The sequence below is a fragment of the Kutzneria sp. 744 genome (assembly GCF_000568255.1).
GTDB lineage: Bacteria > Actinomycetota > Actinomycetes > Mycobacteriales > Pseudonocardiaceae > Kutzneria.
The window spans coordinates 8,255,280-8,310,843 of sequence record NZ_KK037166.1 but is presented as its reverse complement, the minus strand read 5'-3'; the positions used below and the strand labels follow the sequence as shown (position 1 = coordinate 8,310,843).

Genomic DNA, 55,564 nt, shown 5'->3' with positions numbered 1-55,564 from the left:
CGCATTACTGGTCCACTCCTGACGACGTCGGCCGAGCTGGACCGGGCTCCACGGCCCGAATTGGTGCCTGAGTCTGGGGCCGCCCGGAGCGCGTGTCAATCGTTGTCGATAACGTTTTACACGGGTACCGTCGGGCGGGTGCAGCCAAGCTCACGGGTCACCATCCGGGACGTCGCGGCGGTCGCCGGCGTGTCGGTGGCGACCGTCTCCAAGGTCATCAACGACCGCTACGGGGTGTCGGCCGACACCATGGCCCGGGTCCGGGCGGTCATCGCCGACCTGGGCTACGAGGCCAGTCTGGTGGCGCAGAGCCTGCGCAACCACAAGACCAACGTGATCGGCATCCTGGTCGCCGACATCGAGCCGTTCAGCACCGAGCTGCTGCGGGGCGCGGCCGACGCCATCCGGGACACCGGCTACGAGCTGGTCGTGTACTCGGCCGGCGGCCGCAGCGGGGCCAAGCTCGGCTGGGAGCGGCGCTACCTGTCCCGGTTGTCCGGCACGCTCATCGACGGGGCCGTCCTGGTCACGCCCAGCGTGCTCGACGTGCGCTTCGCCGCCCCGGTGGTGGCCGTCGACCCGCACACCGGCCCGTCCGGGCTGCCGACCGTCGACTCCGACAACCTGCGCGGCGCCCGACTGGCCGTGGAGCACCTGCTTTCCTTGGGGCACCGGCGAATCGCCATGTTGGCCGGGCGCGAGGACCTCCAGTCGGCACGGCTGCGCGAGCGGGGCTTCCGGGAGGCGATGGCCGAAGCGGGGGTGCCGGTGGACGAGGCTCTGATGCTGCCCGGCGACTACGACCCCGTGGTGTCGGCCGCGGCGGCAGAACGGTCCTTGCTCGCGCCTACGCCACCAACTGCGGTTTTCGCGTCCAACGACGCCTCGGCCATCGCCACCGTCGAGACGGCGCGGTCGCTGGGGCTGCGGGTGCCGGAGGACCTGTCCGTGGTCGGCTTCGACAACATCCCCGAGTCGGCGCTGAACTCGCCGCCGCTGACCACCGTGAACCAGCCGATCAAGGTCATGGGCCGGCGGGCGGTCGAGATGCTGGTGCAGCTGATGCGGGGCGAGGAGATCGAGAAGACGCACGTCACCCTGGACACCCACCTCGTCGTGCGGGGGTCGACATGCGCCCCGAGGTAGCGGACCTGCTGGCGCGGATGACCGTCGAGGAGAAGGTCGCCCAGCTGCAGAGCGTCTGGCTCAACCAGGACGAAGGCGGCGTCGTCGCGCCGACGCAGGATGACTCGGACCTGGCCGCGGTCGACTTCGACGCCGCCGTCCGGCACGGGCTCGGCCAGCTGACCAGGACTTTTGGCACGTTGCCGGTGGATCCGGAGCTCGGCGCGCGGGGGTTGGCGCACAGCCAGCGCCGGATCATGGCGGCCAACCGGTTCGGCATTCCGGCGATCGCGCACGAGGAGTGCCTGACCGGGCTGACCGTGTGGCAGGCGACGATCTTCCCGTCGCCGCTGTGCTGGGGCGCCGCCTTCGATCCGGACCTCGTGGCGCGGATGGGGGCCGCGATCGGCGGCAGTATGAGGGCGCTCGGCGTGCACCAAGGGCTCGCGCCGGTGCTGGACGTGACGCGTGACCTGCGGTGGGGCCGGGTCGAGGAGACGATCGGCGAGGATCCGTTCCTGGTCGGGCTGATCGGCAGCGCGTACGTGCGTGGCCTGGAGTCGGCCGGAGTCGTGGCCACGCTGAAGCACTTCGCCGGCTACTCGTCGTCCCGCGCCGGCCGCAACTTCGGGCCGGTGTCGATCGGCCCGCGCGAGCTGGCCGATGTGTTGTTGCCGCCGTTCGAGATGGCGTTGCGGGCCGGGGCCCGGTCGGTGATGAACGCCTACACCGACAACGACGGCATCCCGGCCGCTGCCGACGAATCCCTTCTCACGCAACGGCTTCGTGAGGTGTACGGCTTCACCGGCACGGTCGTCGCCGACTACCACGCCGTGTCTTTCCTCCAGACGCTGCACGGACTTGCCGACACGCCAGGGAAAGCGGCCGGTCTCGCGCTGCGGGCGGGCATCGACGTCGAGTTGCCGACCGTGACCTGTTACGGCGACGCGCTGCTGGCAGCCTTGGCGGCCGGCGACGTCGACCCGGCGCTGGTCGATCGCGCCGTTTCCCGCGTGCTGGAACAGAAGTGGCAGCTGGGCCTGCTCGACGACGACTACTCCCCCGAGCCGGCCGGTCCCTTCGATCTCGACCCGGAGTCGTCCCGAACGCTGGCCCTCGACCTGGCCCGCCGGTCCATTGTGTTGCTGCACAACAGGGACACTCTGCCGCTGCCGGCCGGCGCGCGCGTGGCCGTGATCGGTCCCCGGGCCGACGACCAGCACGCGGTCATGGGCTGCTACTCCTTCCCCGTGCATGTCGGCGTGCACCATCCCGATGTGCCCGTTGGCATCGAGGTGCCGACTGTGTTCGACGCACTGCGCAAGGACTACGACGTCAGCTACGCCCTGGGCTGTCCGGTGCTCGGCGGCGACGACGCGGGCATCGCCGAAGCCGTTGCGGTGGCCCGGGAAGCCGACTTCTGTGTGGTCGTGCTCGGCGACCGGACCGGCATGTTCGGCACCGGCACGTCCGGCGAGGGTTGCGACGTCTCCGACCTGCGGCTGCCCGGGCGGCAGGAGGAGCTGCTGGAGGCCGTGCTCGACACCGGCACGCCGGTCGTGCTGGTGCTGCTGGTCGGCCGGCCCTACGAGATCTCCCGGCAGGTGGACCGTCTGGCCGCCATCCTGTGTGGTTTCCTGCCCGGGGAGGAGGGGTCGACCGCGCTCGCCGACGTGCTCAGCGGGCGGGTCGATCCCTCCGGCCGGCTGCCGGTCAGCTTCCCGCGGGCCGGCGCCGGCCACCCTTCCACTTATCTGGCCCCGATTTTGGGCCGTCGGACCGAGCTCAGCAGCGTCGACCCCACGCCGCTGTTCCCTTTCGGGCACGGCCTCAGCTACGCCCCCGTGACCTGGCTCGACGCCGATTCCGCACGGGACTGGCCGACCGACGGCGAATGCCACCTGTCCGTGACCCTCCGCAATGACAACGCCGTGCCGGCGACCGAGATCGTCCAGGTGTACCTGCACGACCCCGTCGCAGAGGTCGTCCGCCCCGTGCAGCAGCTCATCGCCTTCTCCCGCGTCACCCTGCCGCCCGGCGGCACCACCCGGGTCGACTTCACCCTGCACGCCGATCTCACCTGCTACACCGGACTTTCCGGTCAGCGGCAGGTCGATCCCGGCGCGGTGGAGCTCCGCATCGGACGGTCCAGTGTGGACATTGAGTCGACGTTGACGTTGGAGCTGACCGGCCCCCGGCGGTTTGTCGGCTTCGACCGGGTGATGCAGCCGAGTCATGTCGTGACGCCGATGGCATGACCGCGGGCAGTGCGGCGTCGGGTCAGGTGGCGATGCCGATCGCGTGACCATACGTGCGCGGGTCGGTGATCGCGGCCAGCATGAAGTGGGCAACATCCGCCCGTGGGATCAATGCCCCGCGGTGGATGTTCTGCTCGATGGCGGTGCGGTAGCGGCCGGTCATGGGCTTGTCGGTGAGGCGCGGCGGCCGAACCGAGGTCCAGTCCAGGCCGCTGGCCCGGAGCATGTCCTCCATGATGGCCAGGTCGCGATAGTGCGCCTCCAACACCTTGCGCACGATGGGCGTCAGCACGGTGCGCATGATGATGCCCTCGGCGGGGTCATGGCGCGGCGGATTGGGGCGGTCGGGCGACGGCGTGGTCGACACGGGCGCGGCGCTGACCACCAGCAAACGCCGTGTGCCGGTGGCCTTCATGGCCTCGGCGATCGCTCGCGTGCCGGCGGAGGCGATGCCGGCCACGCGGGCGTTGCGCGGGCCCAGGCCCGACAGCACGGCATCGGCCCCATCGACTGCCTTCTCCAGCTGCACAGTGTCCACATCGGACAGATCGGCCCGCACGGCGCGTACGCCCGAGGCCACCTTGCTCGGGTCCCGCACCACGGCGGTGACCTCGTGACCGGCCGCGACGGCCTGGTCCACCACGCAGCGGCCGATGCCGCCCGTTGCCGCGAAAACCGTGATCCTCATGCCGCCCTCCCGAAGACGTAAGCATTGTCCGACGCCCAGCGGGCGAAGGTCAGCGCCGGACGGCCCAGCGCCCGGCGCACCTCGTTGGTGATCAGCGCCGGCACGCCGACCGAACGTGCCTGCAAGGACAGCAGGCCCGCCGCGAATCCGGCCGGGAAACCGCGGCCGACCAGCGCCGCCCGGGCCACCTCCGGCGCCATCTCCAGATAGGTGAGCTCGCGGCCCATGGCGTCGCCAATGGCGCTGACCATTTCCCTCTGCGTGAGCGACTCCGGGCCGGTCAGCACCGGCCGGGTGCCGAGCAGGCCGTCGTCCAGGAACGCATGGAGCGCGACCTCGGCCAGGTCCAGCTCGTGGATCGGCGACCAGGTGGCCTCCGCGTATGAGCCACGCACCGTGTCCCCGTGCTGGATCTGCTCCGCCCACAGCCCGAAGGCGTTGGCCGCGAAGGTCGTCGGCCGCAGTGCCACCCAGTCCAGGCCGCTGGCCGTGACCGCCCGCTCCACCTCGGTGTTGCGGTCACCTCGCCACCGTGACGGCTGCATGTCGAGGTCGTCGTCGACGTTCACCGCCGACAGCACAACGACCCGCTTCAGCACGCCTTTGCCCTCAGCCAGCAGCCCGTCGATGTCGTCGCCGACCGCGCGGGGGTTGACGAACAGCCCGGTGACTCCCTCCAGCACCGGCCGATCCACCACCTCCACGCTGCGCGGCAGCGCCGACGGGTTCCGTGCCACCGCGCGCACCTTCAACCCGGCGGACACCAGTAGTTCCACGAGTGGGCGGCCGACCGTGCCGGACGCCCCGGTTACCAGGATCATGCCTTCAGGACGATGCGGCCTTCGAGAAAGTGACATGTCACTTTCCGGCGGCCCGTATCGTCGTAACCCTTGTGACTGGCTTCGGTGAGGTGTGGCGGGCCAACCGCCCGTACCTGGTGAACCTGGCGTACCGCATGCTCGGCGACATCGGCGCGGCCGAGGACGTCGTGCAGGAGGCTTTTGTCCGCTGGTCGGCCGCCGTGGACGTGGACGACGACCGGGGCTGGCTCACCGTCGTGACCAGCCGGCTGTGCCTGGACCAGCTGAAGTCCGCGCATTCCCGGCGCGAGCTGCCCGGCGACGTGCCCGAGCTGCCGGCGACCGTCGACCCGGCCGACCGCGTCACGCTCGACGACGAGGTCCGGCTGGCGCTTCTGGTTGTGCTGCAACGGCTTCCCCCGGCCGAACGGGTCGCCTTCATCCTGCACGACGTGTTCGGCACGCCCTTCGAGTCCGTCGCCGAATCCCTCGGCCGGCCGGTCGCCACCTGCCGTCAGCTGGCCCGCCGCGCCCGCCAGCACATCGCCCTGGAGCGCAGCTATCCGGTCGACGACGCCGAGCACCAGCTCGTCACCGAGCGCTTCATCACCGCCTGCTCCACCGGCGACCTCGACGCCCTGCTCCGGGTCCTGCACCCCGAGGTCTGGGGCACCGGCACCTTCGCCGGCGCCGACCGTGAACGCCATGGCAGCGCCGATGTCGCCGCCGGGCTGCTCCGCTTCCTCGGCCACGCCACCCTCGTCTCGGCGCCGCCCCAGCTCATCGCCTTCATCAACCGCCGCGAGTTCGCCGTGCTGCGCCTGACCGTCAGCGGCGACCAGGTGACCAAGATCGTCGCCGCCCCGGGTCAGGACTTCGGCGGCACGTGAGCCCGGTCAGGGCAGCACCACCTCCGAAGTCGTGGCCCCGCCCGCGGGCCCGCCGTAGCCCACCCCGGCCCACGGAATCCCCTCGGTGGGCGCGACCCGGCCCCGCGACAGGAGTTCAAGGATCGACCCGGGTGACTGCAACAGGGTGGGGTCCTTCTCGAGTAGCCGGAGCTCCTGCTCGCTGAGCACCCGGGCGAGCACTTTCCCGTCGTGCTTCACGATCAGCATGCTGCTGAGCTGGATGACCGCACTCTCGACACCTTCGAGCGACTTGATGATCGCCGAGACGGCGTCGGCCTGGTTCTTCTCGCTCACCGACCGCTCGACGACGATGTACTTCAGCTCGCCGGCCCGTTCCAGCTTCTCGGCCAGTTCCTTGATCTTGGCCCCCGCGTCCGCCCGCTTCAGGCCGATCTTCCAGCGCTGCCACCAGGAACCCCGAACGACCTGCCCCTCCTGCTCCACCTGCACGTCGATCTCGGCCAGCAGATCGGAAACGGCGTCGAGCAGGCCCGCGGGAAGCTCGTCGGTGTTGACGTAGATGGACAGCTGATCGTTCGGCGGCGCTGGAATCCCGCGCACGTCGGGAAGGGCGCGAGTCGGGGCAGGGTTCGGGTCTCCGGGGTCCCAGGGCACCGTCACATCACCTCCGTGTGACCACAACCGTCGACCGCGAGTGTCCCACGCCCCGACCCGCCGTAAGGCCCTTTTGCCCGACTTCAGCCACCCATCGGGGCGCCGCTCTCCAGGAATGTCTTGAGGTCGCTGAGCAGGTAGGGCCAGCCACCGCCGGCGTCGGCGATCTCGCCGCTGGTCATGGCGGCGGTCATCGGGGCGTCGGTGGTCTCGTGGGTGACGGTGAGGCGGGTGGAGCCGTACTGCTCCTCCAGCTCCCAGGTCAGCGTGGTCACCGGCTCGGCGCCGATCTCGGGGCTGAACATGGCGTGCCAGGTCTGGACCAGGCGGCGGGGCGGGTCGCACTCCAGCACCTCGCCGTCGATGATGATCTCGGGGGCGCCGTGCGCGGCCATCTCCTTGCTGGCCAGGGCCCGGAACTTGCCGCCGACCTTCAGCTCGTACTCGCTGACGCAGCGGAAGCCGTACTTGTCGTTGAACTCCGGGCTGGTGATGCCGTCCCAGACCTGCTGCGGCTTGGCGTTGATGAACACCCGGTTGACCTGCACGCTCATAGCTCACTCCTCGGATTCGAGCTGGGCCTTGAGTTCGGTGAGCGCCGCGACGCGGGGCTCGGTGTACTTGTCGATCCAGCGGTCGTGGATGAGGCGGATCGGCACGGGATTGAGGTGGTGCAGCTTCTCCCGGCCGACTCGCCTGGTGACGACGAGCCCGGCCTCCTCCAGCACCTTGAGGTGCTTGGCCACCCCGAACCGGCTCATCGCCAACTCGCCCTCCAGCTCGGACTGCGTCCGCCCGTCGCGCGCGTGCAGCAGGTCGAGCAGGAAGCGGCGGGTCGGGTCGGCCAGCGCCTTGAAGACCCGGTCGTCGTCCTCGGTCACGCCTCCGAGAATAGGTGACCATCTGGTCACATGTCAATGCGCTCGGCTCCGCCCCTGCTTCGCCTGGTTGCTGGATTTTTCGAGGTCCGCCACCCAACTCGCCCCACCACCCGAGCCGACGCGGGCCTCGAAAAATCCAGCAAGGGCGAGGCAGGGGTCACGAGGGGCCGAGCCGCCCTGCCGGAGGCAGGGCCAACAAGCACAGCAACAATGTGGCCCATGACGTGTCCATGTGGCCTCGGTGGCCGGTACGAGGACTGCTGCGGGCGCTTCCACCAGGGCGGGAACGCGCCGACGGCGGAGCTGCTGATGCGGTCCCGCTACGCGGCCTTCGCGGTCGGCGACCGGGCGTATCTGCTGCGGACGTGGCACAGCACGACGAAGCCCCGCCGACTCACGCTGGACGACACGGAGTGGACGGGGCTGTCTATCGTCGACCGCGACAAGGGCGGCTTGTTCGACAAGGAAGGTGTCGTGGAGTTCGACGCGCACTACACCGGCGGCTCCCTGCACGAGCGCAGCCGGTTCGTGCGGGAGAACGGCAAGTGGGTCTACCTGGACGCCGTCTAGACCCCTCCGCCGCCAACCCCAGAGAGCGCCCGCCCCCACCCACACCCAACCCTGCCCCTCCAACACCGGAGAGCGCTCGGCCCCGCCCCTGCTTCGCCCGGTTGCCGGATTTTTCGAGGTCCGCCACCCAACTCGCCCCACCACCCGAGCCGACGCGGGCCTCGAAAAATCCAGCAAGGGCGAGGCAGGGGCTTAAAGGGGGCCGAGCCCCGCGCGGAACGCGCGGCAAAAAGCACAGCGCCAACAAACACAGCTAGATGTTGGTGCTGTTGGGAATGAGCGAGGGCTGAAGGTAGGTGTAGGCGCGGGGCCGACGGCGGTTGCGGGCGACGATCTCGTCCTCGACGGCGGCCAGATCGCCCCGGAAACGCTTGTGCGACAAGGAAACGGCACTGTCGGCGAAGTCGGAGCCGTAGTCGCCGAGCACGCCGTGGTGCACCGAGCCGAGGAAGGTCATCACGCAGAACTGCTGCACGGCGACGTCCAGCGGCGGCAGGTTGGCCAGCCAGTCGGCCTCGCCGTGCCCGAGCCCCTTCGGCTCCTCGGTGTAGCCGGCGAGCGGGTTGGCCGGCAGGAACGCCATGTGGTCGGCCTGCGTGAAGTTGACGGCGGCGTGCTGCGGCCCGGCGGTCCACACCACCATGGTCAGGATCTCGACCAGGTCGTTGCGGTCGAGGATCTGCCCCGGCGTGGCCCCGAAGTCCCGCACCTGCCCGCCCTCGGCCGACGCGACCTCGGCCGCCCAGGCCTGGAGTTCGTGGTCGCCGACGACGTCCACATCAGACTTGTAGTAGGCGCCGACGAAGTCGCTGACCCAGCGGTAGATCGCGTTCCACACCAGCAGGCCGTCGTCCCGGTACGGGTGGTGCGGCAGCGCCGAGACGCTGTCGACGCGTGAGGAGGCCAGCTTGGTCGGCAGGTAGTTGTCACGGAACGAGCGCTTGGCCCGGTGCTCGGCCAGCCACGGGTAGGTGCTCTTCAGGTCGGAGCCGATCAGGTACTCCACCGCCCGGCCGGGCTGGATCAGCAGCTCCACGGCCAGCTTGTTGATCGACATGGTGCCCTCGAAGTGCCGCCGCAGCAGCACCGCCACCGGGTGGTTGACCGCCAGGTTGCGCACGGCGGCGATCAGCACCGGCTCGCTCATCAGGTGCGTGAAACCCAGGTGCGTCAACACTTCGTGGTACGTGTTGTGCGCGGCCAGCACACAGTTGCGGGCCAGCATCCACGAGTAGCCGTCACGTGGCGTGTAGATGTCCCGGCCGGCCGGGTCCTGTCCACATTGGATCGCGAACGGCTTCAGCGGACCGCCGCCGCGGGGCACGACGAACGCGACCATCGGCGAGTACATGTACTTCGGCGACTGCGGGTGGGTGCCATTGTCCAAAGCGGACATTGCCTCGTAGTCGATCCAGTACACCCGGCCGGCCGCGATGGCATGGTCCAGGTCCTCGCCCAGATGCGTGGACGTGAGCGGGAACTTGCCCGGCACACGGTCCATCCGCACCAGCCGCGTCGGGTCCGGGCCGGCCACCATGACCTCGGCGAAGTACTCGTCGGACCGGAAGTCCGCGGTCGCCGGCGGCTGCTCGACGCGGGCGAACACGTCCTGGAACGCCTTGATGGTCTTGTCGACGTGGTCGCCGGTGACGCCGCCGGGCAGCGGCATGAAGTACTCGACGATGCCGCCCATGTCGCCCGCGCGCACCATCGTGGCCAGCTTGTGCGGGGCCAGCGGCTGCAGGTCGTTGACGAAGTTCCACTTGCCCTGGCGCTTGAGCCGCAGCAGGTTCAGCCGCAGCTCCTCCTGCTTGGCCAGCGCCTTGAGCTGCCAGCCCGGGCCCGGCTCCTGGTCCGCGCCGAGCGTCGAGGACACCGGGAAGCCGAGGTCCATGGTGTAGCGGTACTCGCCGCGCACGGCGGCGAGCTGGTCGGCCCGCTCGCCGCGCGGGTCGTGCTGGGAGATGAGGTACTCGGGCAACGCGGTTACTCCTAGGCTGGCGCAGCGGCTACCCCCACCAAATCAGGGTAGCCGCGTACGCGAGCCTGAGCAGGACCAACAGGCACTCAACTGTGCACTTTGGAGCTTCCGGTCAGGAACCGTAGACCTGCAACTCGTAGAGCGAGTAGCCGTAGCTGGTGCCACGGGCCGTGCCGTTCATCCGCACGTACCGGCCGGATCCCGCCAAACCCGTGAGATCGTCGGATCCGCCGTTGCCGGTCGTGGTGGTGTAGATCGTCGTCCACGCCTTGCCGTCGTCGGAGGTCTGGATGGTGTACGACTTGCCGTACGCCGCCTCCCAGGCCAGCTTCACCTCGGTGACGCTGTGTGTGGCGCCCAGGTCGACCTGGAGCCACTGCGGATCCGCGCCTTCCTTGCTGGCCCAGCGGGTCGAGGTCAGGTTGCCGTCGAAGGCCTTGGCCGCCGCGTACGTCGTGGACTCCACGGAGGACGCGGTCGCGGTCTTTCCCTGCGACAGCAACGTGGAGGTGCCGCCACCCGTGCTCACCGTCAACGCGAACGAGGCCGACTTGCTGCCCGAGCTGTCCGTGCCGACGACGGTGAACGTGCCGGACTTCGCGGTGTCCGAGGCCGCCACCGTCACCGTCGAGTTGCCGCTGCCGGAAACCGAGGCGGGGTCAAACGTCACGGTGACGCCGGCCGGGACGCCGGTCGCCGTCAGGGCCACGGCGCCCGTGCCCCCGCTGACCGCCACCGTGGCGGTCGTCGAGGCGCCGGGCTTGACCGAGGCTGAGGCCGGGTTCACGGCGACGTTCAGGCCGGCCTGCCCGGCCGGACTGAAGGTCCACTTGCTCACCGTGCCCGAACAGCTGCCGGTGCCCAGCGATCCGCCGCTGTCGCGGAAGCACTTCTTGCCGCTCTGGATGTCGTTGATGGTGAGGTCGGGGTTGATCGACAGCTGACTGTTCGGCCCGCCGTCGCACTTGCCCAGCTTCACCGTGCTGCCGGAGATCGTCGCGCACAGGTTGTTGATGACCAGGAACGCGCCGTGGAACAGGAAGGTCTGCTCGGCCGAGCCGTTGCAGGCGGCCATCTTCAGCGCCGTGCCGGACGTGGAGCTGTTGCCCGGGTCGTCGATGCACAGGCCGGTCGAGTTGTTCTTGTACGAGCCGATGGTCTGGTTGGGCCGCGCGCCGCCGTAACAGGCCCCGGTCTTGATGTCGAAGACCGGCGTCGCGTCGTAGTCCTCGTTCGACGGCGGGTTGACCACCACCGGCTCCAGCGTCGGCGTGTTGTCGGAGTTGTAGTGCGTCAGGGCGTCTTCGCAGTCGATGGCGTCCATCGCGTTGCCGCCCTTGCCGCCCAGCCACAGGTCGATGTGGTGCAGCTTGGGGCCGCCGTTGGGGCCCTTGCCGTTCCAGTCGGCGCTGCACTCCTCGCAGCTGTCCTCCATGATGAAGTACTTGCGCACCCGCGGCACCCACACCTTGGTGCCGGCCTTGTACTCGCCGTTGTCGGTGGCGAAGGTGATCGGGTCGTCGAAGCTGCCGACACCGCCGGCGGTGTCGTGGATCTGCGGGTACGAGATGTCGCCGCCCGGCGGGGTGTTGTCCCACCAGCCGTAGAAGGTCAGGAACGTCTGATCGGTCGTCGCCGCCTCCGCCGCCACGCTGCTGAACAGCGCGGCCAGTGCGGACAAGACGACGAGGATGGCGGTCGCCACGGACGTGGCGAGCCTGCGCCGACTCATGGTGCCTCCGGGGTCAGGGCGGACGCGGCGGCGGGGTGCACGAAGATTCCGCCCGGCGGCCCCGCGGAGTCAATATGGTTAGGAAAGTTCTCTAACAATTACGCCGGCATCACTCGAACGGAGTAATGCCCCCTCGCCCCGAATGCCACATGTGGCGCACATGTGGCGAACTCCCGACGCCCTCCAGCACCGCCCTAACGCCACATGTGGCGCACATTCGACTCCCAGCGCCACATGCGGGCCACATGTGACGGAAAAGTGGGGGCGGGGAGAGGGTCGAGCCGGGTGGGAGTATCGGCCTTGCGTTATATAAGCCGCCGGTGCGATGGTCGAGGGGTGCACGCGTTCGACGTACTCGGCGATCCGGTCCGCCGGCGCATCCTGGAGCTGCTGGCCGACGGGGAGCTGGCCTCCGGCGAGGTCACGGCCGTGATCCGGGAGGAGTTCGGCATCTCCCAGCCCGGCGTCTCGCAGCATCTGCGGGTGCTGCGCGAGAACGGCTTCACCACGGTTCGGGCCGACGGCGCCCGCCGCCTCTACTCCGTCGACCCCACCCCGCTCCAGGAGATCGACGGCTGGCTGGACCGCTACCGCCGGTTCTGGCGGCAGCCGCTGGACGCCCTGGCCACCGAGATCGCCCGGGGCAAACGACAGAAACATCAGCCTCCTATACAGTGAGACCGACCGGTCGGTATCTCAGGCGAGGCCGCGGCCCCGCCCCGCCCGGAACGGGCGGCAAACAAGCACGGAGGCCTGATCAATGACGCTGGGGCGCAGGGCGTGGCAGGCGGTCGAGCCGTTGCACGGCTTCATCTACTTCGTGCCGGAGGCGCAGGAGCGCTTCGAGGCCCTGGGGCTGGGCTACGGCGCGGGCTACTTCGCGTCCCGGTCGGCGGCGTTCGGGACGGCCTCGGCCGAGACGGTCATCGCCACCTTCTTCAACTTCAACCCGGCCTTCGTGCGCGAGAGCATGACCGGGGTGTGGGACAAGGTCACGCCCGAGCAGGTGCTCAAGGCCCGGCTGGAGGCGGCCGACGCGGCGCTGCGCCGGGGCCTGGGCGACCTGATCGACGGCGACGCGGTGAAGGAAACCGCGGCGCTGACCCGTAAGGCGGCCGAGGCGGCGTGCGAACGGCTGGAGGGTCGGCCGCTGTTCGCCGCACACGCCGCGCTGCCCTGGCCGACGCAGCCGCATCTCCAGCTGTTCCACGCCCAGACGCTGCTGCGGGAATTCCGCGGCGACGGCCACATCGCGGCGCTGGTGACGGCGGAGCTGACCGGCCTTGAGGCGCTGGTGGTGCACGCGGCGACCGGCTACCTCGCGGCGAAGGTGCTGCGCGGCTCCCGCAAGTGGAGCGAGGAGCAGTGGGCCGAGGCCGTGGCCGGGCTGCAGGAGCGCAAGATCGTGGAGCGGGGCGAGGAACTCACGCTGACCGAAGAGGGCCGCGCGATGCGGCAACGGGTCGAGGACCTGACCGACCGGCTGGCCGAGCCGGCCTACGGGGCGCTCGGCGAGGACGGCGTCGACCGGCTCGCCGAGGTGGGCAAACCGTTGTCTGACGCGGTGATCGAGGCCGGGCTGTTGCCCTATCTCAAGAAGAAGTAACGTCCGGACAGGAAACAGGACAGATTCTTGACATCGATGTCAGACCCGGTTTCGCTGACGCCCAGGCAACGGCGCTCCGGGAGGGTTCGACGTCATGAGACGACTGTGGTTACTGCTGCTCAGCACGGCATTGATAGCAGGGCTCACAGCAACTGTCCCGGCGGTGGCGTCCGCGGCGGGCGCCACCGATTTCTCCTCCTCGTTCGAGGCCGGCCAACCCCAGCCGACCTGGACGGACACAGTCGAGACCGACGCGAGCGGCGCGGCGAAGTCGGCCGGCGTGAACGGGGCCGACGCCTCCACCATTCCCGGCAACGTCGATGACAAGGTTGTCGACGTCCAGGCCAACTCGCAGAACGACGGCGGCGGCGAGGTCAAGGAGAACCTCGTCGACGGCAACGTCAACACGAAGTGGCTGACGTTCACCAGCACCGGTTGGGCCCAGTTCCAGCTGTCCGAGCCGATCGCCGTCATCAAGTACGCGTTGACCTCGGCCAACGACGCGCCCGGCCGCGACCCGCAGCAGTGGACGCTGTCCGGCTCGCAGGACGGCCAGCACTGGACGGCGCTGGACACCCAGAACGGCCAGAGCTTCGAGAACCGGCAGCAGACCAAGTCCTACGACCTGGCCGGCAACACCACCGCCTACCTGTACTACCGCCTGGACATCACGCAGAACCACGGCGACCCGATCGTGCAGCTGGCCGAGGTGCAGCTGATCCAGCAGGTCGGCGACAACCCGCCGCCGCCCACCATGCGCAGCTTCGAGGGCAAGGGCCCCAGCGGCGGCTACAACTCCAAGGCCAACGCGGGCTTCACCGGCGTGAAGTCGTTCCGTTACGCCGGCAGCCACCTCGTCGCCGGGCACGCCTACTCGTACAACAAGATCTTCGACGTCGACCTCGCGGTCACGAAGAACACCCAGCTGTCGTACCAGATCTTCCCCGAGCTGATCGGCGACGACCCCGACTACACCAGCACCTACGCGGCGGTCGACCTGGCCTTCTCCGACGGCACCTACCTGAGCCGGCTCGGCGCGCTCGACCAGCACGGCTTCACCCTGTCGCCGCAGGGCCAGGGCGCGTCGAAGTCGTTATACACCAACCAGTGGAACCACATCGCGTCCACCATCGGCACGGTCGCCGCGGGCAAGACGATCAAGCGGATCCTGATCGGCTACGACAAGCCGACCGGGCCGGGCGCGTTCAGCGGCTGGGTCGACGACATCGCGATCGCCGGCAACCCGGCGCAGCCGACCTACGCGCACCTGAGCGACTACGTCAGCACGGTGCGCGGAACCAACGCCAGCGGCTCCTTCTCGCGGGGCAACAACTATCCGGCCACCGCGGTGCCGCACGGCTTCAACTTCTGGACGCCGATGACCAACGCCGGCTCCCAGGACTGGCTGTACCAGTACGCGAAGGCCAACAACGCGCAGAACCTGCCGACGCTGCAGGCCTTTGCCGTCAGCCACGAGCCCAGCCCGTGGATGGGTGACCGCCAGACGTTCCAGGTGATGCCCGAGAACGGCGCCCCGACGGCCGACCGCACCGCCCGCGCGCTGCCCTTCAGCCACGACGACGAGGTCGCGCAGCCGGACTACTACTCGGTCAAGTTCCAGAACGGGATGCGCACCGAGATCACCCCGACCGACCACGCCGCGCTGTTCCGGTTCACCTTCACCGGCAACCAGTCCGTTGTGGACTTCGACAACGTGAACAACTCCGGCGGGCTCACCCTCGACCCGGCCAGCGGCGTGGCCACCGGCTACTCCGACGTCAAGAGCGGCCTGTCCACCGGGGCGACCCGGATGTTCGTCTACGCCACGTTCGACAAGCCGGTCACCGCCGGCGCGAAGATCACCGGCGCCGGCCGGGACAACGTGACCGGCTACTTCCAGTTCGACACCGGCTCGGACAAGACCGTCACCATGCGGATCGCCACCTCGCTGCTGTCGGTCGACCAGGCCAGGAAGAACCTGGAGCAGGAGGTGTCCGGCACTGACACGTTCGACTCGGTGCGAGCCCGGGCCCAGCAGGCGTGGGACAAGCAGCTCGGCGTGATCACCGTCGACGGCGCCAGCCACGACCAGCTGGTGACGCTGTACTCCAACCTGTACCGGCTGTTCCTGTACCCCAACGAGGCGCACGAGAACACCGGCACAGTCGCCGCACCGAAGTACCAGTACGCGAGCCCGGTGGCGCCGCCCGTGGCCGCGGACACGCCGACGCAGACCGGCGCGAAGATCTCCGACGGCACCATGTACGTGAACAACGGCTTCTGGGACACCGCCCGCACCACCTGGCCCGCCTACTCCCTGCTCTCGCCGAGCATGGAGGGCAAGATGATCGACGGCTTCGTGAACCAGTACAAGGACGGCGGCTGGACCTCACGCTGGTCCTCCCCGGGCTACGCCGACCTGATGACCGGCACCAGCTCGGACGTCGCCTTCGCCGACGCGTACGTCAAGGGCATCAACAACTTCGACGTGCAGGCGGCCTACGACGCCGCGGTGAAGAACGCCACCGTCGCGCCGACCAGCTCCGGTGTCGGCCGCAAGGGCCTGGACACGTCCAACTTCCTCGGCTACACCTCGACCGCCACCGGCGAGGGCTTCTCCTGGGCGATGGAGGGCTACGTCAACGACTACGGCATCGCGCAGATGTCCAAGGCGTTGCTGGACAAGGCCAAGCCGAACGACCCGCGCCGCCAGGAGTACTCGGACAACTACACGTACTTCCTGAACCGGGCCCAGAACTACGTGAACCTGTTCGACCCGTCGGTCGGCTTCTTCCAGGGCCGCAACCCCGACGGCAGCGAGCACACCCCGACCGCCAGCTACGACCCGCGGGTGTGGGGCGGCGACTACACCGAGACCGACGGCTGGAACATGGCGTTCTCGGTGCCGCAGGACGCCCAGGGCCTCGCCAACCTGTACGGCGGCAAGGACAAGCTGGCCGCCAAGCTCGACACGTTCTTCTCCACACCGGAGACGGCCAAGTTCGTCGGCAGCTACGGCGGCATCATCCACGAGATGCTGGAGGCCCGTGACGTGCGGATGGGCCAGTACGGCGGCAGCAACCAGCCGTCGCACGGCATCATCTACATGTACGACGCCGCCGGCCAGCCGTCCAAGACCCAGCAGTTGGCGCGGGAGGCGCTATCGCGGCTCTACATCGGCAGCGAGGACGGCCAGGGCTACCCGGGCGACGAGGACAACGGCGAGATGTCCGCGTGGTACATCTTCAGCGCGCTGGGCTTCTACCCGCTGACCATGGGCAGCGGCGACTACGCCGTGGGCTCCCCGCTGTTCACCAAGGCGACCGTCCACCTGGAGAACGGCAAGTCCCTGGTGGTCAACGCCCCGAAGAACAACGCCAGGAACGTCTACGTGCAGGGCCTGAAGGTCAACGGCAAGGCGTACAACAAGACGGCCCTGCCCAGCAGCCTGCTGGCCGCCGGCGGCACGCTCGACTTCGACATGGGCCCCACCCCGTCGAAGTGGGGCAGCGGCAACGGTGACGCGCCGGTGTCCATCACCAAGGGCGACGCCGTCGCGCAGCCGCTGCACGACCTGACCGACCCCACCCAGGGCGCGCTGTTCGACAACACCTCGAACACGCAGTCCACTGTGGACGCCCCGATTCAGGTGCAGCCGTCCGACCCGAAGCAGCCGGTGCAGATGTACACGCTGACCTCGGGCTCACAGGCCGCTTCCGCACCCACGAGCTGGGCGCTGAAGGGGTCGTACGACGGCAAGACGTGGACCACCGTCGACCAGCGGTCCGGCGTGAAGTTCACCGACGCCCGCCAGACCAAGGCGTTCAGCGTGCCCAAGGCCGGCCGGTACAACTACTACCGGCTGGAGCTGACCGGCACACTGTCCGAAGTGGAGCTTCTCGGCAAGCCGAACCCGGTGTGCGCCACCACCATCGACGGCACGGTGAACGGGCCGCTGACCGTCAAGGGCATCACCTGCCTGACCGGCACCGTCAACGGCCCCGTCACCGTGTCGCCCGGCGCTTCGCTGTACGCCTTCGGCGGCGCCATCGGCGGTCCGGTGTCGGCGGCCAACGCCGGGGCCGTGGTCCTGCTCGGCACCCACGTGTCGGGTCCGGTCAGCATCGTCGGCACCACCGGTGAGACCAGCATCGAGACCGCCCGCGTCGACGGTCCCGTGTCGCTGACCAACAACGCCGGCGCGGTCGTCACCTCCACCTCCGTCGGCGGGCCGCTGGCGTGCACCGGGAACACCCCGGCGCCGTCCAACAACGGCCTGCCCGACACGGTCGGCGGCCCGGCCGCCGGCCAGTGCGGCACCTTGACCACCTGACCGCTCTCCCCCACGAGTGGCGCCCACCTCTGCCAAGGTGGGCGCCACTCGTTTTTTCGCGGTTGAGTCCACAGAGTCGGTTACTTTCCGTCACACGTTGTGCCGTTTTTGTGCACACTGGGGTCATGGTCAACGATCTCGTGGCGAGTGCCCGGAAGCTGGCGCCGCTGCTGGCGGAGCAGGCCGCCGAGACAGAGCGGTCCGGAGACGTCGTCTGTGCGGCGGAAATGGCGGAAGCGGGCCTGTTCAGCCTGTTCACACCGGGCGGTGAGGCCGATCTGGCCACCGCGGTCGAGGTGTTCGCCACGCTGGGCCGGGGCTGCGGATCGAGCGCGTGGGTGGCAATGATCCTCTCGGCCAGCTGCGCGTTGGCGGCGTTGCTGGACGACGAGGTGCGTGACGAGGTGTGGGGCGAGAATCCGCTGGCCACGGTGGCCAGCGTGATGGCCCCGACGTCCACCGCCGAGCGTGTGCCCGGCGGCTGGCGGGTCTCGGGGCAGTGGCGCCCGGCGTCCGGGGTGCGGCACGCGCAGTGGGCGCTGCTGGGCGTGCCGGTGTCGGACGGGCCGGTGCAGGCGCTGGTGCCGACGAGCGAGACGCGGATCGTGCACACGTGGTCGGTCAGCGGGATGCAGGGCACGGCCAGCGACACTGTGGTGGCCGAGGACATCTTCGTGCCGGATCGGCGGCTGTTGTCGCTGTCCCGCGCGATGGAGGGGGGCTACGCCGCCGACCGTCCGGACGTGCCTTGGGCGACGGTGCCGATCTGGGCGCTGCTGCCGATGATCGGCGTCGGTCCGGTGCTGGGCATGGCCGATGCCGCCCTGGCGTACGCGATCGACATCGTGCGGCGGCGGGGCCCGATCATCGGCACCAGCTACACGCGGGCGGTCGACTCGCCGGCCGTGCAGATTGCCGTGGCCCGGGCGTCCGGCCTGATCGACGGGGCCCGGCTGCATGTGGATCGTTCCGTCCGCGATCTGACGGAAGCGATGCGCGTCGGTTCGGGCCCCGGTGCCACCGTCTCCGCGCGGATCCGCATGGACGCCGGCATCGTGTCGGAGAACGTCCGCCGGGCCGTCGCCCTGCTGTTGGACGTCACCGGCGCCGGCGCGTTCGCCTCGGCCAGTCCGCTACAGCGGGTGTGGCGCGACCTCGAAGTCGCTTGCCGGCACCAGGTTTTCGTGCCCGACAGCAGCCGGGAAGGCTATGGTCGTGCCCTCCTCGGCCTGAACCAGCCCCACCGCGGCCCGCACGAACGCGGCCACCGCCCGCGACCGTGAGCGTTCGGGCCAGGCCAGCACCACGGTCGTGATCTGGCCGTCCAGGACGGGGATGGCCACCAGCTCCTCGCGGAGGTTGCGCCGCACCGCCTCCGGCATCACCGCCACCATCCGGCCGAGCGCGATCAGCTGCATCATCTGGGCCGTGTCACGGACTTCCGGGCCGTCCCCCGGCAACCCCGGCCAGCGGGGCATGGTCTCGCCCGCCAGGTCCGCCATGTGCAGACTCCGCCGCCGCGCCAGCCCGTGCGTCCTGGGCAGGACCGCCACCGACCGCTGGGTCAGCAGCTCCTCCGTGTCGAACCCGCTCAGGTCGTCGTAGGGGTCGTGCAGCAGCGCCACATCCGCCCGGCCCTCGCGCAGCAGGCCCGCCTGCTCCCCGATGCGGCAGATCTCCACCTCCACCGGCAGCGCCTCCGGATCCCCTTGGTACGCCTGGAGAATCCCGCCCAGCAGGCCCGCGTCGCCATTGGGCTTCATCACCACCACGAGCTTCCGTTCGGGCTCCCCCGCCCGCTGCGCCCTCCGCACCGCCGCCTCCACCGCGTCCAGCGCCTTGCGCCCCTCGTGCAGCAGCACCTCCCCCGCCTCCGTCAGCCGCACTCCCCGACTGTTGCGGATCAGCAGCTCCACCCCCAGCCGCCGCTCCAGCTGCCGGATCGCCCTCGACAGCGGCGGCTGCGCCATCCCCAGCCGCCCCGCCGCCCGCCCGAAGTGCAGCTCCTCCGCCACCGCCACGAAGTACGCCAGCTCCCGCGTCTCCACCCGATCCATACCGCAAGGGTATCGCCGCCGCTTGTCAATTGGGCCGTCCCCGCGGCCCGCGCCACACCCGGCCTCCCCGGCCACCGTGCTTGGATGGAAATCGGGGGCTCCTCAGCGCGGCCGCCAGGTACCGTGCCGGGCATGCGGGGGCAGGAGTTCGAGGCGCGGCAGCGGGAACGGGAGTGGTTCCACGGGCTGACGGCGCCGCCGGGGGCGTATGCCGTCGTCCGGGTGGACGGGCGGGGATTCTCCCGGCTGACGGAGGAGCGGTTCGAGAAGCCGTTCGACGAGCGGTTCTCGCGCATCATGGTGGCCACGGCGGAGGCGATGCTCGGCGAGTTCGGGGCGCGGTACGTCTACACGGAAAGCGACGAGATCTCGGTGCTGCTGCCGCCGGACACGAACCTGTTCGGGCGGGGCGTGGAGAAGATCGTGTCGATCACGGCCGGGTTCGCGTCGGCGGCGTTCACGCACGAGGCGGGCCGGCCGGCGGTGTTCGACAGCCGGATCTGGCTGGGCAACACCAGGGAAGACGTGCTGGACTACTTCTCCTGGCGGCAGGGGGACGCGACCCGGTGCGCACTGAACGGCTGGTGCTACTGGACCCTGCGCCACCAGGGGAAGTCTCGGCGCGAGGCGGACGCGGCGATGAGCGGGGCGTCGACGGCGGCGAAGAACGAGCTGCTGTACGGGTACGGCGTCAACTTCAACGAGACCCCGGCCTGGCAACGCCGGGGAGTCGGCCTGTGGACCGAGGAATTCGAGCGTGCGGGCCACGATCCCGTGCGTGGCAGGGCCGTCACGGCGGTTCGTCGTCGGGTCAGGATCGAGCGGGAGCTGCCGATGAAGGACGAGTACCGGGCGCTGCTCAGCGATACCGTCAGGGTATAGCCGGGTATCGAACGGGTCCTGGCCACGGGGGTCGGGAGCTGGTGGACTCGTGTCATGACCGACAACACCATCGCCCTGGTCACCGGGGCCAACAAGGGCATCGGCCGTGAGATCGTGGCGCAGCTGGCCGCCCGGGGCATGACCGTGCTGCTGGCCGGCCGCAACCCGGAGCTGGTCGAGCCGGCGGCCGCGGAGCTCGGGGTCCGCGCGGTCATCCTGGACGTCACGGACGACGCCAGTGTGGCGGCGGCGGCCAAGCTGGTGCAGGCGGAGTACGGCCGCCTGGACGTGCTGGTGAACAACGCGGGCATCACGGGCGGGCGCGGCAACGACCTGGCGAGCGTGCAGAAGGTGTACGACACCAACGTCTTCGGCGTGATCCGCATGACCGAGGCCTTCGCCCCGCTGCTGCGGCAGTCGACCAGGCCCCGCATTGTCAACATGTCCAGCACCGTGGGCTCGCTGGCGTTCATGGGCTCGCCCGACAACCAGCTGCCGTTTCTCTTGGGCTATCCCACATCCAAGTCGGCGCTGAACGCCGTGACTGTCCAGTACGCCCGGGAGCTGGGCAAGGAGGGCATCAAGGTCAACGCCGTCTGCCCCGGCTTCTGCGCCACCGACCTGAACGGCTTCCGCGGCACCCGCACCCCGGCCCAGGGCGCGGAGATCGCCGTCACCATGGCCACCATCGGCGACGACGGCCCCAACGGCGGCTTCTTCGACGAGAACGGCCCCGTGGCTTGGTGATCCCCCCCATGCAGGGAAGGACGCCTTACCCGCGTTGAACGAGGGTAAGGCGTCCTTGCCTGCATGAAGAGGGGCGTTACCAGCCGATCTTGAAGGTGTGGGTGGCGCCGAGGGAGCCGGTGACGTCCACGGTGTGACTGCCGACGCCGGCCACCTTGACGGTGATCGAGGTCTGCAGCTGGGTGGGGTCGGACAGCGCGAAGTTCCAGCCGCCCCAGCCCCGGGACCACAACACCGAGGCTGGGGCGGAGACCGAGACCCGCCCGACGGCGCCGGCGGCCCAGAAGTTGGCGCCGACGACGTCGGAGTCGAGCTGAACCGCTTGCACGGCAGCGGTGTTGGCCAGCACGCAGTAGCGGCCGCGGGCGCCGGCGGTCTCCCACGGCGTCGCCCCGGGCAGGACGACGTAGGCGTAGGTCGCGTCCTTGGGGTTGGCCCCGTGGTCGATGAGGATCTTCTGGAACCGCCGGGTGTACGGCACGGTGGTGCCGTGGGTGTTGGCCCCGGTGTCCACGCCGAACCAAGTGCCGGTGCGGTCTTCCCTTGACGCCACAGCGGTTGCGTCGTCCAGGAGCACGTAGCCGGCGACGCCGTCGAGGTGCAGCCAGTGGCGGTCGGTCCGCAGCTTGCGGGTGCCGTTCTCGCCGAGACTGCGGTTCTCGATGGTGGTGCGCACGTGCGCGCCGCTGGCGTCGGTGATGCCGGCGCCGAGACAGACCACGCCGTCGGGGGTGAAGAACCACGACTTCTTGGCCGACAGGGTGCCGTCCTGGGAGATGAAGTCGAGCCCGAACGCGCCGTGCCGGTCGTCCCAGCGCGAGCCGCCGACCCACGCGGTGGTGGTCAGCGGCGTGGTGGCCAGCAGCGGGGGCGTGGCGCCGTCCTTCTCGGTGGTGCCGGGCAGCAGCGTGGCGTCCACGGTCGGCCAGTACGCGTCGCTGTAGTTGCCTTGATCACCGGGCAGGAACGTGTACAGCACACCGTCGCCGGTGTACCAGCCGTGCATGTTCTGCCCGTTGATGGCCTCGTACCGGGTGATCCGGGTGGAGCCGACACCGAGCGAGGCCGACCAGGTGGGCGTGATGTGCACCATCCGGTCCTGCTGCGGGAAGACCCGGTGCGTGGACACGGTGTGCGCGGCGTCCCGTGTGGACAGTTCCTTGGCGAACTCGACCTCGGGCACGCCGACCATCTGCAGGCCGCCGGAGAACCGGACCAGGTTCTCCACCTTGAAGTACGGCGCCCACTGGCCTTCCTTGATCCACTTGGCGGCCAGGGAGACCAGCTGCTTGCGGGTGGCGCCGGTGGCGTGCCGGGCCAGCAGCACGGCGGCGGCGGTGAGCTGGTGGCCGGCGTCGTAGCCGGTCTCGCCCTGCCGGGACAGCATGCGGCCGCGGACGGGCTCCATCATCGCGCCGGAGGCGACGAAGGGCGCGTACACGTCGGCCACGGTGTCGTAGAACTTCTGCTTGACGTCGGCGGACAGCTGCGTCGCGGTGCCCTCGGTGACGTGGATGATGCCGGCCGCCGCGGTCAGCAGCACCAAGCCGTAGTGGCCGGGGTAGGGCACCACGGCGTGCTGGATGAACGAGCCGTCGGTGTGGTAGCCGTCGCCGGTGGTCACCCTGGCCACGAGGCTGGACACGCCGCCGCCGACCTGGTCGGTGACCGCCGCCAGCGCGTTGACGATGCGCTGCTGGTCGCCGGACAGCGCGCCGGCCACGATGCTGATCAGCGACTTGTCGGCACGGTTGGCGCCGGTCTCGACCAGACCGGCCGTGTTGGTGCGGAAGTTCGGGTCGATGTTGAAGCGCAGCACGGGCTTCAGGTAGCGCTGCAACGCCTCGGGCGCGAGGTGCTCGCGCACGCAGACCAGGGTCTGGATCACCCAGTACGGCACGCCGATCTCGTACGAGTACCAGTTGCCGATCTCGCCGGTGTTCTCGTTGTACTCGGTGCGGTACAAGGTTTCCAGCGCGGTGGCGATGCGCTCGGCCTGACCGGGCTTGGTCGACAGCGCGGAGCCGGGCGTCGCGAAGTCCACCGCGATGGTGCGCAACCGGTAGTACATCGTCGGGAAGTAGTTGCTGCCCGGGCCGACCGGCAGGTCGGCCCACAGCTGGTCGCCCGTGACGGTCATCGTCGAGTCGTACTGCACGGCGACTTCGTCGAGCGCCTTGACCGCCCCGGTTCTCTCCGCCGACGCGATGTCGCGTCCGACCTGAAGCTCCCGGTAGGCGGCGATGATCTTTTCCGCATCGCTGACGGGCGTGGTGTCGGCGGCGGCGACGCCGGAGCCGATCGCTCCGGTCAGCGTGCCGACCGCCGCGGTGGAGACGCCCGCGACAACGCCGTATCGGAGCAGGTTCCTGCGGTTGATCGACATCCCCGCCTCCATTTCACGTATGTGAACACGCTTCACATTCTCGAAATATGGCGGTGAAATTAGTGTGACCGGCAGCACCTGTCAACGGCGCGGCAATGCCACCAGCGCGATCCCGGCGGCCGCGAGGAGGCCCGCCACCTCGACAATTGGGTCGATCCGGCCCGCCGGCAATACCAATGCCACGGCGGCCAGCGTCAGCACGGCGACCTGTATCAGCAGGTAGCGGCGCAATGGGCGGCGAAAAGCGGACAGGTGCAGCCGCGCGCCGATCGGCAGCACGCCGGCGATTCCGGCCAGCACGTGACCCATGTGCAACAGCGGAATCAATAGCAAGGCCGCGACGCTCACGGTGTTCCCATCCGTGAACGCGGTCGCCACCGCCGCGCCGCCGATGAGCACGGTCATGCCCGGCGAGCTCGGTATCGCCACCGTGACCGCGATGACCACGAGGAACACGATCATCAGCGGGAAGCCGAGCCCATGCAGTTCCAGCACGCCCAGCACGGCCAGGCCGACCACGGCGATCGCCGCCCGCAGCCACCACGCCGACAGCCCCGGCTTGAGTTCCATGGTCATCGGCGCACCCGCCGGAGCAAGTCGGCGATCGAGGCGCCGTCCGACCACGACATGACGGCCACGCCGCGATCCCGCAGGGCGGTCAGCCGGGCGCTGTGCTCCAGCAGCAACATCCGCCGCACGGCCTCGCCCCAGCGGTCGGTCTTGTCGGCGATCAGCTGCTGCGGCAACACATCCACTGCCAGCACGCGGTTGCCGCGTCGGGCGGCGTGCACGGCCACCTGCACGATGGCGTCGTCCAGGAACGGCGACAGCACCACAACCACCGCGCCGTGCGGCACCTGGTGCTCGTTCAGCACGGGCGACGCCGACCAGCCGGCCGCCGCCGCACACACCACGACCTGGTTGCGCAGCCGGAGAAGCTGCCGCCGGCCGACCCCGGGCTTCAGGCCCAGCTGCGGCCGGCCCAGGTCGACGAGGCCGACCCGGTCGCCCAGCCGCAGGTAGCTGGCCGCGAGCGAGACGGCGGCCCGCACGGAGGTGTCCATGCTGCCGCCGGGGCGGACCGTCGCGCCCATCAGCGAGACCGACCAGTCGGCCAGCTCCGGCACGACATCGGACCGGGTGTCCAGCGCCAGCACGATGTCCGCGTCGGCGGTGGCGTGCCGTTCGCGCACGTACAACTCGTTGTTGTTGCTGCGCAAGGAGATCCGCCAGTCGATGCCGCGCAGCCGGTCCCCCGGCTGGAACGGCCGGATGTCGCGCAGTTCGACGCCGTCACCGGGACGGCGGGAACGGTGCGCGCCGACCAGGCCGGCCGGTCGCGGCGGCAGTGGACCGACGGGCAGCTTGTCCAAGGGCGGCAACACGGTTCGGCTCATGTCGCTGCCGACCATGGGGCCGTGCACGACCATCCCTTCCGGGCCGGCCAGCAGGTGGTCGACCCGCACGTCCACGCCCTCGCCCCAGGCCTTGCGGCGCAGCGGGGCCGATATTCTCAGCACGGTCGCCGGCAGCAGGTGCACCCGCCCGGGGCCGCCGACTCCCTGGCTGGGCAACCGAATGGCCAGCAGTTCGGCGTTCTCGCTCGGCTCGATCTCCACGACGACCGACGGCGTGTCGGCGCTCTCGGCCGTGCGGGGCGGCGGCGTCACCTTGACCTTGGGCTCGCCCGCCGGCGGTGCAATCATGGCCAGCACTCCGGAGATCAGCAACGGGGCCCCGATCAGCACCAGCTCGACCAAGTGCATGATCACGCCGACGACGACCAGTCCCACGCCGAGCAGCAGGGCGCGGCGCAGGGTCTCGGTGCCGTGCCAGGTCTCGTTGCGGCCGCCGGCCAGTGCCGCGCGGATCCGCTCCGCACGGTTGCTCATCGGCTGCTCGCCGGGCCCGGTACCTTGCCCAGCAGCTCCGTCACCACCTGCACGCCGGTCAGGCCCGAGGTCCACGTCTCCGGGCGCAGCACGAGCCGATGGGCCAGCGCCGCCACCGCGCACTCCTTGACGTCCTCGGGAAGCACGTGGTCACGTCCGTCCACAACGGACAACGCACGGGCCACGAGCGTCAGTGCCAGGGAACCTCGTGGCGACGCGCCGACCTCGACCGCCGGGTGCGCGCGGGTGGCCGCGGCGAGATCCACGCAGTAGCGCAGGATGTCCTCGTCCACCGCGACCTTTTCCACCTCGGCCTGGAGCTCCGCCAGCCCGGCGGCGTCCACCACCGGCGCGACCTCGGTCTCCTCGCGCTGCCGGGCCAGCCGCCGGCGCAGCACCTCGATCTCCTCCTCGGCCGGCGGGTAGCCCACGTCCAGCCGCAGCAGGAACCGGTCGAGCTGGGCCTCCGGCAGCGGGTAGGTGCCCTCGTACTCCACGGGATTCGCGGTCGCCAGCACGTGGAACGGTCGGGGCAGAAGGAAAGTGCGGCCCTCGACCGTGACCTGCTTCTCCTGCATGGCTTCCAGCAGCGCCGACTGCGTCTTGGGCGGCGTGCGGTTGATCTCGTCGGCCAGCAGCAGCCCCGCGAACACCGGGCCCTGCCGGAAGGTGAAGTCCCTTGTGGACGGATCGTAGAGGAAGGACCCGGTGACGTCGGCCGGCAGCATGTCCGGCGTGTAATCTAGTGGCTTTAGCATTGCAGACACGGAGTTTGTGCCAGCTCCCGCCCTGCGGTGTCCTTAGTGCCTTCCACGCGATTGGGTAAGTATATTAGGGTTCGAGGCAAAATTGCCGGGACGACCTCTCTTAACAGAGGAGGTCCATTGCTTTTAAGCATATTAAAGAGAAATTCAAATGCGGAGGCAACAAATCATTCCACCTCTTCTGTCACCGAGTATTATGCAGCCTCGCATATATCAACCGACATCAGGTATTGAAGCAGGGTGCGCCGCGCGCCGACGACGACTTCTCCGACGGCGTCGAGCACCGACTCGCTCGCGGTGGCCACAGCGGTCATAGTTCCTCCAGGCGCTTCAACAGGTCCGCGAACCGCGCCGGGTTCGGCAGGGTCGCGGCGGGATGGGTGAGCAGCCGGTGCAGGTCGTCGCCGAGCAGCTCACGGGCCCGTGGGTCGTCGAGACCGATGTCCTCGCAGCCGGGTTGGCGGCGGATTCGGCCGAGGGCAAGGGATTGCAGCCGGGGGCGGACGCGGTTGGCGAACCGGATCGGGTCGCTCTCGGCGTCGGCCAGGCGGGCCCCGAGCGAGCTGGCGTGCGTGGCGATCGGGGCGGATCCGCCGGCCGGCAGCGGCTGCCAGCTCGGGTCCACCGGCGGCAGCAGGCGCGCGGCGAGGTAGGCCAGGCCGGAGACGGCCAGCGTGATCAGCACCGCCCACGGCACCAGCGGCACGCCGATCAACACGTACTGCACGACCAGCGCGACCAGTGCGGTCAGGCCGGTGACAAGCCAGATCAACGGGCGGCCTCCAGGTCGGCGACGATCCGGTCCAGCGCGTCGCCCGCCGCCTCGGCGTCCGCGTCGGTCACCCCTCCCGCGCGGCCGAACCGCGCGCGGCCGTAGAGGCGGCGGAGGTCGTCCAGCGCCTCGGGACTCACGGCATGGCCGGCCAGCACCGCGCCGACGAACTCGGTCGGTGTCTCGTGCGGCTGGCGTTCGGTGCCGGTCTCGGTGGCCGCAAAAATCAAAAAATCAACCACGCCGCCACCACCCGGTCCGACGGCGGACCGCCCTCGCGTCGGCGCAGCTGGACGACCGCCCGCCGGCCGGCCCGCAGCAGCAGGCCGAGCTGGCCGGCCCCGCCGTCGCCTTCGAGCTCACGGCCGTGCGGGGTGACCATCGCGCGCACCCGCCGGCGGCGGCGCACCAACGTGATCAGCGAGATCACCGCGGCCACGCCCAGCAACAGGCCGACCACGCCGAGCACGAGGACCAGGTAGGTCAGCGGACTCGCGCTCTGGTCGGGCTGTTCCGCCTTGGTCGGCGGCGGGACGTAGGTCGGCTCGGTGATGTGGCCCAGCTCCAGCGGCCGCAGCGTGAACGACACGGCTCCGCGCGCGGCGACCACTGCGAGCAGCAGCAGGGCCGCCAACGCCAGGATCCGGGGCGTGACACGCGACATGCTCGCAGAATGCACCATCTGACAGGCTGACGGCATGGGATTGTTCACGATCGTGCAGGCTCGTGACGAGCTGGCGCGCCTTATGCCCGTTCTGGACGAGCTCGTCGCGCTGCGGGCCGACGCCGCCGAGCTGGCGTCGTCGCTGCAGCCCGGCGGGCGCCCGACGGCGCTGGGCGGAATGCCCGAGTGGAAGGCGGCGCAGGCGCGGCTGGACGAGCTGATGACCGTGGTCCAGGACACCGGGGCCGTGCTCAAGGGCTTCGCGCCGCTGCTGGTCGACTTCCCGGCCGACCTCGACGGCGTGCCGGTGCTGCTGTGCTGGCTGGAGGGCGACCGCGAGCTGGCCTGGTACCACCGCGACGACCTGGGCTTCGCCGGCCGCCGCCGGCTTGGCAACTGAACGTTCACTCAATTATCCTGGGCGCATGCGGACCCGCGACCCCGAGGCCAAGCGGCAGGCGCTGCTCGACGCCGCCCTGACCGAGTTCGCCGCGCACGGCATCAGCGGCGCGCGGATGGACCAGGTCGCCAAGCGCGCCGGGTGCAGCGCCGGGCTCGCGTACACCTACTTCAAGGGCAAGGACGAGCTGTTCGACGCCGTCTACGAGCAGATCGTGCGGCACACCGTCAGCGAGGCGCCCATCGACGCCGAGGACCTGCCCGGCTACGCCGTGCGGCTCTACGACGCCAACGTGGCCAATCCCGAGGTCATGCGGCTGATCAACTGGTACCGCCTCGAACGGGGCGAGGCCACGCTGGCCACCCCGCTGGCCCTCGAATCCACGCAGCACAAGGTCGACGCCGTCCGCGCCGCCCAGGCCGCCGGCACGGTCTCCGACCGCTTCCGCGCCGAGGACCTCGTCGCCCTGGTCCAGCACACCGCCATGCTGTGGTTCGTCGACGACGCCGCCGCGCAGGACCGAGACCGCGTTCGTGCCACCATCGCCGAGGCCGTGCGGCGACTCGTCACACCGTGAAACCCGATTGCGTTGCCGCTGCGGGGTTGTGAGCATCGGCGGATGACCGTGTCGGACTCGCTGCGTGGCCTCGCCCTCGGCGACGCCTTCGGCGAACAGTGGTTCCTGTTCCCTTCGTCCGAAGTGGACGATGCGCTGGCCGCACGCCGGGTGGCGGGCGGAACCTGGCCATGGACCGACGACACCGCGATGGCCCGGGTCCTCGTGGCGCATCTGCACGCCCATGGCACGGTTGATCAGGACGCCCTGGCGATGGGCTTCGCCTTGGCGTATCAGGCCGATCCGAACCGCAGCTACGGCGGTTCCATGCACCGCGTGCTGTCGGCTTTCCTCGCCGGCGAGGACTGGCGGGCCGTGACGTCGAGCCAGTTCGACGGGCAGGGGTCGTGGGGCAACGGCGCCGCCATGCGGGTCGCGCCGCTCGGGGTCTGGTTCGCCGACGACCTGGACGCCGTCGTCGAGCAGGCTCGGCGGCAGGCGTTGGTCACCCACGCACACCCCGAAGCCGTGGCCGGGGCGATCGCCGTTGCCGTCGCGGCGGCGGCGAATTCTTTGTGCACCAGCGATTTGCTGGACGCTGTTCTCTCTCGGGTACCGGACGGCGAGGTGGCCACCGGGTTGCGACGGGCCACGCGGCTGCGGCCGGCGCTGGATCCCCGGCATGCCGCCGGCACCCTCGGTTGCGGCTACCGGATCTCCGCCGCCGACACCGTGCCGTTCGCCGTCTGGTGCGCCGCCCGGCATCCCGACGACCTCGTCGAGGCGTTGTGGGCCACCGCTTCGGCCGGCGGCGACGTCGACACCACGTGCGCCATCGTCGGCGGCATCGTCGCCGCCCGCACCGGCCTGTCCGGTGTGCCGACGGCGTGGTTGGCGTCGTGCGAACCTAGTGATATCGAGCCGTGAAGCCGTTGTGGGTCTCGGCGTAGCGGTCGACTGGCTCCGCAGCATGGCGGCGGCCTCCGGGCAGCGCCGCTCGAAGGCCGTCCAGCCGCCGAAGGTCAAGCTCGGCCGCCACCAGCACAGCCGGGTCGGATCATCGGGCGAGGGCCGGGCGCCGGCCGTCGTCGTCAGCCACCGGTGCTCTCGGCCGCCCGCTTGATCACGGCCAGGCGGCGGTCCCAGACCGAGGCCAGGCCGGCCAGGTAGCGGGAGGCGCCCTCCAGCGGGGCCGATTCGACCTGGTAGAGGACCTGTCGGCCGTCGCGGCGGGAGCTGACCAGGCCGGCCTGCTCCAGGACGAGCAGGTGCTTCATCACGGCCTGCCGGGACACCGGCAGCCGTGCGCCGAGGGTGGTCGCGCTGGCCTGCCCGAGCTCGGCCAGCACGTCGAGGAGCTGACGGCGGGTCGGGTCGGCCAGTGCGACGAGCACGGCGTCAACGCTCACATTCGGCCTTCGCCACGTCCAGCTGCATGCGCCATCCCTTGATGTTGCCCTCCCGGTGCTCGGCGGCGGAGAAGCCGCTCTCGACGACCTTCAGCGTGGTCGCCCCGTCGGCCTCGCTCAGCCAGAACTCCACGAGCGTCGTCGCCCGTTCGTTCCCGTCGTCCAGCCAACGGTACGACACGTAGCTGTGCGGCTCGGCCTTTTCCGTGCGGATCCTGAAGGTCCCGTACCGGGGGTCGACCACCACGTCAACGTCGTCGCTCTCGCGGCTGCGCGTCTGCCGGCTCCGGTCGCCGTCGCCGATCCACCAGCCGGCCTGGCTGACCAGCCCCCACACCCGCTCGGCCGGTGCGTTGATGACGATCTCGCGCTCGATGTCGTCCACGTTCTCTCCTCCTCGTGTGCTACCTCCAGGTTGCACCTCGATGAGCAAAAGTGCAACCCACGGGTTTCACCTGAGGGGTCAGACGGCCGGGTTGAGCATGCGGTCGTTGTACAGCTTGCGCATGTCGGTGGTGTTGACGTCGTCGTTGTCCATGAGGACGGACAGCTCGGCATCGGCCCGGGCGGCCGCCCCGCCGCGGGCCAGAATGACGGCCTCGTAGGCCCGAACGGCCTGGTCCAGGTCGTCGTGGGCGGCGACGGCGGCGGCCAGGTCGGAGCCGTCGATCAGGGCGAGATTGGCCCCGATGCCGTGCGGCGGCAGGAGATGGGCGGCGTCGCCGAGCAGGGTGACGCCGGGCACGTGCGCCCAGGAGTGACCGTCGGCGAAGGCGTGGATGGGGCGGTTGACGAAGCCGCCGTCGCTCTCCCGGATGAGGTCGAGCAGGCTCTCGTGCCAGCCCTCCAACCGACCGAGCACGTAGGCCCGCACGGCCTCGGTGTCGTCGAGGTCGACGCCGACGGCGACGTGCCAGTCGAGGGGAAGGTCCTCGAACATCGCGTACGCACGGACGTGGCCGTCGCTGTTGCGCTGCGCCCCCAGCATCACGGGACCTTCGGTGGCGACCATGCTGCCCGCGCCGATGAGCGTGGCCAGCGCGGGATGCCGGTTGTCGATGTCGTCGAAGTACGTCTCCAGCATCGACGTTCCCGTGTAGTCGGGCAGGGCAGCCGACACGGCCGGACGGACCCGCGACCAGGCCCCGTCGGCTCCGATCACGAGGTCGAACATTTCCGTTGTGCCGTCGGCAAAAAGCACCTGCGCTTTGCCGTTGTCCGTCGTCACGCCGGAGATCGGCCGTCCCCAGTGGACAGTGCCGGGCTTGAGCGAGTCCAGCAGCATCTGCCGGAGCTGGCCGCGGTCGATCTCGGGGGCGTAGTACTCGTCGTCGCCGGGCTGCTCGTGGTTGAACAGCTCGGCCGTGTCCGCCTTCAGCCAGCGCATTTCCTGCGCCTCGGGGCGGGCCAGGGCCCGGAACTGCTCGAACAGGCCGATCGCGCGCAACGCCGACTGTCCGCTCGGGGCGTGCAGGTCGAGCATGCCGCCCTGGGCGCGGGAGGTCGCGGAGACCTCACGTTCGAACACCGTCACCTCCTGGCCGTGGAACTGAAGGCCGCGAGCGGCCACCAGGCCGCCGGGACCAGCGCCGATGACGGCAATGCGGGGAGAGCTCATGGGTGGGTTCCTTTCGGGTCGGACCGACCCACCCAGAAAAGCATAGTGACTCAGAAAGTGCAACCACTCAACTTTTTGAGCGTTACACCTTTGTCGGGTAGTCTGCGAGCCGTGGAGGAACCGCTCGGGCGCCGTGAGCGCAAGAAGGCCCAGACCCGCAAGGCGCTGGCCGACGCCGCGATGGCCCTGTTCGTCGCCCACGGCTACGACAACGTGGGCGTCAAGCATGTCGCCGATGCCGCCGACGTCTCCGTGACCACGCTGTTCAAGTACTTCCCCAGCAAGGAGGCCCTGGTCTTCGATCTGGACAGCGACGTGGAGGCCGCCCTCGTGGCGTCCGTGCGCGACCGGAACGGCCTTTCCATCCCTCAGGCCCTGCGCGCCCACCTCGTGGATCGGGCCGCGGAGCAGCCCGAACACCCCAAGGAGATGGCCGACTTCCAGCGCCTCGTCGAGGCGACGCCCGTGCTGCGCGACTACGCCAGCCGCATGTGGCTGCGCCACGAGACCGCCCTGGCCCACGCCATCGCCGCCGAGACCGGGGCCCCCTCCGACGACGTCCGCTGCGCCGCCCTGGCCCGCTTCGCCCTCGAAGCCGTGCAGCTGGCCCACCGCTACCCCGACGAGGACACAGCGCTTTCCTCGATCTTCGACCTGCTGGAGAACGGCTGGTCTAGCCCTGGCGGCGCACCATCTCCGTGATCCACACCGGGGCGAACGGCGAGGTGCAGTTCGGCGGAGTCGGATAGTCCTTGAGCACCTCTAGGCGCTCGCCGATGTCGACGGCGCGGGCCCGGTGCTCGGGGTGCTCGATGCCGATCTGGGCCAGGCAGGTGTTCATCGCCCACTGGAGCCGCTCGGGGGCGTCCTTCATGCCGGCCTCGATGATGTCGAGCAGGCCGGCCAGGTCGAGCCCCTCGGGCTGCCGCACCACGCGTTCGGCGGTCAGGGCCCAGCCGGCGCCGGCGACGACGGGATCGGGATCCTCGAACCAGGCTTGGCGCACCGACTCGGCGTGCGGGCTCTTTTTCACCACGTAGCCGACGAGCCAGTCGATGACCTTGGGCCAGCGCGCTTCGCGCAGCATCGCGTCGAGGTCGTCACGGCCGAAAGCCTTGGGGCGACAGATCAACAGCGCCAGCAGCCGGGCCGCGGTGTCGCCGGTGGCCCAGAGCTCGACCGAGAGTTCCTGCTGGGTCTTGAGCCGCTTGGCCACCGCCCGCAGCCGGCCGAGGTTCACCCCGTGGTCGTCGCCGTGCTTCTCGTTGACCACACGGACCTCGGGGTCCTCCAGCGCGGCAAGCTCGGCCAGCAACTCGGCCACGGTCTCGGTCACGTCGCCAGCCTACGGATACCGTCGCTGCCCGCAACCGGCGAGCAGCGACGGCACAGCGTCTAGCGAACGGTGATCGTCACCGTCACGGTCGTGGTCTTCGCCGGCAGCTTGTCGGTGTCGATGGCCAGGAACTCGCCGTCGTCCTGCACGCCGGCGGGGGTCGTCTTGGCGTGGAGCTGGAACGGCGGCGCGGTGTTGGCGACGCCGTCGATGCCGAAGTCGCTGTCGTTGCTGACGACGAGGGTGCGGCCGTGGTCGGGGGTGGCGACGCCCTCCACCTTGTCGTGGCCGAAGAAAGCGCCGGTGGGGTCGAGGCTGGTGACCAGCGCGCCGAAGTCGAGGGAGAGAGACTTGGCGACGGGCGTGATCCCGACCGTGGCCAGGTCGGCCGTGGCGGTCTTGGTGTCGTCGGTGCCGACGTAGGCATCGATGGTGGCCTTGTTCGGGCCGACCAGCAGACCGCCCTTGGTGCCGTCGTAGCCGGCGGCACGGGGGCCGACGTCGGTGGCGCCGGTGAGGTCGATCTTGAAAAGCTTCTTGTACGCCCCGGGCTCCACCTTGCCGTCCCGCTCGTCCACGAGGAACGTGGTGTCGGACAGGGCGGTGATCTCGCTGACCGCGCCGGAATTCGTCTTCGGGTCGTCCAACAGGTACAGGAACTCGTGCGTGGCCCGGGTGCGCAGATCATAGGTGACGATGCGCAATGTGGTGACGTTGCTGGGCTTCTTGGTCAGGTCGGGCTGCTGGAGGGCGGACTGCATGATGCCGACCAGGGTGCGGCCGTCGGGGGTGACGGTCAGGCCCTCCATGCCCTTGTTCGGCACGCGGTTGGCCAGCTCGGCCGGCAGCGAGCCGTCGAACGGCGAAAGCCGTTGCAGCGCACGGCCGTTGCGGTCGAAGTGGGTGACGAACGGGCCGTACTCGTCGGACACCCAGAAGGTGCCGTCGGGCAGGGCGACCAAGCCCTCGGAGTCGTACCCGTTGGGGTCGGCGGACAGCGGGTTGCCATTCAGGTCGACGATGGTCTCGCCGGTGTCGGCGGCGATGTTGACCCGCCCCGAGTACGGGGTGCCGCCCTTGGCGCGCAACGGGATCGACCGCTCCAGCACGGCCTTCCCGTTCACCAGGCGGAACTTGCCGATGGCCGGGTCGAACGACGGCAGCGGCTCGATCTTCTCGCCGTTGGGGCCGTCGACGTTGGGGCCACGGTCGGTGAGGCCGTAGTACTCGTCGCAGCTGCCGGGCGCCGGGGCCAGCGAGGAGCCGTAGGCACCGGCGGTGATCGGCACGCCGCCGACCACGCCTAACGGCGGCAGGTGCGTGTCGTACAGCCGCACCGCGTCGGTCTCGGTGTAGGAGAAGGAATCCGTGCCGGTGAAGCCGGCGGCCGGCGTGTAGCGCAGCGTGCCGTCCTGGTCACGGACAACAGAGCCGTGTGCGGGGGCGGTGTGCGACACCACGGTTTGTCTGGCCGACACGGTCACGGGCTGGCCGCGATGTGTGCGGTAGCCGGGGTCGGTGCTGGCGTCGGCGACGCCAGTGGCCAGCATGCCCGTAGCGACCAGGTTCAGGGCGACGACGCCGGCAGTGGCGGCGATCCGATTGCGATTCACCGCAGGAGTGTCGTCACGACAAGTGGACACCGCGCGACCGCCGGGCGACGCGCCGGTGAACAAACGTGGCCCAAGCGGCGGTCACGCGGTAGACAACAGGAATGTCGGAACAGCAGGACTTCAACCAGACGGTGATCGAGGAGTTCCGGGCCAACGGGGGCCGGGTCGGCGGCCGGCTCGACGGCGTCGATCTGGTGCTGGTGACCCACACCGGCGCTCGGACCGGTCGGGCGCTGACCACGCCGCTCGGCCACGTCGTCGACGGGGACGACCTGGTGGTCGTCGCCGCCAACCGGGGCAGCGCCACCCACCCGTCCTGGTACCACAACATGGTCGCCAATCCTGACGTCACGGTCGAGGTCGGATCCGCCACGTACCAGGCGAAAGCGATCGTCGCGACCGGTGACGAGCGGGCCCGGCTGTGGGACAGGATCGCCGCGCTGAAGCCGTTCCTGCTCGATTTCCAGGACAAGGCCGGCCCGCGTGAGATCCCCCTCGTCGTGCTCCGCCGCGCGTGATCGGCCGCCTGCACCACGTCGAACTCTGGGTTCCCGACCTGCCCCGGGCCATCCGGAGCTGGGGCTGGCTACTCGGTGAACTGGGCTACGAGCAGTTCCAGGACTGGCCGCACGGCCGCAGCTGGCGCCTCGGCGAGACCTACCTCGTGGTCGAGCAGTCCCCCGCGCTGACCGCCGCCGAGCACGACCGCCGACGGCCCGGCCTCAACCACCTCGCCTTCCACGTCGGCGACCGGCTCGACGCGCTGGTCGAAGCCGCCCCGGCGCACGGATGGACCCTGCTGTTCGCGGATCGGCACCCGTACGCCGGCGGCCCTCAGCACCACGCCGGCTACCTGGCCGACGAGGACGGCTTCGAGGTGGAGCTGGTCAGCGGCCAGTAATGCGGCCCAGCAACAGATCCGACGCCCGCTCCGCGATGGCCAGCACGGTGGCGTTGGTCGGGGCGCTGATGACCGTCGGCATCACGGAGGCGTCGGCGATGCGGAGACCATCGACGCCCCGCACCCGCAGCTCACCGTCCACAACGGACCCGATGGCGCAGGTGCCGACGGCGTGGAAGAAGGTTTCGGTGCTGAGCCTGAGGAACTCGGTGTCCCGATAGGACGTCCCGGCAACGCCTCGGCCTCGCGGGCGATGCGCAGCGCGGCGAGCATGCCGTCGACGTCACGGGGATCGTCCAGCAGCCCGGGATCCACCGACGGGGCCACCGCCCGTTCGGCCGACACGAGGGAAACGCTGCCCCGGCTGTACAGGCGGAGATAGGAGAAGACGATGGTGTAGCCGTCGGCCGGGCCGATCAGAGGTGGCCGCACGAAAGGAATGTCGAGGAACATCAGCAGCACGTCGGGCGCGGCGAGGTCGGGCGTGGAGCGCAACGCGGCGATCACGTCGCCGTGGTTGTTCGGGCCCTCGGGAAGTGGTTTGCCGGACTCGAAAACGACGCCGCTCAAGGGATGGTCCTGGAGGTTCTGGCCGACGGCCGGCAGTTTCACCCGGGTGTTGATGCCGACCGCGCCCTGCGCGGCCGGATCGCCGATACCTGACAGCATCAGCAGGTGCGGCGAGCCGATGGCGCCGGCGGCCAGCACCACCGACTTCTCGGCCTAGGCGGCGACGACCTCGCCTTCGTAGCGGTATTCGACGCCGTCGCAGTGACCGCCCCGCACCGCGAGCTTCGTCACCAGGGCGTCGGTGATCACCCTGAGGTTGGGCCCGCCAGCGCACGGGCCGCAGATAGGCGTCGGCGGCGGTCTGCCGAGCACCGTCCACAATGGTCATCTCCTGCCAGGCGACGCCCTCCTGCTCGACGCCGTTGTGGTCAGGGTTAACCGGAAACCCCCGTTCCAGCGCGGCTTCCATGTTGCCTCGGCGAACACGCTGCGCTGCGGCGGCGGCCCGACCCGCATGGGCCCGCTACTGCCGCGGTAGGCGGGGTCACGATCGGCGTGGGCGGTCTCGCTGCGCTTGAAGTACGGCAGCAGATCGTGGTAGCCCCAACCGGGCACGCCCCAGGCGTCATAACTGGACCGGTGGGCCCGGCTGTGCGCCATGGCGTTGATGCAGCTGCACCCGCCGAGCAGCCGGGCCCTCGGGTACGGCAGTTCGGCGCCGAGCAGAGCCGGCTGCGGAACGGTCCGAAAACCCCAGGTCGCGAGGCTGTCCAGCAGCGTGGGCCAGGCCGGCGGCACGGAGACGGCGAGCGGAGCCGTGGCCGAGCCGGCCTCCAGCAGCAGGACGGTGGTGGACGGGTCCTCACTCAGCCGGGCCGCGAGCACCGAGCCCGCGGTGCCGCCGCCCACGACCACAAAGTCGTACTTCATGGCTCGAAATCAACCATGTCCGAACCGGTGGGAAACGGCTCAGCCAGGCCCGGTGATTCCTAGGATGAGCGCCGCCGACCGAAGGGGCAGCGGTGCCGGGATCGGCGGTCCGGCTCCGGTTGCGGACACGCAGACCTGCCGTAACCTCCATACAGGGAGCGGAAGGACCGGTGTCGCATGGCGGCTCCGAACTCGGCGATTTCCTGAGGACGAGGCGGGCCCGCGTCGACGTCGCCCGGGTCGGCCTGCCGCCGACGGCCCGGCGTCGGGTTCCGGGCCTGCGCCGCGAGGAGGTCGCCGCGCTCGCCGGCCTCAACGCCGACTACTACGCCCGCCTGGAACAGGGCCGTCAGGTGCGGGCGTCCAACGAGGTTCCCGAAGCGCTGGCCCGGGTTTTCGACCTGGACGCCGCCGAGCGGTCCTACCTGCGGCAGCTCAGCAGCCCACGATCCCCCGCGGCGTCGGGGGGAGCCTGCGGGATCAGCCCCGCCGTCCGCGGCCTGTTGGACGAACTCGGCGCCGTGCCGTCGATCCTGATCGGTCCGCACACCGAGGTGCTCGCGGCCAACCGCATCGCCCGCCTGGTGTTCGCCGACTTCCACGCCATGCCCGCCCGGGAGCGGAACGTGGTGCGCTGGCTGCTGTTCGACCAGGACGCCCGCGCCCTGCACGACGACTGGCCCGGCATCATCGAGGAGATGATCGGCATGCTGCGCCTGCAGCTCGGCCGTCACCCCGCCGACCCGCGGTCCCGGCGCATGGTGGCGGAGCTGTCGGCCGAGAGCCCGCTGTTCTGTCGCGTGTGGACGGACCACCGGGTGGAGGCGACGGCGCGGTCGACCAAGCGGCTGTTCCACCCGACGGCCGGCGAGCTGAACTTCCACGTCGGCCAACTGGCCGTGATGGGCGGGGGCGGCCAGCACCTGTTCACCTTCGTGCCCAGGGCCGGCACCGGCACGGCCGAGGCCATCGCCGCCCTCAACGCCGGGCTCCACGACACCCGCGAGGTGTAGTGTCAGCTCTACCGGGAGCATTTCGCGTGTCGGCAGTCAGGCCGACGCCGTCCCCGGCGCACCCCCAGGTCGGTCGCGGCGCGGCCGAGGGCGAGGAGACCGACATGTCGTCGGGTCCGACCATGACCATCCACTTCAGACAGTTGACGCGGCCGGACGAGGCGCGGTGGCGGCTGATCCCCGCGGAAGCGGCGGCCGAGACCGTCGAGGGCAGCTGCGCGGTGTGCCCCCATCCGGCCGACGCGCACGACGAGATCGGCGTCCGGTTCTGCGCCGCGACGGCCGCCGGCAAGTTCGAGCGCGGATGCGTCTGCCCCACCCGCTGACCACCGCCGGAACCTCCTGGCGCCGCTCAGCGTTGTCGGGTGGACGGTGACCACACCCGTTCGTCGCGCGTGCCGGTCACGCCGACGGTCGCGGGGCGAGGCGTCACCGGCCGGCCAGCACGAGCATCGGACATCCATGACGTCGACCGACCCCGGACCGGCTGCCACGCGACGCGGCACCGAATTCGCCGACCTGACCCGCGTGATCAAGCAGCACGGCCTGCTCGACCGCAGGCGCCGCAGCTACGCCGCCAAGTTCGCGGTCAACGCGATCCTGCTGGTCGGCGGGTGGACGGCGTTCTTCGTGCTAGGGTCCTCGTGGTGGCAGGTCGCCACGGCGGTGTTCCTCGCGCTGGTGCACACCCAGCTCGCGTTCATCGGCCACGACGCCGGCCACAAGCAGATCTTCGCCAGCAGGCGGGGCAACGACATCGTCGGCCACGTGCATGCCGGCCTGGTCGGCATGAGCTACGGCTGGTGGATCGGCAAGCACAACCGCCACCACGCCAATCCCAACCACGAGGACGAAGACCCGGACATCCAGATCTCGGTGCTGGCCTTCACCAGCGACCAGGCCGCCGCCAAACGGGGCGTGCTGCGCTGGCTGACCCGGTATCAGGCCGCGCTGTTCTTCCCGCTGTTGCTGGCGGAGGGGGTGGCCCTGCACGTCTCCGGCGTCAAGGCCGTGCTGCGGCGCGAGGTCAAGGCGGTGCGGCTGGAGGGGGCGCTGCTGGCGGCGCACGTCGTCGGCTACCTGGCGGCGGTGTTCTGGGTGCTGTCCCCGGTGCAGGCGCTGGTGTTCATCGCGGTGCACCAGGGACTGTGGGGTGTCTACATGGGATGCTCGTTCGCCCCCAACCACAAGGGCATGCCGACCGTGTCGGCCGGGCAGCGGCTGGACTTCCTGCGCAAGCAGGTGCTGACCTCCCGCAACGTGCGCGGCGGTTGGGTCGTCGACTTCCTGCTGGGCGGGCTGAACTACCAGATCGAGCACCACCTGTTCCCCAACATGCCGAGGTTCAACCTGCGCCGGGCCCAACCGCTCGTGCAGCAGTTCTGCGCCCACAACGGCATTCCGTACAGCCAGACCAGCGCGCTGGGCTCCTACCGCCAGGTGCTGAGTCATCTCCACGCCATCGGCGCGCCACTGCGCCAAGCGAAAGGACACTGATCACCATTCAGACCACCGACGTGACGGACCGGCACCCCGAGGTGTCCGCCCTCCACTTCAGCCACCCCACCCCGGGCGCGCCGCTCATGCCGACCGACGCGCACCCCTGCGCCCCGGTGCAGTTTCTCGCGCCGGCCGATGACGACGTGGCGACGACCGCGCCGCGGCCTCGGGGTGGACAGGCGGGGTAGCTTGAGGATGGCGCCGTTCTCGCGGCCGCCAGCATCGGTCGCCGGCCGGCCGAGTCAGGAGGACCGACATGACGTCGGGCCCGCACTCCCGCTCGAATCCCGCGCCATCGCTGCGATTGCGGCTCAAACCCAAGGGACCGGTGACCGGCTACGTCGACGGCGGCTGGTGGCCGCACAGCCGTGACCTGAGCGCCGAACTCCCCGAACTGGCCGCGGTGCTGTCGGTCCGGCTGGGGCCGATCCAGCGGATCTCCTACGCGATGGACACGTGGGAGACGGCGCCGAGCCGGGTCGATGTCGACGGACGGCACGTCCGCATGGAGGGATTCCGTTCCCAGGACCGCGACACCGTCGCGGTGACCGGGTTGAACGGGCAGCGCATCAGCCTGCTGGTCGTGCCGCCGGACGCCGGCGACACCGCCGGGCACGACGCGATGATGGCGGCGGCGCACCGGGACAACGCCGACAGCCCGTCGTCGATTCTGCGCGGCGCACGCGTTCGCCGTGGCGCCGCGACAAGCTCAACACCCTGAACTTGGCTGATTGCGTCCAGCCAGGACGGGAGCGCCGGCACAACGTCGAGCCGGCCGTGTGTTCGACTCCCCGCGGTCTCGTGACCGCTGGGCCGCCCCGGCTGACCGCATCCGTGCGACGAAGCCGATGGCGCCCACCGTGGGAAACGCCGAACCCGGCCGGCTCGGACCGGACTCCCGTACCGGGCCGGTGGCGGACACAACCGTCACCGGCCCTCCCTGTCTCCGGCGTCAGTCCAGGCCGGCCAGCAGATCCGTCTCGGTGATGCCCGGGCCCTGGCCCTCGCGGATGAACCACTCGGTGCCGAAGGTCTCGGCGAAGTGCTCCTCGGACATGGCCAGGAACGGCGATTCCTCGGAGATCTGGCTGACGTGGGCCCGCATCGCGGCGCGCTTGGCCTCGGCGTAGCGGGTGACGTCGACCCGGGCCGTCAACTCGGCCGCCGGCTTGCCGAACTCGTGGCCGTCGAAGTCGGGGATCTTGGCGCCGGTCTCCTCGGCGTAACGCCGCCACCGCGCGTAGGACTCCTCGCGGTTGGACGTGTGCTGGTAGACCCGGGGCGTGCCGGCGATCTCGGCGGCCCGCCGGCCGACACGGTGCACCTGGATGTGGTCGGGGTGCCCGTAGCCGCCGTTGTCGTCGTCGAAGGTGATGATGTCGGCGTTCTCCTCGACGAGGATCGCGGCCAGCTTGCGCGCGGCCTCCTCGACCGAGGCGTTCCAGAAGGCCTCGGGGGCGGAGTTCTGCTCCCAGCCCATCATCCCGGAGTCGTGGTATCCCAGGAACTCCAGCCGCTTCACGCCGAGAACGTCGGCGGCCGCCTGGGTTTCCGCGGCCCGCCGCTCGACGAGGGTCTCCCCCTCGGCCAGCAGGCCCTCGGGGATCTCGCCGAGTTCGCCGCCGGTCGCGACGACGAGCACCACCCGGTGCCCCTCGTCCGCGGCCTTGCGCATGGTGCCGCCCACGGTGATCGATTCGTCGTCGGGGTGGGCCTGGAAGGTGACGAAGGTAGCCATCAGTCGTTCGGCCTCTGCTCGGCGAGGAACTGCTCGAACTGGTCGCCCAGCTCGTCAGCGGTCGGCATCTGCTCCAGCACGTCGCTGAGCAGGCTCGGCTTGCCCGCGGCCTCGGCGAAGGTGTCGTACTGCCGTTCCAGCGCGTGCACCACGTCGGCGACCTCGGCCGACTCGCTCACCTGGCGGTCGATCTCCACCGCCGCGCGGCGGGCGGACTCCCGCAGCGAGTCGTCGGGCAGGTCCAGCCCGGTGGCCTTGACGATGGCGTCCAGCAGCGTGACGGCCGCGGTCGGGTAGGCGGTCTGGGCCAGGTAGTGCGGCACGTGCGCGGCGTAGCCCACGGCGTCGCGGTCGGCCTCGCCCAGGCGGAACTCCAGCAGGGCGGTGATGCTGGCCGGCACCTGGAGCGTGTTGGGCATCTGCTGGTGGTCGCCGACCAGCTCGGGCCGCGTGGCATGCGCGGTGACGCCCAGCGCCCGCGTGTGCGGGGCGCCCATGGGGATGCCGTGGAAGCTGGCCACCAGCCGCACGCCCCAGCGGTCCATCAGCGCCTTCACGGCGGCGATGAACAGCTCCCACTCGTGGTCCGGCTCCGGGCCGTTGAGGATGAGGAACGGCGTGCCGGCGGTGTCGTGCAGCAGGCGCACGTCCAGCGTGGGAGTCTGGTAGCTCTCCCAGCGGTCGGTGCTGTACGTCATGATCGGCCGCCGCGACCGGTAGTCGATCAGGCGGTCCACGTCGAAGGTCGCCACCACCCGGTTCTCGAACCGCTCCAGCAGGTGTTCGACCACCAGCTTGCCGGCGCTGCCCGCGTCGACAAAGCCGTCGAAGTTCACCAGGAGCACCGATCCGTCCAGGTCGGGTGTGTCCGAGTCGACCTCGACCAGGTCCTCCGGATCCCGTGCCACCGCTACCTCCCACACCAGCCGTACAGAGCCCTGTAGTTGTACAACGTGCGACCGGGCCGAATTCATCCCCGCCGGTCAGCTATAGTCAACGCTTGAACAATCAAAGCTAGGTCACCTGAGGGGACGACGTGAAGCTGACCCCGCTGGCCATGGCGGTGTTGGAGCTCCTGCTCGAGAAGCCGATGCATCCGTACGAGATGGCCCAGGTGATGCGGGCCCGGCACATCGAGGCCAAGGCCAACGTGAAACCCGGGTCGCTGTACCACGCGGTGGAGCGGCTGGAGTCGCACGGCCACATCGAGGTCGTGGACACGCAGCGGGAGGGCCGTCGGCCGGAGCGGACCGTCTACGGGGTGACCGAGGCCGGCAGGGACGCGTTCGTGGCGCGGGCCAAGGCGATGCTCGGCGCGGTCGCGCCGGAGTACCCCGAGTACGCCAGCGGGCTGTCCGCGCTCAACGAGCTCGACCGCGAGGACTCGCTGGCCGAGCTGCGCACCCGTGCGCTGAAACTGCAGGCCGAGGCGGCCGCGGACCGGGTCATCATGGACAGCCTCGAAGCCAAGCCGCTGCCGCTCGTGTACTGGCTGGACGTGCGGTTCATGGCCGCCCGGCGGGAGTTCGAGCTGGCCTGGACCAAGCAACTGATCGAGGACATCACCACCGGCCGGGTCGAATGGGTGCCCGCCGAGAGCGAGGACGAGGCGTGAGCGAGCCTGCGAGCGAGCCATTCAATACAGAGCGTCCGCGAACGCGGACACCGAGCGCCAGCGAGGTGCCGCAGTGAGCGACAGACCGGTCAACCCGTGGGGCGCGCTGGCCGCGCTCTGCATCGGCTTCTTCATGATCCTGCTGGACGCGACCATCGTGTCCATCGCCATCCCGGCCATGCTGCGCGGGCTGAACGCCAGCCTGAACGCCGTGGTCTGGGTGACGAGCATCTACCTGCTCACCTACGCCGTGCCGATGCTGTTCACCAGCCGGCTCGGCGACCGGTTCGGTCCCAAGCGGGTCTTCATGGCCGGCCTGGTGCTGTTCACGCTGGCCTCGCTGTGGTGCGGGCTGGCCGGTGACGTCGGCACCCTGATCGCCGCCCGCGGCGTGCAGGGCATCGGCGCCGCCCTGATGACGCCGCAGACACTGTCGTTCATCAGCTTCCTGTTCCCGCCGGCCCGTCGCGGCGCCGCCATGGGCGTGTGGGGCGGGATCGCCGGCCTGGCCACCGTCACCGGGCCGCTGCTCGGCGGCGTGCTGGTGGACAACTTCGGCTGGCAGTGGATCTTCTACGTCAACGTGCCGATCGGCGTGATCGCCGTGGTCCTGGGCATGATCCTGGTGCCCGACTGGCGGCCCGGCACCGCGCACGCCTTCGACGTGCCTGGAATCCTGTTGTCCGGCCTCGGCTTGCTGCTGGTCGTGTTCGGCCTGCAGAACGGCCAGCAGTACAACTGGGGCAAGGTGTGGGGCGGCGTCACCGTCTTCGAGATCATCGCCGCCGGTGTCGTGCTGCTGGTGGTTTTTGTCTTCTGGCAACGCTTCAATCCACGTGAACCCCTGCTGCCGCTGCACATCTTCGGCAACCGCAACTTCTCCAGCGGCGTGCTGGCCTCGGTGACCGTCGGCTTCACCATGACCGGCATGTTCTTCCCGATCGTGATCTACCTCCAGACCGTGCTCGGCATGACTCCCCTGCACGCCGGCCTGCTCACCGCCCCCATGTCCCTGCTGTCCGGGGTCGTCGCCCCGTTCGCCGGGCGGTTGTCCGACAAGGTCAACGCCAAGTTCCTGCTGGTGTTCGGCCTGGTCGCGCTGGCCGCCGGCCTGGCCTGGATCTCCTTGCAGGTCACGCCGACCACCTCGCCGTACGCGCTGATCCCCGCGTTGTTGTTGTGCGGCTTGGGCATCGGCTTCATCTTCTCCCCCATGAGCGCCGTGACCATGGGTTCGGTGCCCCGGGAGCTCACCGGCTCCGCGTCCGGCATCTTCAACACCGCCCGCCAGGTCGGCGGCGTGCTCGGCTCCGCCGCCGTCGGCGTGCTGCTCCAGGCCCGCATCACCGCCTCGCTGGCCGCCTCCACCGCCGACCTGCCGCCCCAGATCCGCGCGGGTCTGTCCAGCGCCGCCAACGTCGAGGGCGGCGCCCCCTCCGACTTCGGCTCCGTGCCCGACTCCGTGCGCCAGCAGGTCACCGACGCCATCCACAGTGGACTCACCACCGCCGCCGCCCAGACCCTCTGGCTCCCCGCCGCCTTCCTCCTCCTCGGCGCCCTGGCCGCCCTCACCATGCGCACCAGCCGCCGCCCCACCGCAAAGCCGTCACCCGAACCAGCCACCACCTGACCACCCCCGCGAGTCACGCTCTGCGGCACACCGAATGTCGGTTTCGGGCAGAACCGAGCCTCGAAGCTCAGTTCTGCTCCAGGCCGACATTCGGTGTGTCTGAGGGCGTGACTCGCGGGGGCGCGTCGGCGAGCCGTTGCTGGATGATCGCCTTCATCTCCTCGCCTGAGATGCTGCCTGCCGGCGCCTCCCCGGTTCGGAGGACGACTTCGGCCTTGGCCAGGATGCGGTAGTAACTACCGGGATCCTTCAGTTCGGCATAGGCGAACAGCCGCCACTTCGCGAGCAGGTCGTGCACGCCGACCAGGCTGTGGTTAAGCCTGGCCTCCTCCATAACGTGATCCCACTCGCGATCGAACTCGTAGCGCATCTGCTGACTCAGGCAGGCGCGAATTGCTTCCGGCACCGGATCCGGCGGCCTGGGAGACGGCATGCCGCGACGGTAGCGATCGAGACCGCAAGCACGAACAGGTGGCGGCAGTCTCACCAAGGGTGACCGGAGCGCGCTCGATCGAGGGGATCAAGCGCGCTCCGGTCGGGACCGTCAGGGCAGGACCTGGATCTTGCGGCCCTTGCCGGCCTTGAACTGCTCCAGGGCGGCGGCGTAGTCGTCGAGGGGCAGGCGGTCGCTGATGAAGATCTCCGGGTCGAGCACGCCGCCGGCGAAGAGGTCGGCGGCGCGCTCGTAGCTGTGGAGCACAGCCATGGAGCCGGTGATGGTGATCTCCTGGTTGTAGATCCTGTACGGGTCGATCTCCACACGGGCGGCGTAGTCGGCCACGCCGAACTGGAGGAAGGTGCCGCCCTTGGCGACGCGGCCGAGGCCGTCCTGGATGGCGCGGGCGTTGCCGGTGGCGTCGATGACGACGTCCCAGCCGCCGCGGTCCAGCTCGTCGGCGCTGGTGGCGACGGCGGTGCAGCCGAGCTGGCGGGCGGTGGCCAGGCGCTCCTTGTTGAGGTCGACGACCTCGATGGACGCCGCGCCGGTGAGCTTGCCCAGCTCCAGCATCATCAGGCCCATGGTGCCGGAGCCGTAGATCAGCACGGACGTCGCCAGCTGGGAACGCAGCACGTCGTAGCCCCGCACGGCACAGGACAGGGGCTCGATCAGGGCGGCGTCCTCGGTCCGCACGTGATCGGGCAGCTTGACGCAGTTGGCCACGGGCGCGACGGCGAACTCGGCGGCCCCGCCGGCGGTGGAGACGCCGATGCCGCCCCAGCGCTCGCACAGGTTGTTGCGCCCGGACCGGCAGTACCGGCACTCGAAGCAGTACAGGGACGGGTCGACGGCGACCCGGTCGCCGACGGCCACCTCGGTGACGTCGGCGCCGATCTCGGCCACCACGCCGGCGAACTCGTGGCCGGGGATCACGGGCAGCGTCGGCGCGAACTCGCCCTGCAGGATGTGCAGGTCGGTGCCGCACAGCCCACAGGCGGACACGTCCACCACGACCTGGCGGCGTCCGGGCGCCGGATCGTCCACAGTGGTCACTTCCACCTGGCCGACCCCGCTGATGACGGCTGCCTTCACTTCACGGCTCCCAACGACAGGCCCTGGACCAACTTGTCCTGGGCGGCGAAACCCGCGGCCAGCACCGGCAGTGAGATCACCGTCGCGGCCGCGCACACCTTGGCCAGGAACAGCCCCTGGCTGGTGACGAAACTGGTGAGGAACACCGGCGCGGTGCCCGCGACCACGCCGGTCAGCACCCGGGCGAACAGCAGCTCGTTCCAGCTGAAGATGAAGCAGATCAACGAGGTCGCGGCGATGCCGGGCATGGCGACCGGGGCCACCACCCGCCGCAGCGTGGTGACCAGCCCGGCCCCGTCCAGCTGCGCGGCCTCCAGCATCTCCACCGGCACCTCGGCCAGGAACGAGCGCATCAGCCACACCGCGATCGGCAGGTTCATCGAGGTGTAGAGAATGGTCAGGAACGAGATGTTGTCCAGCAGCCCGGAGAACTGGGCGAACAGGTAGATCGGCAGGGTGCCGGCCACCACCGGCAGCATCTTGGTGGACAGGAAGAAGAACAGCACGTCCGACCACTTGCGCACGGGCTTGATCGACAGCGCGTAGGCGGCGGGGATGGCCAGCAGCAGCACGATGACCGTGGACCCGATGCTGGCGCTGGCCGAGTTGATCAGCGGCGGCCACGGGCTGGCCCCGCTGCCGGCGCCGAAGAACTCCTCGTAGCCGCTCAGGGTCAGCGGCGCGAGCAGGGACGGCGGGTTGGTGGCGGCGTCGGACTCGCTGTGGAAGGAGGTCAGCACCATCCACAGCACCGGCAGCGCGAACAGGATGCCGGCCAGCCAGGCGAACAGGCCCCACGGCCGCCACGCCTTGCGCGTCATGACTTCACCTCGTTGCGCAGCAGGGAGGACACGACACGCAGGGCGAAGGTGGCGATGACGATGGAGGCGATCACCACGATGACGCCGGCCGCCGACGCCTGCCCGTAGTCGTGGGCCTGGAAGAAGGTCTGGTAGATGGTGTACGGCAGGTTCGCGGTGCCCAGGCCGCCGGAGGTGATGGTGAACACCGCGTCGAAGTTCTGCACGATGTAGATCGACCCGAGCAGCCCGCCCAGCTCCAGGTACTGCCGCAGGTGCGGCAGCGTGAGGTAGCGGAAGATCTGCCACGGCGTGGCGCCGTCCATCCGGGCCGCCTCAATGGCGTCGAACGGCCTGCTTTGCAGCCCCGCCAACAGGATCAGCATCATGAATGGCGTCCACTGCCACACCAGGGCGGCCTCGACGGCGATCTTGGGCATGGTGGAGATCCAGTCCGGCTGCGGCGGCGCCGTTCCGCCGAACAGCCCCCAGATCCACGTCAAAGCGCCGTTGAGCAGGCCGTACTCGGGGTTGTAGAGCACGTGCTTCCACAGCAGCGCGGCGGCCACCGGCACCACCAGGAACGGTGCGATCAGCATCGTTCGCACGAATCCGCGGCCGCGGAAACGCTGGTCCAGCAACAAAGCGAGACCGAGCCCCAGCAGCAGGCTGACCACCACCACGGCAACCGTGAGGATCACCGTGGACACCACCGACGAGCGCAGCGCGTCGTCGGTGGCGACCGCGATGTAGTTGCCCAGACCGGCGAAGCCCTGGTTGCTCGGATCCAGCGCGTTCCAGCGCAGGAAGGAGATGATCAGGGTCGCGACGAACGGCAGCTGGGTGATGATGATCGTGAACACCAGGGCGGGCAGCAGCGGCGCCCGGCGGGCCCACTCGGCGGCCCGCTTGGGCCCACGGTTCACCGAGGTCGCCAGCGGTCGGTCCAGGGTCTGGGTGGCCATGTCACTTGCCCTGGTACTTGGTGGCGACCTGCGCGGCCAGTTGCTGTGACGCTTCGAGCGCGGCGTCCACCGTGGTCGATCCGGCGATGGCCGAGCTGATCTGCTGCGACACCTTGGTGCCCAGGTCGGTGAACTCCGGGATGTCGACGAACTGGATGCCCAGCGTCGGCCGCGGCTGCACACCCGGGTTCTTCGGGTCGGCAGAGCTGATCGCGTTCTTGGTCTGCTCGGCGAACGCGCCGGCCGTCTTCACGTAGTCCGCGTTCTCGTACGTCGAGGCGCGCTTGCCGGCGGGCACGCGGGACCAGCCCAGCTGCTTGCCGACCAGGTTCTCGTAGTCCTTTCCGGACGCCCACGAGAGGAACTTCCAGGCGTTGTCCTGCTTCTTGGACGCCTTCTGCACACCCCAGGCCCAGGTGTAGAGCCAGCCGGCGGACTTGGTCTTCATGACCGGGGCCGGCACGTAGCCGAGCTTGCCGGCGACCGGGGATTCCTTGGCCTCCAACGAACCCGCGGCCGAGGTCGCGTCGTACCACATGGCGACCTTGCCCTGCTCCAGGTTGTTCAGGCACTCGGAGAAGCCGGCCTGAGGGGCGCCGGACTCACCGTGCGCCTTGACCAGGTCCACGTAGAACTGGGTGGCCTGCTTGAACTCCGGGCTGGTCAGCTGGGCCTGCCAGTCCTTGGTGAACCAGGTGCCGCCGAAGGTGTTGACGACGGTGTCGAGCGGGGCCATCACCTCGCCCCAGCCGGGCTGGCCGCGCAGGCAGATGCCCTTCATGCCCGGCTGCGCCCCGTCGGCCTGCGCGGCCAGGTCGGCTACCTGCTGCCACGTCGGGTTGGCCGGCATGGTCAGACCCTTGGCCTGGAAGACATCCTTGCGGTACATGAGGAAAGAGGACTCGCCGTAGAACGGCTCGCCGTAGACCTTGCCGTCCTCCGCGGTCAGCGACACCCGCATCGGCTCCAGGATGTCGTTCTGGTCGAACGCGGTGTCCTTGCTGATGTGCTCGTCCAGCGGCGCGAGCCAGCCGTTCTTGGCGTAGAAGGGGATCTCGTAGTTGCTGATGGTGGCGACGTCGTACTGGCCGGCCTGGCTGGAGAAGTCCTGGCTGATCTTGTCGCGGACGTCGTTCTCCGGCAGCACGGTGAAGTTGACCGTGATGCCGGTCTGCTTGGTGAAGTTGTCGGCCGTGAGCTTCTGCAGGTCGACCATCTGAGGGTTGTTCACCATCAGCACGTTGATCGAGTTCGCGCCGCCGGCGCCCCCGCCACCCGCGCCGCTGCACGCGGTCAGCGCCGCGGCCACCAGCATCGCACCCGTCGCCGCACCCACGGCACGGCGTGCTCCGATTCGCGCCATCCGAGACATCTCCTCGTTTTTCCTGTAACGCCTGGGCATAACGGACAGCCCCCATGTCCCGGTGGCGCGCACCGGGAGTCCTCGATCAGACGCGGACGATCTTCGGCCCCAGCACCGCGTAGCGCTGACCGTCCGCCGTGGACAGTCCGGTGTCGGTGACGATGGCCTCGAAGTCCGCGATGTCGGCGAACCGGCTGAAGCTGGCCACGCCGAACTTGGTGTGCACGCCGACGAAAACGCGCCGCCGGGACACCGCGACGGCCTTCGCCTTGACCGCGCCGACCGCCGGATCGGGTGTGGTCAGGCCGTGCTCGCGGGAGATCCCGTTGGCCCCTATGTAAGCCAGGTCGATCACCATCTCGCCCAGCATGCGCAGCACCCAGTGGTCCACGGTCGCCAAAGTGTGCCCGCGCAGTCGCCCGCCCAGCAGCAGCACGGTGACGCTGGGCGTGCTCGACAGCGCCGCGGCCGCCGGCAGCGACGCCGTCACGACCGTCAGCGGGCGGTCGGTCGGCAGCGACTCGGCCACCAGCTGCGGGGTGAAGCCCTCGTCGATGAACACCGTCTCCGCGTCGCCCAGCCGGTCCGCGGCGGCACGGGCGATGCGCCGCTTCTCGGGCAGGTGCGAGGTCGCGCGGTAGGCGATGCCGGTCTCGTAGCCCGCGGTCTCCACCGGCACCGCACCACCGTGGGTGCGGCGCACCAGCCCGTGCTGGTCGAGCAGCTTCAGGTCACGGCGGACGGTCTCCGGCGCGACGTCCAGCTCGGTCGCCACGTCGCCGACGTCCACCCGCCCGTTGGCCCGCGCGCGGGCCAGGATCCGGCGCTGGCGCTCGTCCGCCTGCATCGAAACCCACCTCCACAGCGCTGTGTTGACTCGGGCATTGACCGGCCCGTTCGGGCAGGAATCAGGTTTAACACCGTCGTCACGGTGTGGCCAGCGCCACAGTGGGCGCCGCGCTGCCCGATTTTCGCCCGTTTGAGTGGCGCTCAGCTGCTATCGCCATGGTCAACGGCCCGTGTTGTGCCCGTTTCCCGGCGTGACGGTGCCCGTTCGATGCTCGTATTCACCAGATGCGGTTAACTGGTGCGCATGGGCAGCACCATTTCGGACGTCGTCCGCTGGGCCGTCGTCGTGACCATGGCCGGACCGCTGGCGCTGGTCGGCACGCCGGCCCCGCTCGCGACCAACAGCCCGGCCCCCACGGGGCTGTCCATCGACCAGCGGGTCGGGCAGCGGGTCATCTACTCGTACCCGGGCGCGACGCCGCCGCAGACGCTGCTGGACCGGATCCGCCAGGGCCGGGTCGGCGGCGTGATCTTCTTCAGCGAGAACATCAAGTCCACCGCCCAGATCACCGGCGTGGTCGGCCAGCTGCGGCAGGCCGCCGCGCAGAGCCCCGTGCACCAGCCGCTGCTGCTCATGACCGACCAGGAGGGCGGCCTGGTCCGACGGCTGCCCGGCGCGCCGACCATGTCGGAGAAGCAGATCGGGCAGGCCGCCGACGCGCAGCAGCAGGCCGCCGCCGCGGGCGACGGGGCCGGCAAGAACCTGGCCGGCGTCGGCATGAACTTCAACCTCGCGCCAGTGCTGGACGTCTTCCGCACCCCCGGCGACTTCGACGACTCAGCCCAGCGCTCCTACAGCCAGGACCCGGCCAAGGTGAACACGCTCGGCCAGGCCTTCGTCACCGCCCAGCAGCAGACCGGCGTCGCCGCCACGGTCAAGCACTTCCCCGGCCTCGGCTCGGCCACCACCCAGCAGAACACCGACGAGCAGCCGGTCACGCTCACCGCCTCCGCCGACACGCTGCGCTCCGTCGACGAGGCCGCCTACCCGGGCTCGATCGCCGCCGGCGTGAAGTCCGTGATGCTGTCCTGGGCCATCTACCCCGCGCTCGACACGAAGCCGGCCGGCATGTCCGCCACGATCATCAACCAGGAGCTGCGCGGCCGCCTCGGCTTCAAGGGCGTCACCATCACCGACGCCCTGGAGGCCGGCTCCCTGCAGGCCTTCGGCGACACCGGCCAGCGCGCCGTCACCGCCGCCGGCGCCGGCATGGACCTCATCCTGTGCTCCGGCCGCGACGTCAGCCAGGGCGACCAGGCCGCCGCCGCGATCTCCGCCGCCGTCACGTCCAACAAGCTGGACCACAGCGCCTTCGACGCCTCCGTGGACCGCGTGTTGCAGATGCGGGGCAGCCTGCACTGAGTCTTTGGCGCCGCCTTCGGCGTCGCGGCTCGGCCCCTCGTGACCCCTGCCTCGCCCTTGCCGGATTTTCCCCCGCCGCATCGGCTCGGGTGGGTGGGCGCGTCAGGTGGCGGCGGACGAAAATCCGCCAACCGTGCGAAGCAGGGGCGGGGCCGAGCGCTCTCCGGTGTTGGCGGTCTGAACCCTCTGAACGGCCCCCCTTCGTGGCTCGTCGCGAATTTCTGTCCAGTTCGATGCAACATGATCCGGGCTGCGACCACATAGGGGGGGTGGAGATGCTGGCCGACCCTGAGTCGGCGCCCGACGCGCAGCTGTGGGAGGCGATCGCCGGTGACGACCATGCAGCGTTCACCACGCTGTTCGAACGGCATGCGCAGGCCGTCTGGAACTACGCGTACCGGCTGACCGGCTCGTGGTCGGCGGCCGAGGACGTGCTGTCGACGACGTTCCTGACGGCCTGGCGTCGCCGGGCCGACGTGGTGTTGATCCGGGAGAGTGCCCTGCCGTGGCTGTACACGGTGGCGGCGAACCTCGTGCGCAACGACCACCGGCGGCGCAGCCGGTTCCTGCGGCTGGTGCCGAAGCTGGCGGTGCCCGAGGAGAGCCGGGACCACGCCGAGGAGCTGGCCGAGCAGGACCACACGCAGCAGCGCCTCAAGAAGGTGCTGGCCGCGGTGGACGAGCTGCCGGCGTCCGAGCGGGAGGCCGTGCAGCTGTGCATGGTCGGGCGGATGAGCACCGCCGACGCCGCCGAGCTGCTCGGCATCACGGAGGTCAGCGTCCGTTCCCGCCTGTCAAGGGCGCGCACTCGGCTGCGTCGCATGACCAGCGACGACAGCATGACCGAGGAGAGCTTCGATGAGTGACCCGTTCGACGTGCCCGAGCGGGACCTGCCCGAGCACGTCCGCCAGCAGGCGCTGCGCCGGATCATGACCGAGATCGGGCGGGAGCCCCGCGCACGCCGCCGCTCCGGCCTGGTGCCGGTGGTCATCGCCGCCTCGGTCGTGATCCTGATGGCCGGCGCCACGGTCGTGACCAGCGCCATCCTCGGCAACAAGGACCACAAGGTCACCAACGCCTCGCCGACCACGCACGCGGCCGCGTCGACCACCTCCACCAGCGGCGGCGGCCGCGAGACCGGTTTCGGCCTGTACAACGCCCAGCGCGACTGGGGCACCGGCGCGGAGATGGAGCGCTGCTGGCAGGCCGACCACAAGCCGGACACCTGGGCGCCGCTGCTGCGGGTCGAGACCAACAACGTGGTCGCGCTGCTCTACCGGGTCGGCACCGACATCGTCTTCTGCCAGCTCACCCCGGTCCAGGTGACGGTGAAGTCGAAGCCGTATCCGGCCCCGCCGACCGGCAACGTGCCGGCGCGTCTCCTGTTCACCGCGGTCGAGGGCACCTACGCCGGCGTGACCGCCGCGGACGTGGACAACCTGGTGATCACCCCCGACCAGCCCCCCATCGGATCGCCGTCGGCGATCGGCAACGGCGTGTTCATCCTGCCCAACGGCTACCGACCGACCGACCACGTCACGCTGCGCGGCTTCTCCACGCCGGACTACACCGTGCCCAAGGCCGACCTGCCGCAGCCGTTGACGTCGAGCCGCCAGACCATCGACCAGCACGCGGAGCGGACCTCGGCCGCCGGCCAGCGGCTGGCCGGCTGCCTGAGCGCGGCGAATCCGCCGGTCGCCGACGCCGACTACTTCGTGGCGGGCGCGTCCGTGGTGGTCGACGACCAGCACTGGGCCCAGCTGGGCAAGGTCGGCAACTCCCTGGTCTGGTGCTCCTCCGTGCCCGGCGAATCAGCCCGGTTCCTCCCCTTGCCGCCAACCACGCACGCGATCACGTGGGTGACGGTCGACAAGTTCGGGCCGTCCGAGATCGGACCGGTGATCGTCGGCATCGCCCAGGACGCCGACGCCGCCACCGTCTCCCTGCAGCCGCCCGGGAAGGACGCCCGCACCGCCACCGTCGACCACGGCTCGTTCATCGTGACCGGGCTGGGCGAACCGGTCGGCGGCTCGAACGTCATGGTCAAGGACAGCGGCGGCAAGATGATCGAGCAGTTCCCGATCTAGGCTCGGCCGGGTGACCACCGAGTACCGACAGTTCCGGTTCCAGCGGCCGCCCGGCTCCACCGAGCTGGTGCTGATCCGCCACGGCGAGTCGGCGCCGGCCCGGTTCGACCGGCCCTATCCCTACCGGGACGGGCACGGCGATCCGGAGCTGGCGCCGCAGGGCCGCGAGCAGGCCGTCAAGCTCGCCGACCGGTTCCAGGACCAGCACTTCGACGCGATCTACGTCACGACGCTGCGCCGCACCCACCAGACCGCGGCGCCGCTGGCCGAGCGGCTGGGCATCGTCCCGAAGATCGAGCCCGACCTTCGGGAAGTGCATCTCGGCGAGTGGGAGGGCGGCCTGCTGCGCAAGCACGTCGCCGAGGGCCATCCGCTGGTGACGGAAATGAACGCGCGGCAGCGCTGGGACGCGATCCCCGGCGCGGAATCCACCGAGCAGCTGGCCGCACGGGTCGGGGCCGGCATCCGCCGCATCGCCGGCGCGCACCCCGACCAGCGGGTGGCGGTCGTCGTGCACGGCGGCGTGATCGGGCAGGTCCTGGCCATGGCCAGCGGGGCCGAGCCGTTCACGTTCATCGGTTCGGACAACGCCTCGGTGTCGGTGCTGGTGGTGGCCGGCGACCAGTGGATCATCCGGGGCTACAACGACGTCTCACACCTGTGACGGCGGATCAGCGTCGAAGTCGCCGAGGTCGGAGAAGACGAACACCCGCACGGCGTAGCCGGTGGTCGGGTGCACCTGGGCCAGGTAGGCCGACACGGGGCTGCCGACGATCTCCTCGATGGCGTCCAGGAAGTCCTGCCTGGTCGCCTCGTGCAGGGCCTCGTGGTGGCGCAGCACGGCGTCGGAGTGACCGCGCTCGTGCAGCACGGCGTCGGCGACGGTGAGGCTGTCGATGGACAGCACGACCAGGCTGATCGGGTCGTCGTCGGAGACCGACACCTTGACGTTGCGGGGGCCTCGACCGTAGAAGGACCGCTCGAGGCTCGTGACCTTCTCGGCGACCGAGTTACGTTGAGCCCTGGTGATGCGCACCGGCGGCTTTCCTCTCGCGGGTGTGGCGGGTTACCCTGCGCAAAGACCACAACAACATAGTGGCTTCCGAGCCGTGCCGCAGCGGAACAGCTGTTCCGAGGCGGTGTGGCCCGGGCGAGATACCTCCCACGCTGGCGTGGCGCGAAGGTCCGGATACCCCGGAAAGGCGCGCGGCGACACCGTGGGATGCCGAGCGAAGGGCTTGTCTCGTGGCAGTTCAGACCCGTCCCGCCCAGTTGCGGGACCTCGTCGACGACTACGTCGCGCGCCGCGACGAGTGGTCGGCGCACGTCCGCTTCGATCTCACGGAGCGGTACTTCTCCCGCCTGTACCGCGACGACAGCGTCGAGGTCTGGCTCATCTGCTGGGATCTCGGTCAGGACACCCTGCTGCACGACCACGGGGGCAGCGTCGGCGCCTTCGCCGTGGCCAGCGGCCAGCTGATCGAAGATTTCGGCGACACCACGCAGGAAGGCTTGCGCACCCGCCGCCACCGGTCCGGCGACTCCGTCGCGTTCGGGCCGACCTACCTGCACAACCTGGTCAACGTCGGCATGGAGCCCGCCATCTCCATTCACGCCTACTCCGAGCCGCTGACGTCGATGAACTTCTACTGCTGGCTGCCGTCGGGCATTCACCACCTGCGTCAGGTGCCCTGCGACACACCGGAGCCGGACACCACCGCGCTGGAGGCCACCGCGGCCCGCCTGCGCGAGGCCGCCGTATGAGCGACGACCTGGTCAGCGGGCTGGTGCAGACGGCCCGCGAGCACATCACGCGGTACAGCCCGACCGAGGCCGCCGAGGCGATGCGGGCCGGCGCGGTGCTGGTCGACCTGCGACCGACCGAGTACCGCTGGCGGTTCGGGGAGATCCCCGGGGCCGTCGCGGTGTCCCGGCACGTGTTGGAGTGGCGCATGGACGTGACCAGTCCGCACCGCCTCAAGGAACTCCGGCCGGACGACGTCGAGCAGGAGGTCATCCTGCTCTGCAACGAGGGCTACACCTCCAGCCTCGCCGCCTACCAGCTGCGCAGCCAACTCGGGCTGCGCAACGTCAACGACGTCGAGGGCGGCTTCGCCGCCTGGCGCGACGCCGGCCACCCCATCGTGCGCCGACTGGTGGCCGACTAGCGGG

Annotated in this window: 59 protein-coding genes and 3 pseudogenes (1 of these 62 running past the window's edge); 29 read left to right on the top strand and 33 right to left on the bottom strand. The window is 70.0% G+C overall.

Going from position 1 to position 55,564, the window contains the following annotated elements; translation table 11 throughout:
• A protein-coding gene (locus KUTG_RS38320) for an extracellular solute-binding protein (protein WP_043723948.1) crosses the window boundary here: on the bottom strand, positions 1-5 show its 5' end (the start). 1,258 nt of this gene lie to the left of the window's left edge; 5 of the gene's 1,263 nt are visible here — the first part of the coding sequence; it begins with the start codon at positions 3-5; its stop codon lies off the left edge, out of view.
• Between the two features lie 133 nt (positions 6-138).
• Here KUTG_RS38320 and KUTG_RS38315 point away from each other — a divergent pair, with 133 nt between their 5' ends.
• Positions 139-1,146: a LacI family DNA-binding transcriptional regulator gene (locus KUTG_RS38315; RefSeq protein ID WP_043723945.1), complete on the top strand. Its 1,008-nt coding sequence runs from the start codon at positions 139-141 to the stop codon at positions 1,144-1,146.
• Positions 1,131-3,383 (top strand): beta-xylosidase/alpha-l-arabinosidase, encoded by a 2,253-nt coding sequence (locus tag KUTG_RS38310; RefSeq protein ID WP_052395875.1) that lies wholly within the window; start codon positions 1,131-1,133, stop codon positions 3,381-3,383. The genes KUTG_RS38315 and KUTG_RS38310 overlap by 16 nt, the downstream gene beginning before the upstream one ends.
• 22 nt (positions 3,384-3,405) lie before the next feature.
• Here the strand turns inward: KUTG_RS38310 and KUTG_RS38305 are convergent, their stop codons facing one another.
• Both KUTG_RS38305 and KUTG_RS38300 read right to left on the bottom strand, forming a co-directional pair.
• Positions 3,406-4,071 (bottom strand): NAD(P)-dependent oxidoreductase, encoded by a 666-nt coding sequence (locus KUTG_RS38305; protein WP_043723940.1) that lies wholly within the window; start codon positions 4,069-4,071, stop codon positions 3,406-3,408.
• Positions 4,068-4,892 (bottom strand): Rossmann-fold NAD(P)-binding domain-containing protein, encoded by an 825-nt coding sequence (locus tag KUTG_RS38300; protein WP_043723936.1) that lies wholly within the window; start codon positions 4,890-4,892, stop codon positions 4,068-4,070. Before KUTG_RS38300 ends, KUTG_RS38305 begins: the two co-directional genes overlap by 4 nt.
• Before the next feature lie 71 nt (positions 4,893-4,963).
• On the opposite strand from KUTG_RS38300, the gene sigI reads away from it, so the two are divergent.
• Complete coding sequence (sigI, locus tag KUTG_RS38295; RefSeq protein WP_198047446.1) at positions 4,964-5,761, top strand: RNA polymerase sigma factor SigI; 798 nt, start codon at positions 4,964-4,966, stop codon at positions 5,759-5,761.
• Positions 5,762-5,767: 6 nt separating this feature from the next.
• On the opposite strand, the gene KUTG_RS38290 is transcribed toward sigI, so the two are convergent.
• The 3 genes from KUTG_RS38290 to KUTG_RS38280 form a co-directional block, all read right to left on the bottom strand.
• Positions 5,768-6,343, bottom strand: a complete 576-nt coding sequence (locus tag KUTG_RS38290; RefSeq protein ID WP_043723934.1) for a hypothetical protein — start codon at positions 6,341-6,343, stop codon at positions 5,768-5,770.
• A 137-nt stretch (positions 6,344-6,480) separates the two neighbouring features.
• Positions 6,481-6,951 carry an SRPBCC domain-containing protein gene (locus tag KUTG_RS38285; protein WP_043723931.1) on the bottom strand — a complete coding sequence of 157 codons (471 nt, stop codon included), beginning with the start codon at positions 6,949-6,951 and terminating at the stop codon, positions 6,481-6,483.
• A gap of 3 nt (positions 6,952-6,954) precedes the next feature.
• A complete protein-coding gene (locus KUTG_RS38280) occupies positions 6,955-7,278 on the bottom strand; it encodes an ArsR/SmtB family transcription factor (RefSeq protein ID WP_043723929.1) in 324 nt (107 codons plus the stop codon).
• Between the two features lie 210 nt (positions 7,279-7,488).
• Between KUTG_RS38280 and KUTG_RS38275 the strand changes: the two genes are divergently transcribed.
• Positions 7,489-7,848, top strand: coding sequence for a YchJ family protein (locus KUTG_RS38275; RefSeq protein WP_043723923.1), 360 nt, complete (start codon positions 7,489-7,491; stop codon positions 7,846-7,848).
• Positions 7,849-8,101: 253 nt separating this feature from the next.
• Here the strand turns inward: KUTG_RS38275 and KUTG_RS38270 are convergent, their stop codons facing one another.
• A complete protein-coding gene (locus KUTG_RS38270) occupies positions 8,102-9,829 on the bottom strand; it encodes a lipoxygenase family protein (protein ID WP_052395874.1) in 1,728 nt (575 codons plus the stop codon).
• Between the two features lie 112 nt (positions 9,830-9,941).
• Positions 9,942-11,561 (bottom strand): discoidin domain-containing protein, encoded by a 1,620-nt coding sequence (locus tag KUTG_RS38265; RefSeq protein ID WP_043723921.1) that lies wholly within the window; start codon positions 11,559-11,561, stop codon positions 9,942-9,944.
• 336 nt (positions 11,562-11,897) lie between these two features.
• On the opposite strand from KUTG_RS38265, the gene KUTG_RS38260 reads away from it, so the two are divergent.
• The 4 genes and pseudogenes from KUTG_RS38260 to KUTG_RS66625 form a co-directional block, all read left to right on the top strand.
• A complete protein-coding gene (locus KUTG_RS38260; protein WP_043723918.1) occupies positions 11,898-12,239 on the top strand; it encodes an ArsR/SmtB family transcription factor in 342 nt (113 codons plus the stop codon).
• 82 nt (positions 12,240-12,321) lie between these two features.
• A complete protein-coding gene (locus tag KUTG_RS38255; RefSeq protein WP_043723916.1) occupies positions 12,322-13,167 on the top strand; it encodes an SCO6745 family protein in 846 nt (281 codons plus the stop codon).
• Between the two features lie 94 nt (positions 13,168-13,261).
• Positions 13,262-17,500: a GH92 family glycosyl hydrolase gene (locus KUTG_RS38250; RefSeq protein ID WP_043723914.1), complete on the top strand. Its 4,239-nt coding sequence runs from the start codon at positions 13,262-13,264 to the stop codon at positions 17,498-17,500.
• A gap of 125 nt (positions 17,501-17,625) precedes the next feature.
• Positions 17,626-18,624: pseudogene (locus KUTG_RS66625) on the top strand (hypothetical protein); the annotation flags it as partial.
• A gap of 9 nt (positions 18,625-18,633) precedes the next feature.
• Here the strand turns inward: KUTG_RS66625 and KUTG_RS57035 are convergent.
• On the bottom strand, positions 18,634-19,557 hold the full coding sequence (locus tag KUTG_RS57035) for a LysR family transcriptional regulator (RefSeq protein WP_043723913.1): 924 nt from the start codon (positions 19,555-19,557) through the stop codon (positions 18,634-18,636).
• A gap of 132 nt (positions 19,558-19,689) precedes the next feature.
• On the opposite strand from KUTG_RS57035, the gene KUTG_RS38235 reads away from it, so the two are divergent.
• Both KUTG_RS38235 and KUTG_RS38230 read left to right on the top strand, forming a co-directional pair.
• Entirely contained in the window at positions 19,690-20,439 is a 750-nt protein-coding gene (locus KUTG_RS38235) for a tRNA(His) guanylyltransferase Thg1 family protein (RefSeq protein ID WP_043723911.1), read from the top strand.
• Positions 20,440-20,493: 54 nt separating this feature from the next.
• A complete protein-coding gene (locus tag KUTG_RS38230) occupies positions 20,494-21,186 on the top strand; it encodes an SDR family oxidoreductase (RefSeq protein WP_043723908.1) in 693 nt (230 codons plus the stop codon).
• Positions 21,187-21,262: 76 nt separating this feature from the next.
• On the opposite strand, the gene KUTG_RS38225 is transcribed toward KUTG_RS38230, so the two are convergent.
• From KUTG_RS38225 to KUTG_RS59425, 7 genes are all read right to left on the bottom strand, one after another.
• Positions 21,263-23,572, bottom strand: coding sequence for a polysaccharide lyase 8 family protein (locus KUTG_RS38225; RefSeq protein WP_043723905.1), 2,310 nt, complete (start codon positions 23,570-23,572; stop codon positions 21,263-21,265).
• An 81-nt stretch (positions 23,573-23,653) separates the two neighbouring features.
• Positions 23,654-24,148, bottom strand: a complete 495-nt coding sequence (locus tag KUTG_RS38220) for a hypothetical protein (RefSeq protein WP_157495064.1) — start codon at positions 24,146-24,148, stop codon at positions 23,654-23,656.
• Positions 24,145-25,464: a DUF58 domain-containing protein gene (locus tag KUTG_RS38215; protein WP_052395871.1), complete on the bottom strand. Its 1,320-nt coding sequence runs from the start codon at positions 25,462-25,464 to the stop codon at positions 24,145-24,147. Before KUTG_RS38215 ends, KUTG_RS38220 begins: the two co-directional genes overlap by 4 nt.
• On the bottom strand, positions 25,461-26,231 hold the full coding sequence (locus KUTG_RS38210) for an AAA family ATPase (RefSeq protein WP_084580271.1): 771 nt from the start codon (positions 26,229-26,231) through the stop codon (positions 25,461-25,463). The genes KUTG_RS38215 and KUTG_RS38210 overlap by 4 nt, the downstream gene beginning before the upstream one ends.
• Before the next feature lie 307 nt (positions 26,232-26,538).
• Complete coding sequence (locus KUTG_RS38205; protein ID WP_052395870.1) at positions 26,539-27,000, bottom strand: hypothetical protein; 462 nt, start codon at positions 26,998-27,000, stop codon at positions 26,539-26,541.
• Complete coding sequence (locus KUTG_RS38200) at positions 26,997-27,242, bottom strand: DUF4129 domain-containing protein (protein ID WP_084580269.1); 246 nt, start codon at positions 27,240-27,242, stop codon at positions 26,997-26,999. Before KUTG_RS38200 ends, KUTG_RS38205 begins: the two co-directional genes overlap by 4 nt.
• A complete protein-coding gene (locus KUTG_RS59425) occupies positions 27,227-27,664 on the bottom strand; it encodes a hypothetical protein (RefSeq protein WP_157495063.1) in 438 nt (145 codons plus the stop codon). Before KUTG_RS59425 ends, KUTG_RS38200 begins: the two co-directional genes overlap by 16 nt.
• Positions 27,665-27,698: 34 nt before the next feature.
• Between KUTG_RS59425 and KUTG_RS38190 the strand changes: the two genes are divergently transcribed.
• Genes KUTG_RS38190 through KUTG_RS38180 form a run of 3 tightly spaced genes read left to right on the top strand, consistent with a single transcriptional unit; the run spans position 27,699 to position 29,547 of the window.
• On the top strand, positions 27,699-28,064 hold the full coding sequence (locus KUTG_RS38190; protein WP_043723896.1) for a DUF2203 domain-containing protein: 366 nt from the start codon (positions 27,699-27,701) through the stop codon (positions 28,062-28,064).
• A 25-nt stretch (positions 28,065-28,089) separates the two neighbouring features.
• A complete protein-coding gene (locus tag KUTG_RS38185) occupies positions 28,090-28,641 on the top strand; it encodes a TetR family transcriptional regulator (RefSeq protein WP_043723890.1) in 552 nt (183 codons plus the stop codon).
• Between the two features lie 42 nt (positions 28,642-28,683).
• Positions 28,684-29,547, top strand: a complete 864-nt coding sequence (locus KUTG_RS38180) for an ADP-ribosylglycohydrolase family protein (protein ID WP_043723889.1) — start codon at positions 28,684-28,686, stop codon at positions 29,545-29,547.
• Between the two features lie 164 nt (positions 29,548-29,711).
• On the opposite strand, the gene KUTG_RS38175 is transcribed toward KUTG_RS38180, so the two are convergent.
• The 3 genes from KUTG_RS38175 to KUTG_RS38165 form a co-directional block, all read right to left on the bottom strand.
• Positions 29,712-30,014, bottom strand: a complete 303-nt coding sequence (locus tag KUTG_RS38175) for an ArsR/SmtB family transcription factor (protein WP_232241187.1) — start codon at positions 30,012-30,014, stop codon at positions 29,712-29,714.
• Between the two features lie 4 nt (positions 30,015-30,018).
• The gene (locus KUTG_RS38170) at positions 30,019-30,414 is read right to left on the bottom strand and encodes an SRPBCC domain-containing protein (protein WP_043723885.1); all 396 of its coding nucleotides are present in this window, start codon (positions 30,412-30,414) and stop codon (positions 30,019-30,021) included.
• A 78-nt stretch (positions 30,415-30,492) separates the two neighbouring features.
• Positions 30,493-31,647 carry an FAD-dependent oxidoreductase gene (locus tag KUTG_RS38165; protein ID WP_043723884.1) on the bottom strand — a complete coding sequence of 385 codons (1,155 nt, stop codon included), beginning with the start codon at positions 31,645-31,647 and terminating at the stop codon, positions 30,493-30,495.
• Positions 31,648-31,758: 111 nt separating this feature from the next.
• On the opposite strand from KUTG_RS38165, the gene KUTG_RS38160 reads away from it, so the two are divergent.
• Entirely contained in the window at positions 31,759-32,349 is a 591-nt protein-coding gene (locus tag KUTG_RS38160; protein WP_043723882.1) for a TetR/AcrR family transcriptional regulator, read from the top strand.
• On the opposite strand, the gene KUTG_RS38155 is transcribed toward KUTG_RS38160, so the two are convergent.
• Positions 32,321-32,983, bottom strand: a complete 663-nt coding sequence (locus KUTG_RS38155; RefSeq protein ID WP_043723880.1) for a DNA alkylation repair protein — start codon at positions 32,981-32,983, stop codon at positions 32,321-32,323. The genes KUTG_RS38160 and KUTG_RS38155 overlap by 29 nt on opposite strands.
• A 59-nt stretch (positions 32,984-33,042) precedes the next feature.
• Entirely contained in the window at positions 33,043-34,596 is a 1,554-nt protein-coding gene (locus tag KUTG_RS38150) for an esterase-like activity of phytase family protein (RefSeq protein WP_043723877.1), read from the bottom strand.
• A 101-nt stretch (positions 34,597-34,697) separates the two neighbouring features.
• Here KUTG_RS38150 and KUTG_RS38145 point away from each other — a divergent pair, with 101 nt between their 5' ends.
• Both KUTG_RS38145 and KUTG_RS38140 read left to right on the top strand, forming a co-directional pair.
• Entirely contained in the window at positions 34,698-35,114 is a 417-nt protein-coding gene (locus tag KUTG_RS38145) for a nitroreductase/quinone reductase family protein (RefSeq protein WP_043723876.1), read from the top strand.
• A complete protein-coding gene (locus tag KUTG_RS38140) occupies positions 35,111-35,497 on the top strand; it encodes a VOC family protein (RefSeq protein WP_198047445.1) in 387 nt (128 codons plus the stop codon). Before KUTG_RS38145 ends, KUTG_RS38140 begins: the two co-directional genes overlap by 4 nt.
• Positions 35,498-35,579: 82 nt before the next feature.
• Here the strand turns inward: KUTG_RS38140 and KUTG_RS66620 are convergent.
• From KUTG_RS66620 to KUTG_RS65435, 3 genes and pseudogenes are all read right to left on the bottom strand, one after another.
• Positions 35,580-35,657: pseudogene (locus KUTG_RS66620) on the bottom strand (GMC oxidoreductase); the annotation flags it as partial.
• Between the two features lie 422 nt (positions 35,658-36,079).
• Positions 36,080-36,205, bottom strand: a pseudogene (locus KUTG_RS66615) (GMC family oxidoreductase N-terminal domain-containing protein); the annotation flags it as partial.
• Positions 36,206-36,391: 186 nt separating this feature from the next.
• Positions 36,392-36,937, bottom strand: coding sequence for a GMC family oxidoreductase N-terminal domain-containing protein (locus KUTG_RS65435; RefSeq protein WP_052395868.1), 546 nt, complete (start codon positions 36,935-36,937; stop codon positions 36,392-36,394).
• Between the two features lie 170 nt (positions 36,938-37,107).
• Between KUTG_RS65435 and KUTG_RS38130 the strand changes: the two genes are divergently transcribed.
• The 5 genes from KUTG_RS38130 to KUTG_RS38115 all read left to right on the top strand — a co-directional run bounded on the left by KUTG_RS38130 (position 37,108) and on the right by KUTG_RS38115 (position 40,171).
• Positions 37,108-37,950: a helix-turn-helix transcriptional regulator gene (locus KUTG_RS38130; protein WP_043723875.1), complete on the top strand. Its 843-nt coding sequence runs from the start codon at positions 37,108-37,110 to the stop codon at positions 37,948-37,950.
• 26 nt (positions 37,951-37,976) lie between these two features.
• Positions 37,977-38,276, top strand: a complete 300-nt coding sequence (locus KUTG_RS38125) for an RGCVC family protein (protein ID WP_043723872.1) — start codon at positions 37,977-37,979, stop codon at positions 38,274-38,276.
• 136 nt (positions 38,277-38,412) lie between these two features.
• Positions 38,413-39,447 carry a fatty acid desaturase family protein gene (locus KUTG_RS38120; protein ID WP_043723871.1) on the top strand — a complete coding sequence of 345 codons (1,035 nt, stop codon included), beginning with the start codon at positions 38,413-38,415 and terminating at the stop codon, positions 39,445-39,447.
• A gap of 20 nt (positions 39,448-39,467) precedes the next feature.
• Complete coding sequence (locus KUTG_RS59405; RefSeq protein WP_157495060.1) at positions 39,468-39,638, top strand: hypothetical protein; 171 nt, start codon at positions 39,468-39,470, stop codon at positions 39,636-39,638.
• A 68-nt stretch (positions 39,639-39,706) separates the two neighbouring features.
• Entirely contained in the window at positions 39,707-40,171 is a 465-nt protein-coding gene (locus KUTG_RS38115) for a DUF5994 family protein (protein WP_043723868.1), read from the top strand.
• A gap of 231 nt (positions 40,172-40,402) precedes the next feature.
• Here KUTG_RS38115 and KUTG_RS38110 read toward each other — a convergent pair whose 3' ends face one another.
• The gene (locus tag KUTG_RS38110; RefSeq protein ID WP_043723865.1) at positions 40,403-41,188 is read right to left on the bottom strand and encodes a PIG-L family deacetylase; all 786 of its coding nucleotides are present in this window, start codon (positions 41,186-41,188) and stop codon (positions 40,403-40,405) included.
• A complete protein-coding gene (locus tag KUTG_RS38105) occupies positions 41,188-42,096 on the bottom strand; it encodes a proteasome assembly chaperone family protein (protein WP_043723862.1) in 909 nt (302 codons plus the stop codon). The genes KUTG_RS38110 and KUTG_RS38105 overlap by 1 nt, the downstream gene beginning before the upstream one ends.
• A gap of 128 nt (positions 42,097-42,224) precedes the next feature.
• Between KUTG_RS38105 and KUTG_RS38100 the strand changes: the two genes are divergently transcribed.
• Together KUTG_RS38100 and KUTG_RS38095 are read left to right on the top strand one after the other, a co-directional pair.
• Positions 42,225-42,803 carry a PadR family transcriptional regulator gene (locus KUTG_RS38100; RefSeq protein WP_232241186.1) on the top strand — a complete coding sequence of 193 codons (579 nt, stop codon included), beginning with the start codon at positions 42,225-42,227 and terminating at the stop codon, positions 42,801-42,803.
• Positions 42,804-42,822: 19 nt separating this feature from the next.
• Positions 42,823-44,433, top strand: a complete 1,611-nt coding sequence (locus KUTG_RS38095) for an MFS transporter (protein ID WP_157495058.1) — start codon at positions 42,823-42,825, stop codon at positions 44,431-44,433.
• A gap of 67 nt (positions 44,434-44,500) precedes the next feature.
• On the opposite strand, the gene KUTG_RS38090 is transcribed toward KUTG_RS38095, so the two are convergent.
• The 6 genes from KUTG_RS38090 to KUTG_RS38065 all read right to left on the bottom strand — a co-directional run bounded on the left by KUTG_RS38090 (position 44,501) and on the right by KUTG_RS38065 (position 49,939).
• Complete coding sequence (locus KUTG_RS38090) at positions 44,501-44,866, bottom strand: DUF6247 family protein (protein ID WP_052395867.1); 366 nt, start codon at positions 44,864-44,866, stop codon at positions 44,501-44,503.
• Positions 44,867-44,977: 111 nt separating this feature from the next.
• Positions 44,978-45,964, bottom strand: coding sequence for a zinc-dependent alcohol dehydrogenase family protein (locus tag KUTG_RS38085; protein WP_043723860.1), 987 nt, complete (start codon positions 45,962-45,964; stop codon positions 44,978-44,980).
• Entirely contained in the window at positions 45,961-46,785 is an 825-nt protein-coding gene (locus KUTG_RS38080) for a carbohydrate ABC transporter permease (protein ID WP_043723858.1), read from the bottom strand. Before KUTG_RS38080 ends, KUTG_RS38085 begins: the two co-directional genes overlap by 4 nt.
• A complete protein-coding gene (locus KUTG_RS38075; protein WP_084580261.1) occupies positions 46,782-47,729 on the bottom strand; it encodes a carbohydrate ABC transporter permease in 948 nt (315 codons plus the stop codon). Before KUTG_RS38075 ends, KUTG_RS38080 begins: the two co-directional genes overlap by 4 nt.
• A 1-nt stretch (position 47,730) precedes the next feature.
• Positions 47,731-49,092, bottom strand: a complete 1,362-nt coding sequence (locus KUTG_RS38070; protein WP_043732043.1) for an ABC transporter substrate-binding protein — start codon at positions 49,090-49,092, stop codon at positions 47,731-47,733.
• 85 nt (positions 49,093-49,177) lie between these two features.
• Positions 49,178-49,939: a DeoR/GlpR family DNA-binding transcription regulator gene (locus KUTG_RS38065; protein WP_043723855.1), complete on the bottom strand. Its 762-nt coding sequence runs from the start codon at positions 49,937-49,939 to the stop codon at positions 49,178-49,180.
• Positions 49,940-50,185: 246 nt separating this feature from the next.
• On the opposite strand from KUTG_RS38065, the gene KUTG_RS38060 reads away from it, so the two are divergent.
• From KUTG_RS38060 to KUTG_RS38045, 4 genes are all read left to right on the top strand, one after another.
• Complete coding sequence (locus tag KUTG_RS38060) at positions 50,186-51,304, top strand: glycoside hydrolase family 3 N-terminal domain-containing protein (protein WP_084580259.1); 1,119 nt, start codon at positions 50,186-50,188, stop codon at positions 51,302-51,304.
• A 275-nt stretch (positions 51,305-51,579) separates the two neighbouring features.
• The gene (locus tag KUTG_RS38055) at positions 51,580-52,170 is read left to right on the top strand and encodes an RNA polymerase sigma factor (protein ID WP_043732040.1); all 591 of its coding nucleotides are present in this window, start codon (positions 51,580-51,582) and stop codon (positions 52,168-52,170) included.
• Positions 52,163-53,392 (top strand): hypothetical protein, encoded by a 1,230-nt coding sequence (locus KUTG_RS38050; protein ID WP_043723854.1) that lies wholly within the window; start codon positions 52,163-52,165, stop codon positions 53,390-53,392. The genes KUTG_RS38055 and KUTG_RS38050 overlap by 8 nt, the downstream gene beginning before the upstream one ends.
• Before the next feature lie 10 nt (positions 53,393-53,402).
• Positions 53,403-54,056 carry a histidine phosphatase family protein gene (locus tag KUTG_RS38045; RefSeq protein ID WP_043723851.1) on the top strand — a complete coding sequence of 218 codons (654 nt, stop codon included), beginning with the start codon at positions 53,403-53,405 and terminating at the stop codon, positions 54,054-54,056.
• Here KUTG_RS38045 and KUTG_RS38040 read toward each other — a convergent pair.
• Positions 54,045-54,428, bottom strand: a complete 384-nt coding sequence (locus KUTG_RS38040; protein WP_043723849.1) for a Na-translocating system protein MpsC family protein — start codon at positions 54,426-54,428, stop codon at positions 54,045-54,047. The two genes, KUTG_RS38045 and KUTG_RS38040, sit on opposite strands and share 12 nt — an antisense overlap.
• A gap of 209 nt (positions 54,429-54,637) precedes the next feature.
• Here KUTG_RS38040 and KUTG_RS38035 point away from each other — a divergent pair, with 209 nt between their 5' ends.
• A complete protein-coding gene (locus tag KUTG_RS38035) occupies positions 54,638-55,156 on the top strand; it encodes a cysteine dioxygenase (protein WP_198047442.1) in 519 nt (172 codons plus the stop codon).
• Positions 55,153-55,560, top strand: a complete 408-nt coding sequence (locus KUTG_RS38030) for a rhodanese-like domain-containing protein (RefSeq protein WP_043723847.1) — start codon at positions 55,153-55,155, stop codon at positions 55,558-55,560. Before KUTG_RS38035 ends, KUTG_RS38030 begins: the two co-directional genes overlap by 4 nt.
• Positions 55,561-55,564: the final 4 nt, after the last annotated feature.

Coding starts and splice junctions, on each gene's coding strand:
- KUTG_RS38080 (WP_043723858.1), bottom strand. CDS start 46,785: ATGACGCGCAAGGCGTGGCGGCCGTGGGGCCTGTTCGCCTGGCTGGCC.
- KUTG_RS38110 (WP_043723865.1), bottom strand. CDS start 41,188: ATGGCTACCTTCGTCACCTTCCAGGCCCACCCCGACGACGAATCGATC.
- KUTG_RS38310 (WP_052395875.1), top strand. CDS start 1,131: ATGCGCCCCGAGGTAGCGGACCTGCTGGCGCGGATGACCGTCGAGGAG.
- KUTG_RS38255 (WP_043723916.1), top strand. CDS start 12,322: ATGACGCTGGGGCGCAGGGCGTGGCAGGCGGTCGAGCCGTTGCACGGC.
- KUTG_RS38065 (WP_043723855.1), bottom strand. CDS start 49,939: ATGCAGGCGGACGAGCGCCAGCGCCGGATCCTGGCCCGCGCGCGGGCC.
- KUTG_RS38215 (WP_052395871.1), bottom strand. CDS start 25,464: ATGAGCAACCGTGCGGAGCGGATCCGCGCGGCACTGGCCGGCGGCCGC.
- KUTG_RS38230 (WP_043723908.1), top strand. CDS start 20,494: ATGACCGACAACACCATCGCCCTGGTCACCGGGGCCAACAAGGGCATC.
- KUTG_RS38250 (WP_043723914.1), top strand. CDS start 13,262: ATGAGACGACTGTGGTTACTGCTGCTCAGCACGGCATTGATAGCAGGG.
- KUTG_RS38090 (WP_052395867.1), bottom strand. CDS start 44,866: ATGCCGTCTCCCAGGCCGCCGGATCCGGTGCCGGAAGCAATTCGCGCC.
- KUTG_RS38265 (WP_043723921.1), bottom strand. CDS start 11,561: ATGAGTCGGCGCAGGCTCGCCACGTCCGTGGCGACCGCCATCCTCGTC.
- KUTG_RS38120 (WP_043723871.1), top strand. CDS start 38,413: ATGACGTCGACCGACCCCGGACCGGCTGCCACGCGACGCGGCACCGAA.
- KUTG_RS65435 (WP_052395868.1), bottom strand. CDS start 36,937: ATGAAGTACGACTTTGTGGTCGTGGGCGGCGGCACCGCGGGCTCGGTG.
- KUTG_RS38115 (WP_043723868.1), top strand. CDS start 39,707: ATGACGTCGGGCCCGCACTCCCGCTCGAATCCCGCGCCATCGCTGCGA.
- KUTG_RS38185 (WP_043723890.1), top strand. CDS start 28,090: ATGCGGACCCGCGACCCCGAGGCCAAGCGGCAGGCGCTGCTCGACGCC.
- KUTG_RS38075 (WP_084580261.1), bottom strand. CDS start 47,729: ATGGCCACCCAGACCCTGGACCGACCGCTGGCGACCTCGGTGAACCGT.
- KUTG_RS38070 (WP_043732043.1), bottom strand. CDS start 49,092: ATGGCGCGAATCGGAGCACGCCGTGCCGTGGGTGCGGCGACGGGTGCG.
- KUTG_RS38235 (WP_043723911.1), top strand. CDS start 19,690: ATGCGGGGGCAGGAGTTCGAGGCGCGGCAGCGGGAACGGGAGTGGTTC.
- KUTG_RS38190 (WP_043723896.1), top strand. CDS start 27,699: ATGGGATTGTTCACGATCGTGCAGGCTCGTGACGAGCTGGCGCGCCTT.
- KUTG_RS38030 (WP_043723847.1), top strand. CDS start 55,153: ATGAGCGACGACCTGGTCAGCGGGCTGGTGCAGACGGCCCGCGAGCAC.
- KUTG_RS38145 (WP_043723876.1), top strand. CDS start 34,698: ATGTCGGAACAGCAGGACTTCAACCAGACGGTGATCGAGGAGTTCCGG.
- KUTG_RS38165 (WP_043723884.1), bottom strand. CDS start 31,647: ATGAGCTCTCCCCGCATTGCCGTCATCGGCGCTGGTCCCGGCGGCCTG.
- KUTG_RS38220 (WP_157495064.1), bottom strand. CDS start 24,148: ATGACCATGGAACTCAAGCCGGGGCTGTCGGCGTGGTGGCTGCGGGCG.
- KUTG_RS38180 (WP_043723889.1), top strand. CDS start 28,684: ATGACCGTGTCGGACTCGCTGCGTGGCCTCGCCCTCGGCGACGCCTTC.
- KUTG_RS38300 (WP_043723936.1), bottom strand. CDS start 4,892: ATGATCCTGGTAACCGGGGCGTCCGGCACGGTCGGCCGCCCACTCGTG.
- KUTG_RS59425 (WP_157495063.1), bottom strand. CDS start 27,664: ATGTCGCGTGTCACGCCCCGGATCCTGGCGTTGGCGGCCCTGCTGCTG.
- KUTG_RS57035 (WP_043723913.1), bottom strand. CDS start 19,557: ATGGATCGGGTGGAGACGCGGGAGCTGGCGTACTTCGTGGCGGTGGCG.
- KUTG_RS38225 (WP_043723905.1), bottom strand. CDS start 23,572: ATGTCGATCAACCGCAGGAACCTGCTCCGATACGGCGTTGTCGCGGGC.
- KUTG_RS38305 (WP_043723940.1), bottom strand. CDS start 4,071: ATGAGGATCACGGTTTTCGCGGCAACGGGCGGCATCGGCCGCTGCGTG.
- KUTG_RS38275 (WP_043723923.1), top strand. CDS start 7,489: ATGTGGCCCATGACGTGTCCATGTGGCCTCGGTGGCCGGTACGAGGAC.
- KUTG_RS38050 (WP_043723854.1), top strand. CDS start 52,163: ATGAGTGACCCGTTCGACGTGCCCGAGCGGGACCTGCCCGAGCACGTC.
- KUTG_RS38060 (WP_084580259.1), top strand. CDS start 50,186: ATGGGCAGCACCATTTCGGACGTCGTCCGCTGGGCCGTCGTCGTGACC.
- KUTG_RS38285 (WP_043723931.1), bottom strand. CDS start 6,951: ATGAGCGTGCAGGTCAACCGGGTGTTCATCAACGCCAAGCCGCAGCAG.
- KUTG_RS38055 (WP_043732040.1), top strand. CDS start 51,580: ATGCTGGCCGACCCTGAGTCGGCGCCCGACGCGCAGCTGTGGGAGGCG.